47 protein-coding genes and 1 tRNA gene are annotated in these 57111 nt (G+C 58.8%); 20 read left to right on the forward strand and 28 right to left on the reverse strand.

What is annotated here, in order from left to right; translation table 11 throughout:
* Window positions 1-176: 176 nt before the first annotated feature.
* Entirely contained in the window at window positions 177-440 is a 264-nt protein-coding gene (locus tag AC0QKW_RS10530) for a DUF4926 domain-containing protein (protein ID WP_473151024.1), read from the forward strand.
* 23 nt (window positions 441-463) lie between these two features.
* Here AC0QKW_RS10530 and AC0QKW_RS10535 read toward each other — a convergent pair whose 3' ends face one another.
* Window positions 464-1915 carry an MFS transporter gene (locus AC0QKW_RS10535; RefSeq protein WP_473151025.1) on the reverse strand — a complete coding sequence of 484 codons (1452 nt, stop codon included), beginning with the start codon at window positions 1913-1915 and terminating at the stop codon, window positions 464-466.
* Window positions 1916-2264: 349 nt separating this feature from the next.
* Here AC0QKW_RS10535 and AC0QKW_RS10540 point away from each other — a divergent pair, with 349 nt between their 5' ends.
* Window positions 2265-3524, forward strand: coding sequence for a glycosyltransferase family protein (locus tag AC0QKW_RS10540; RefSeq protein WP_473151026.1), 1260 nt, complete (start codon window positions 2265-2267; stop codon window positions 3522-3524).
* A gap of 1 nt (window position 3525) precedes the next feature.
* Here the strand turns inward: AC0QKW_RS10540 and AC0QKW_RS10545 are convergent, their stop codons facing one another.
* Window positions 3526-4317 (reverse strand): hypothetical protein, encoded by a 792-nt coding sequence (locus AC0QKW_RS10545; RefSeq protein WP_473151027.1) that lies wholly within the window; start codon window positions 4315-4317, stop codon window positions 3526-3528.
* A 358-nt stretch (window positions 4318-4675) separates the two neighbouring features.
* Here AC0QKW_RS10545 and AC0QKW_RS10550 point away from each other — a divergent pair, with 358 nt between their 5' ends.
* Both AC0QKW_RS10550 and AC0QKW_RS10555 read left to right on the forward strand, forming a co-directional pair.
* Window positions 4676-5845 carry an HhoA/HhoB/HtrA family serine endopeptidase gene (locus AC0QKW_RS10550; protein WP_473151028.1) on the forward strand — a complete coding sequence of 390 codons (1170 nt, stop codon included), beginning with the start codon at window positions 4676-4678 and terminating at the stop codon, window positions 5843-5845.
* Window positions 5846-5888: 43 nt separating this feature from the next.
* Window positions 5889-6233 carry a DUF4870 domain-containing protein gene (locus AC0QKW_RS10555; RefSeq protein WP_473151029.1) on the forward strand — a complete coding sequence of 115 codons (345 nt, stop codon included), beginning with the start codon at window positions 5889-5891 and terminating at the stop codon, window positions 6231-6233.
* A gap of 14 nt (window positions 6234-6247) precedes the next feature.
* Here the strand turns inward: AC0QKW_RS10555 and AC0QKW_RS10560 are convergent, their stop codons facing one another.
* Entirely contained in the window at window positions 6248-7096 is an 849-nt protein-coding gene (locus tag AC0QKW_RS10560; protein ID WP_473151030.1) for a helix-turn-helix domain-containing protein, read from the reverse strand.
* A 98-nt stretch (window positions 7097-7194) separates the two neighbouring features.
* On the opposite strand from AC0QKW_RS10560, the gene AC0QKW_RS10565 reads away from it, so the two are divergent.
* Both AC0QKW_RS10565 and AC0QKW_RS10570 read left to right on the forward strand, forming a co-directional pair.
* Window positions 7195-7488, forward strand: a complete 294-nt coding sequence (locus tag AC0QKW_RS10565) for a DUF2834 domain-containing protein (RefSeq protein ID WP_473151031.1) — start codon at window positions 7195-7197, stop codon at window positions 7486-7488.
* 189 nt (window positions 7489-7677) lie between these two features.
* Window positions 7678-8670 carry a succinylglutamate desuccinylase/aspartoacylase family protein gene (locus tag AC0QKW_RS10570; RefSeq protein ID WP_473151069.1) on the forward strand — a complete coding sequence of 331 codons (993 nt, stop codon included), beginning with the start codon at window positions 7678-7680 and terminating at the stop codon, window positions 8668-8670.
* A gap of 41 nt (window positions 8671-8711) precedes the next feature.
* Here the strand turns inward: AC0QKW_RS10570 and galE are convergent, their stop codons facing one another.
* Window positions 8712-9710 carry a UDP-glucose 4-epimerase GalE gene (gene galE / locus AC0QKW_RS10575; RefSeq protein ID WP_473151032.1) on the reverse strand — a complete coding sequence of 333 codons (999 nt, stop codon included), beginning with the start codon at window positions 9708-9710 and terminating at the stop codon, window positions 8712-8714.
* A 380-nt stretch (window positions 9711-10090) separates the two neighbouring features.
* Between galE and AC0QKW_RS10580 the strand changes: the two genes are divergently transcribed.
* From AC0QKW_RS10580 to AC0QKW_RS10615, 8 genes are all read left to right on the forward strand, one after another.
* On the forward strand, window positions 10091-14071 hold the full coding sequence (locus AC0QKW_RS10580; protein ID WP_473151033.1) for a choice-of-anchor I family protein: 3981 nt from the start codon (window positions 10091-10093) through the stop codon (window positions 14069-14071).
* Window positions 14072-14276: 205 nt separating this feature from the next.
* Window positions 14277-14349: transfer RNA gene (locus AC0QKW_RS10585), tRNA-Glu, on the forward strand.
* A gap of 192 nt (window positions 14350-14541) precedes the next feature.
* Window positions 14542-15054: a hypothetical protein gene (locus AC0QKW_RS10590; RefSeq protein WP_473151034.1), complete on the forward strand. Its 513-nt coding sequence runs from the start codon at window positions 14542-14544 to the stop codon at window positions 15052-15054.
* A 51-nt stretch (window positions 15055-15105) separates the two neighbouring features.
* Window positions 15106-15969, forward strand: coding sequence for a PHP domain-containing protein (locus tag AC0QKW_RS10595; RefSeq protein WP_473151035.1), 864 nt, complete (start codon window positions 15106-15108; stop codon window positions 15967-15969).
* Window positions 15962-19615: a CAAX protease gene (locus tag AC0QKW_RS10600; protein WP_473151036.1), complete on the forward strand. Its 3654-nt coding sequence runs from the start codon at window positions 15962-15964 to the stop codon at window positions 19613-19615. The genes AC0QKW_RS10595 and AC0QKW_RS10600 overlap by 8 nt, the downstream gene beginning before the upstream one ends.
* Window positions 19616-19867: 252 nt before the next feature.
* Window positions 19868-21436 carry a FecR domain-containing protein gene (locus tag AC0QKW_RS10605; protein WP_473151037.1) on the forward strand — a complete coding sequence of 523 codons (1569 nt, stop codon included), beginning with the start codon at window positions 19868-19870 and terminating at the stop codon, window positions 21434-21436.
* Between the two features lie 326 nt (window positions 21437-21762).
* Window positions 21763-22944, forward strand: a complete 1182-nt coding sequence (locus AC0QKW_RS10610; protein WP_473151038.1) for a M20 family metallopeptidase — start codon at window positions 21763-21765, stop codon at window positions 22942-22944.
* 135 nt (window positions 22945-23079) lie between these two features.
* A complete protein-coding gene (locus AC0QKW_RS10615; protein ID WP_473151039.1) occupies window positions 23080-24429 on the forward strand; it encodes a leucyl aminopeptidase family protein in 1350 nt (449 codons plus the stop codon).
* A gap of 144 nt (window positions 24430-24573) precedes the next feature.
* Here the strand turns inward: AC0QKW_RS10615 and AC0QKW_RS10620 are convergent, their stop codons facing one another.
* On the reverse strand, window positions 24574-24795 hold the full coding sequence (locus AC0QKW_RS10620) for a hypothetical protein (protein ID WP_473151040.1): 222 nt from the start codon (window positions 24793-24795) through the stop codon (window positions 24574-24576).
* Between the two features lie 118 nt (window positions 24796-24913).
* The gene (locus tag AC0QKW_RS10625) at window positions 24914-26815 is read right to left on the reverse strand and encodes a GTPase family protein (protein ID WP_473151041.1); all 1902 of its coding nucleotides are present in this window, start codon (window positions 26813-26815) and stop codon (window positions 24914-24916) included.
* A 209-nt stretch (window positions 26816-27024) separates the two neighbouring features.
* Between AC0QKW_RS10625 and AC0QKW_RS10630 the strand changes: the two genes are divergently transcribed.
* Window positions 27025-28329: a TldD/PmbA family protein gene (locus AC0QKW_RS10630; protein WP_473151042.1), complete on the forward strand. Its 1305-nt coding sequence runs from the start codon at window positions 27025-27027 to the stop codon at window positions 28327-28329.
* Between the two features lie 281 nt (window positions 28330-28610).
* The gene (gene purF / locus AC0QKW_RS10635) at window positions 28611-30128 is read left to right on the forward strand and encodes an amidophosphoribosyltransferase (protein WP_473151043.1); all 1518 of its coding nucleotides are present in this window, start codon (window positions 28611-28613) and stop codon (window positions 30126-30128) included.
* Window positions 30129-30402: 274 nt separating this feature from the next.
* Here the strand turns inward: purF and AC0QKW_RS10640 are convergent, their stop codons facing one another.
* The 8 genes from AC0QKW_RS10640 to AC0QKW_RS10675 form a co-directional block, all read right to left on the reverse strand.
* Window positions 30403-30645 (reverse strand): hypothetical protein, encoded by a 243-nt coding sequence (locus AC0QKW_RS10640; RefSeq protein WP_473151044.1) that lies wholly within the window; start codon window positions 30643-30645, stop codon window positions 30403-30405.
* A gap of 90 nt (window positions 30646-30735) precedes the next feature.
* Window positions 30736-32025, reverse strand: coding sequence for an MFS transporter (locus AC0QKW_RS10645; protein ID WP_473151045.1), 1290 nt, complete (start codon window positions 32023-32025; stop codon window positions 30736-30738).
* 92 nt (window positions 32026-32117) lie between these two features.
* The gene (locus AC0QKW_RS10650; protein ID WP_473151046.1) at window positions 32118-32885 is read right to left on the reverse strand and encodes a hypothetical protein; all 768 of its coding nucleotides are present in this window, start codon (window positions 32883-32885) and stop codon (window positions 32118-32120) included.
* A gap of 151 nt (window positions 32886-33036) precedes the next feature.
* Window positions 33037-34506, reverse strand: a complete 1470-nt coding sequence (locus tag AC0QKW_RS10655) for an aminotransferase class I/II-fold pyridoxal phosphate-dependent enzyme (protein WP_473151047.1) — start codon at window positions 34504-34506, stop codon at window positions 33037-33039.
* Between the two features lie 78 nt (window positions 34507-34584).
* On the reverse strand, window positions 34585-35316 hold the full coding sequence (locus AC0QKW_RS10660; RefSeq protein WP_473151048.1) for a succinate dehydrogenase cytochrome b subunit: 732 nt from the start codon (window positions 35314-35316) through the stop codon (window positions 34585-34587).
* Entirely contained in the window at window positions 35313-36149 is an 837-nt protein-coding gene (locus tag AC0QKW_RS10665) for a SirB1 family protein (RefSeq protein WP_473151049.1), read from the reverse strand. Before AC0QKW_RS10665 ends, AC0QKW_RS10660 begins: the two co-directional genes overlap by 4 nt.
* Entirely contained in the window at window positions 36150-37697 is a 1548-nt protein-coding gene (locus tag AC0QKW_RS10670; RefSeq protein WP_473151050.1) for an NAD(P)/FAD-dependent oxidoreductase, read from the reverse strand.
* A 93-nt stretch (window positions 37698-37790) separates the two neighbouring features.
* Window positions 37791-38519, reverse strand: coding sequence for a TspO/MBR family protein (locus tag AC0QKW_RS10675; RefSeq protein WP_473151051.1), 729 nt, complete (start codon window positions 38517-38519; stop codon window positions 37791-37793).
* A 154-nt stretch (window positions 38520-38673) separates the two neighbouring features.
* Between AC0QKW_RS10675 and AC0QKW_RS10680 the strand changes: the two genes are divergently transcribed.
* Together AC0QKW_RS10680 and AC0QKW_RS10685 are read left to right on the forward strand one after the other, a co-directional pair.
* Window positions 38674-39699, forward strand: coding sequence for an anti-sigma factor antagonist (locus AC0QKW_RS10680; RefSeq protein WP_473151070.1), 1026 nt, complete (start codon window positions 38674-38676; stop codon window positions 39697-39699).
* 158 nt (window positions 39700-39857) lie between these two features.
* Entirely contained in the window at window positions 39858-40946 is a 1089-nt protein-coding gene (locus AC0QKW_RS10685) for a Ycf66 family protein (protein ID WP_473151052.1), read from the forward strand.
* Between the two features lie 42 nt (window positions 40947-40988).
* Here AC0QKW_RS10685 and AC0QKW_RS10690 read toward each other — a convergent pair whose 3' ends face one another.
* From AC0QKW_RS10690 to surE, 9 genes are all read right to left on the reverse strand, one after another.
* A complete protein-coding gene (locus tag AC0QKW_RS10690) occupies window positions 40989-42137 on the reverse strand; it encodes a hypothetical protein (RefSeq protein ID WP_473151053.1) in 1149 nt (382 codons plus the stop codon).
* Window positions 42138-42211: 74 nt separating this feature from the next.
* Complete coding sequence (locus tag AC0QKW_RS10695) at window positions 42212-42955, reverse strand: precorrin-2 C(20)-methyltransferase (protein WP_473151054.1); 744 nt, start codon at window positions 42953-42955, stop codon at window positions 42212-42214.
* Between the two features lie 62 nt (window positions 42956-43017).
* On the reverse strand, window positions 43018-45102 hold the full coding sequence (locus AC0QKW_RS10700; RefSeq protein WP_473151055.1) for a cation:proton antiporter: 2085 nt from the start codon (window positions 45100-45102) through the stop codon (window positions 43018-43020).
* Window positions 45103-45193: 91 nt separating this feature from the next.
* Entirely contained in the window at window positions 45194-46312 is a 1119-nt protein-coding gene (mltA, locus tag AC0QKW_RS10705) for a murein transglycosylase A (RefSeq protein ID WP_473151056.1), read from the reverse strand.
* Window positions 46313-46395: 83 nt separating this feature from the next.
* On the reverse strand, window positions 46396-46650 hold the full coding sequence (locus AC0QKW_RS10710; protein ID WP_473151057.1) for a hypothetical protein: 255 nt from the start codon (window positions 46648-46650) through the stop codon (window positions 46396-46398).
* 125 nt (window positions 46651-46775) lie between these two features.
* Entirely contained in the window at window positions 46776-47684 is a 909-nt protein-coding gene (locus AC0QKW_RS10715) for an AAA family ATPase (protein WP_473151058.1), read from the reverse strand.
* A 94-nt stretch (window positions 47685-47778) separates the two neighbouring features.
* Window positions 47779-48855, reverse strand: coding sequence for a bifunctional riboflavin kinase/FAD synthetase (locus tag AC0QKW_RS10720; protein WP_473151059.1), 1077 nt, complete (start codon window positions 48853-48855; stop codon window positions 47779-47781).
* Window positions 48856-48980: 125 nt separating this feature from the next.
* Window positions 48981-49853, reverse strand: a complete 873-nt coding sequence (locus AC0QKW_RS10725) for an MBL fold metallo-hydrolase (protein ID WP_473151060.1) — start codon at window positions 49851-49853, stop codon at window positions 48981-48983.
* Window positions 49854-50110: 257 nt separating this feature from the next.
* The gene (gene surE, locus AC0QKW_RS10730) at window positions 50111-50938 is read right to left on the reverse strand and encodes a 5'/3'-nucleotidase SurE (protein ID WP_473151061.1); all 828 of its coding nucleotides are present in this window, start codon (window positions 50936-50938) and stop codon (window positions 50111-50113) included.
* A gap of 58 nt (window positions 50939-50996) precedes the next feature.
* On the opposite strand from surE, the gene pheS reads away from it, so the two are divergent.
* Together pheS and ilvC are read left to right on the forward strand one after the other, a co-directional pair.
* Window positions 50997-51998, forward strand: coding sequence for a phenylalanine--tRNA ligase subunit alpha (gene pheS / locus AC0QKW_RS10735; RefSeq protein WP_473151062.1), 1002 nt, complete (start codon window positions 50997-50999; stop codon window positions 51996-51998).
* A 101-nt stretch (window positions 51999-52099) separates the two neighbouring features.
* The gene (ilvC, locus tag AC0QKW_RS10740) at window positions 52100-53095 is read left to right on the forward strand and encodes a ketol-acid reductoisomerase (protein WP_473151063.1); all 996 of its coding nucleotides are present in this window, start codon (window positions 52100-52102) and stop codon (window positions 53093-53095) included.
* A gap of 40 nt (window positions 53096-53135) precedes the next feature.
* On the opposite strand, the gene AC0QKW_RS10745 is transcribed toward ilvC, so the two are convergent.
* The 5 genes from AC0QKW_RS10745 to AC0QKW_RS10765 form a co-directional block, all read right to left on the reverse strand.
* A complete protein-coding gene (locus AC0QKW_RS10745; protein WP_473151064.1) occupies window positions 53136-53423 on the reverse strand; it encodes a DUF427 domain-containing protein in 288 nt (95 codons plus the stop codon).
* A gap of 471 nt (window positions 53424-53894) precedes the next feature.
* Complete coding sequence (rsgA, locus tag AC0QKW_RS10750; protein WP_473151065.1) at window positions 53895-55070, reverse strand: small ribosomal subunit biogenesis GTPase RsgA; 1176 nt, start codon at window positions 55068-55070, stop codon at window positions 53895-53897.
* Window positions 55071-55073: 3 nt separating this feature from the next.
* Complete coding sequence (locus tag AC0QKW_RS10755; RefSeq protein ID WP_473151066.1) at window positions 55074-55340, reverse strand: sulfurtransferase TusA family protein; 267 nt, start codon at window positions 55338-55340, stop codon at window positions 55074-55076.
* On the reverse strand, window positions 55337-56458 hold the full coding sequence (gene dnaJ, locus AC0QKW_RS10760; RefSeq protein ID WP_473151067.1) for a molecular chaperone DnaJ: 1122 nt from the start codon (window positions 56456-56458) through the stop codon (window positions 55337-55339). Before dnaJ ends, AC0QKW_RS10755 begins: the two co-directional genes overlap by 4 nt.
* 105 nt (window positions 56459-56563) lie before the next feature.
* Complete coding sequence (locus AC0QKW_RS10765; RefSeq protein ID WP_473151068.1) at window positions 56564-57034, reverse strand: Hsp70 family protein; 471 nt, start codon at window positions 57032-57034, stop codon at window positions 56564-56566.
* Window positions 57035-57111: the final 77 nt, after the last annotated feature.

The raw sequence follows: 57111 nt of genomic DNA on the forward strand, positions 1-57111 counted from the left end.
TGAGATGACGCAAATTTCAGCGTCTCATGTCACCTCACCTTTTCCCCTCGCGTCACGACGTTTCAAGCCTTTCACCCACTTGTGTCAGGCAGTCAGCATCACAAGTAGCTTGTCTGAGCAAGACTATTCTGAAATATCGTCTAGAAGATCTATTTGGATTCATCAGAGATAATCATATGGATAGTTCTCCTAGGCTAATAGACGCTGTTGCCCTAACGGTTGAACTCCCTCAATACAACCTATGGAGAGGGCAGTTTGGTACAGTAGTTGAGACCTTAGCCAATGAGTCAGCCGTTGAAGTCGATCTTGGCAATGGCGTGGTGCTGCGTTATGAAGAAGCGGATTATGAGCACTACACCACTGCAATTTCAGGCGGGTTTGTCGTTGTTCTCGTAGGTGGCGAAGAGCTGGGTGTGATCCACAGCGGCAAAAAATCTTGATCGCTGCGGCACTCCCAGAGAAATTAAGGCGTCGGTTGACGGTGCGATCTATGCGCAGGTTCCGCCAGAGTTTCGAGGGGTTCACCGTTGATTTCGATGCGGAATCGGTGCGTAATGGCCGCCGCCAGGACACAGCTCAACGCCACCCCCGCTAACACCAGCGGTAGCCCCCAGGTCTCGGTCAAAATTGGCAATCCAAAAGTGCCCAGCACCGCTCCAGCCTTAGCAAAAGCCCCTGCAAACCCCGCCCCCGTAGCGCGAATCGCGGTGGGAAACACTTCCCCCGACAGTAAAAACGTGGTGGAATTGGGGCCAGCATTCATCATCAGGTTAAACACCAGAAACCCCGCCAGCACCAGGGCCGTCTCAGCGCCACTGCCCGACGGGGCCAAGGTGCTGGCAGCTAAAATCAGCAGGCCAACGGCCATGCCCAAAAACCCGACGATTTGCAGCGACATGCGGCCCAGGCGGTCTACCAGCCCAATGGCGCAGAGAAACCCCGCCAGCAAAAATACATTCACAAGAGCGGCCCCCCCGGCGGCATTGATCGCCTTCACCATGGGGTCGATTTCGTTGGAGAGGGCCAGCATGGCAATGATGGCTGGGGTAAAAATGCCGATGCCGTAGGTGGCAATGTCTTGCAAAAACCAGGGCACCGAGGCCAGCAGGGTGCTGCGGCGATGGCTGGGGTTAAACAGAGTGCGGTAGGCGATCGCTTCTTGGTTAATCGGAGGTTCTAGCTCGGGGGTAAGGGCGATCGCCTCGCCGAGCAATTTACTCGCAGCCGCAGATGCCGCTTCGTACTCGCCCCGGCTGAGGTGGTAGCGGGGGCTTTCTAACCGAATGGTGAGCCTAAAGGCAGCCACCAGCAGGGCCAAGGCAACCCCCACCCCCAGCATCCAGCGCCAGGCATAGTGAATCGCCATTGGCTCTGGGTCAGGGTATAGCGTGCGGAATAACTGAAGCACGACCACCCCGGTCAACGCCCCCAGCATGGCCCCCACCGCCTGGAAGGCAAAAGCCCCAATCACCAGGCGACCCCGATAGCGGGCGGGCACATTTTCGGTGATGTAGGCGACGCTGATGGGGTAGTCAGCTCCGATCGCCACCCCCACCAAAAACCGAAAGCCAATCAGCGACGCTGCATTCCAGGCTAGGGCGGTGCCCGCCGTCGCCACCACAAACAGCAGAATGTCTGCCACCAGCATGCGCTGCCGCCCGACCCGGTCGGTAATGGGGCCAAGGGTCAGAGAGCCCACCAGAGCACCCACTAGAGCGGCGGTGGCGACGGCTCCCACGGTGGCCGCATTGAGCCCCAAGTCTTGTCGGAGAAAGGGAAGAGCTACGCCAATGATGAAAAAGTCGAAGCCATCGAGAGCAATAAGACCCGCTGACAGCAGCCACAACAGCCCCATGGTGAAGGTGAGGGGAGCGGCATCTAGCCTAGCCTCAAAGGACTTGGGGGGCACAGTCATGTTCACTCATTCACCTGTTGAGCATAGGTTACTGCGGCCTCGGCGGACGGCTGCCTTGAGCCTGCGCGATCGCGTTAACAACTTTTGTACTGTTAAACTCTAGGGTAAAGGCTGCACCGCTTGCCTTCAGAGCTTTTAACTGAGGCCAATTCTGGCACCAAAATACCGCAGTTTCTTCCCGAGGGCGCAGAGCCTGCGCTCTTACATGGGGGTACCTTCTTGAGCCGATCGCTACTAAAAGATTGCCACGCCAGAAGACCCCAGGGTCGGAGTATCGGGTAGTGATTCAGACATCTTGCGATCGCCACTTATCTCTATGATGAGACCTAGCCTTTAGGGATATCAGGGCATGGATTATAAGCAAGAGCTGATCACCACCATCCACGACCTCGGCTATGATGCCGAGCGGTTAGAGCAGCGTCTCACCGAGCTGAGCCAAACCCACCCCACCGCCGTGCTGATTCCGTCTCTCTATGAAGAGCTAGAGCGCCCCGCTCTCACCACCATTCGCGACCATCTGAGCCACTGCTCCTTTGTTAACAATGTGATTGTCTGCCTCTACGCCGACACCTTTGAGCAGTACTGCCACGCGGTGCAGTTTTTTGAGCCGCTGCCCCAGCCCACCTTTGTGCTGTGGGAAAACGGCCCCCGCATCACCGGTATTTTGCAAACCCTTCAAGATAAAGGGCTAGATCTGCTGAAATTTAAGGGCAAAGGGCGAGCCGTGTGGCTGGGGTTGGGGGTGGCTTCGCTGCACGCGGCGGCGATCGCCCTGCATGACGCCGACATTGTTACCTACGATCGCGCCTACCCCCTGAAGCTGCTCTACCCCCTGCTTGAGCAAGACTTTGGCATCGCCTTTAGCAAGGCCTACTACGCCCGCATTGGCGACAACCCCCGCAGCCTGCACGGGCGCGTGACTCGGCTATTTGTCACGCCGCTGATCACCTCCCTGATGGAGCTATTTGGCTATCGCGACTACCTGCGCTACCTCGACGCCTACCGCTATCCTCTCTCTGGCGAGTTTGCCCTGTCTGCTGACCTGGCCCTGACCACCCGCATTCCTGGCAACTGGGGTCTGGAGGTCGGTCTGCTGGCCGAGGTCTACCGCAATGTGGCTCTCAAACGCATTGCCCAGATCGACCTGGGCATTTTTGAGCACAAGCACCAGGGCCTTGGCACCTCGACCAACTCAGGGCTACAAAAAATGTGCCGCGACATTCTGCAATCGGTGTTTCGCACCCTGACCGAGACCGAGCAGGTGGTGATCGGCCCCGACCACATTCGCGCTCTGCGCATCAAGTACCGCCGCGAAGCTCAAAACCTGGCCCGCCAGTACTTTGTCGATGCCCGCTTCAATGGCCTTGCGTACGATCGCCACAAAGAAGAAATGACCATCGAAACCTTTGAGCAGGTCATTCTCGAAGCAGGCAATCAATACCTCGACGACCCCACCGGTACCCAGATCCCCGACTGGACTCGCGCCATTGCGGTCATTCCTGACCTGCGCGAACAACTGCTCGACGCCATTTTGTCAGATATGGCTGAGGCGCGATCGGCCCCAGTGCCATCGGTAGATGCTGTCAATCTGGCCTCGGCGCTGTGCTAGGTTAAGCCGGTTTTTTTCGGCTGCTGCCCCGGCTGCTGCTAGTGCTAGCAGGCATCTCGTTGCGGCTGCGCATTGTGACGTTGGCCCCCTCGCTCGACTGCTCGATCACCAGCAGCGGCGTCGGTTTGGCCTTTTGATCCCAGTGCATGTTGGCGATGCGGCCCTGAATGGTGGGCTGCCAGTGCGTCTCTTCGGCATCGGGGCTCATAAAGTTTTCGATGCAGTCAATCAGCTGACCAATGGTTGACGACGTAGCCTGGGTCGGCAGCTTGGCCAGCCTGATCTGAATGCGAAACAATACCCGCTTTTTCGCCATCGGCTGATCGTGAGGGGCATACTCTACGTCAAAGATCTCATCTACGGCACGGGGCTTGCTGGCAATGCCGATCATGCCTTCTTCGGCCTGGCGGGGGCGCAGGGCAATGCTAATTTTTTGTTTGACCTTCACCTTGAGCTGGTTCACGATCGCCGCGTGGAAGTGGTCTTCCTCCATGCGCATGCGCAGGTAGTCGAGGTTAAACTCGCGGGAGTGGATCAGGTCAGGGTTTTGCTCCATCTTGCTGATGGTCTTGAGCGCCAGCTTGACCTTTTTTTGCATCTCCTGATTTTTGTAGGTCTCAAACTTAAGCTGTTTGACCAAGCGGTTGGTTTGCAGGTGAGAATAAACCCCCAGACCCACTAAGATCAACAGCAACCCCCCAGAGGTGAGCATCCAAGGGTTATCAAGCTGGGGCCGCTGTGCCACCGGGACTTGAGCAAGGGTTGAATGCACCAGAACTGTAGAGGTATTCATGGCCACTAGACGCAAAGAGAACTAAGTCTATAGTTCCCCCAAATAGGCCCAATGCAATCTCAATCTATAAAATCTCAATCTATAGAGAAGTGGAGAGGGTTTGATTCATTTGAGACCCATCTACGGGTTTGTCCGGAAAAAACTTATCCAATTTTTCCATGGGTTTTCGCGTCAATGCCCACAGGCCAACTCGGTCATGATGTCCTAGGGGGCTTCGGCCTAGCCCACCCAAAAGTTCGGTATCCCCCTCCCCCAGTGGGCAGGCTATTGTGGAACAATTTTCATTAATCAGCGGGATACTCTTCCCGTCGTTGCCCGTGGACGTGATGCCGGACGTTGTGCCAGGAGGATTGCGCGCTTGAAACAGAAACTTTGGCTACCCCCCAGACTACTTCTACGGCGGCTGCTGGTGGCGATCGCCGCAGCGGTCATGCTGGTTACTGGTGCGATCGCCCCTCCGGCCCAGGCCCAATCTGCCGCTGCTGCGGCTATTGGCAGCGAGAGCTTTGTCGCCGCCGCCGTGCGCCAGGTCGGTGCCGCCGTAGTGCGCATTGACACCGAGAAAACCATCACCCGCCAGTCCCGCGACCCATTTTCCGATGACCCGTTTTTGCGCGACTTTTTTGGGAGCGGCTTTCCGCGCCAGCCCCAGGAAGAGCTGCTACGGGGGCAGGGGTCGGGGTTTATCATCGATGACACTGGCAATATTCTCACCAACGCCCATGTAGTCAACGGGGCCGATCGCGTGGTAGTCACCCTTAAAGATGGCCGCAGCTTTGATGCGATCGTTGAGGGCGTCGACGAAGTCACCGACCTAGCCGTGGTCAAAATCGACGATGGCGAAGACGATGTACTGCCCGTAGCCGAGCTGGGCGACTCTGATGCGGTGGAGGTGGGTGACTGGGCGATCGCCGTGGGCAACCCCCTTGGCCTCGACAATACGGTCACCCTGGGCATCGTCAGCACCCTCAAGCGCACCAGCAGCTCTGTGGGCATCCCCGGCAAGCGGCTAGAGTTTATTCAGACCGACGCCGCCATCAACCCCGGCAACTCGGGCGGGCCACTGGTCAACCAGCGGGGCGAGGTGATCGGCATCAACACCGCCATTCGGGCCGACGCCATGGGCATTGGCTTTGCCATCCCGATCAACAAGGCCAAGGAAGTCAAAGACCGGCTCTCACGGGGCGAGACCGTTGCCCACCCTTACATCGGCGTACAGATTGCCAACCTCACCCCTGATCAGGCTCGGCGCAACAATGAAGACATCAACTCTGGCATGTATCTACCCGAGATCGATGGCGTGCTGATCATCCGCGTACTAGAGGGCACTCCGGCTGCCGATGCGGGCCTGCGCCGGGGCGATGTGATTGTGCAGATCGATGGCACCCCCATTCGCAGTGCCGATGCCTTGCAAATCAAGGTCGAGAATACCAAGCTTGGCGATGTGCTACAGCTCATGATTCAGCGGGGCGATCGCCCCATGAATGTGCGGGTCAAAACCGCCGAACTGCTTGAACAAGCCAACTAGCGCTCAACTATCCACCCATCTAATCAACTCAGGAGACTTCTAAATGCAATCCACCGAAGACACCGGCACCCGCAAAATTCTCTCCGCCGTCAGCCACGGCTCGATTTTCTTCAATGCCCTAATCCTAGCCATTGGCGTTCCCATCGCCATCCTGCTGATCTCCAAAGATTCAGTCATTAAGGAAAGTGCGAAGGAAGCGATCAACTTCCACATCAACATGTGGTTTTGGTGGACGGTCGCTGGCATTTTGGTCTGGCTCTTGGTGGGCATTCCCCTGCTGTTTGTGCTGGGCATTGTGAATTTCGTCATGCCAATTTTTGCTATTTTCCACAGCATCACCAAGCCCGATATCGTCTTCCGCTACCCGCTGATTTTGCGTCTGTTCTAGACTCTAGACCGGGTTTACACCAGTCCAGGTGAGTCCTTCGACAATGCCGCTACCTGTTGGTCAAGTACTGCGCGGGTGGCGGCATCGGCGGCAAAGAGGTGCTCTACCCGCAGCGAGGCTAGGGTAATGTCTTGGGGGGTGCCAAAGGTGGTAAACATGGCAAAAAAAGCCAGTTCGCCGTGGGGCGTGGCGTAGCGGGTGGTGAGCACAGGCACGTTAGCTGAGTTACCGGTCTGGACTGTTTGGCTGCCTAGGCGATCGCGCAACAGGTCAGCGAAGGCCTCTGCCTTGGGGGCGATCGCCGGTTGAGTCACCACCTCCTGGCGCAGCCGGGCCAATAGCGCTGGGCCAACCTCACCCAGGTTGACCACCGGCTTGAGCAACCCCTCCGGGTGAATCAGCAGATCCAGCAGATTCATCGCTGGCGCTGTCAGCAGATCGGCGGCCCAGGGTAGCAGGGTAGTCGCCAGCCACTGCCCGCCCCGGTTCAATCGCAGCACATTCCACTGGTCGTCGATCACCAGGGCGGGCATAGGGTCGTGGGCGGCAAGCAGTTGCTCTAAGGCCTGGTTGATCTTTCCCAGGGCTGGGTCATTGAGCGGTGTAGCACTGTACACGGGCGCATAGCCCGCCTGGAGCAGCACCTCATTGCGCAGCACCAGCGGTGCGTCTAGCTCTTGCAGCCAGGCCAGCAGCAGTTCGCGGCTTGGCTTGGCCCGCCCACTTTCCACAAAGCTGATGTGGCGCTGAGAGACACCCAGCCGTAGCGACAGCTCAAGCTGACTCAGCCGCTGGGCCTTGCGGGTTTGACGTAAGGATTTGGTGAGGGCATTGTTGGCGGCAGACAACTCAGCAGCGGACATGACGGCAGCAGATACGACTTTTGATTACCTCTGAGGTAATTGATTCTATAACTTAGGCGGTCAATACTGAACCTGTCACCGTCACAAGAGGTTCTGCCATGCAGCGCAGTCTAATTGCCGTCGCTCTCATTCCCTTTAGTGTGCTCAGCACCGTGGCCCTCTGGCAGCACGGCTACCTGGGCATCTTTGCCCATGAGTTTCAGAACACCGCTGGGATGCAGGTGCTGGCAGATCTGGTCATCGCTCTGTCTCTTTTTCTGGTGTGGATGTGGGGCGACGCCAAGGCCACTGGCCGCAACCCCTGGCCCTGGCTGATTGCCACCCTGACAACAGGTTCCTTTGGGCCGTTGCTCTACCTGCTCACCCGCAAGTCGGAGGAAACAGCGAGTTAGGCCATTTCCTTCAGCAAGTTGTGGGGCTGTGGCGAGGCTATCAGCGCTCTGCCTGCCCCTACACCTGTAGCGATATAGAGACGAATTGGCTATAGTGGCTGCACAAGAGCCCTCCCGTTGGCAGCGGTTCCTATGGTCAAACCTACTCCAGACTCACTTCAGCGGGTGGGTTCCGCCAGTCCGCTAGTCATGCCTTCTGAGGCTGTTCCCACTGCGCCGCTGGTGATTGGTGGTACAACGATTCCCCGAGGTAAGCGGGTGCGGTTAGATCTGCCGGTCGCTCGCCTACCCACCGGCACCATGATGTCGCTGCCGGTAACGGTGATCAGCGGCAAAAAACCGGGGCCGCGCCTGTGGCTCAGCGCGGCCATCCACGGCGACGAGCTCAACGGGGTCGATATTATTCGCCGGGTGGCCAAGGCGCTTCAGCCCCACCGTCTCAACGGATCGGTAATCGCCGTGCCAGTGGTAAATATCTTTGGCCTGCTAGAGCAGTCGCGCTACCTGCCCGATCGCCGCGATCTCAACCGCTCCTTTCCTGGCTCGGCGCGGGGGTCGATGGCCAGTCGATTGGCGGCTCTGTTTATGAAAGAGGTGGTCAGCCATTGCACCCACGGCATCGACCTTCATACCGCCGCCATCCACCGCATCAACCTACCCCAGGTGCGCGCTGACTTAGAAGATCCGGCCACCTACGCCTTTGCTAAAGCCTTTGGGGCACCAGTCATTATCCATGCTTCCCACCGCGATGGCTCCCTTCGTCAGGCCGCCGCCAAGCGCCATATTCCTACCCTGCTCTACGAGGCGGGCGAGGCTCTGCGCTTTGACGCCCAGGGCATTCAAACTGGCATTGACGGCATCTACCGGGTGATGGCCTTTCTCGGCATGTATGCCCCCCCAGACACCCCCGCGCCACCCACGCTCGAAGCCCGAGAAACCCGCTGGGTGCGGGCCTCTCGGGGCGGCATCTGGCACCGCTCTATCGCCCTGGGCGACGCGGTCAAACAGCGTCAGACCCTCGGGTTTATCAGCGATACCTTTGGTGACAAACCCGTACAGGTGCGCAGCCCGATGACGGGTATTGTCATCGGCCATGGCCAAAACCCGCTGGTCAATCAGGGCGATGCCCTGGTGCATGTGGCGCGGGTGGCCCCAGATTTAGAGCCAGACCCCGATCGCTAGGCGGCTTCTCTAGATTTATGCCGGGGGCGCTGGCTACCAGCTCAGCCGTGGCGCTTTTGGTGCCAGGCCCAGGCGTGGGTAAGAATGGATTCGATGTCGGCGTACTGGGGGTTCCAGCCGAGGATGTGGCGGGCGCGATCGCTGCTGCCGACCAAGGCGGGCGGATCGCCAGGGCGGCGCTCGACTTCCACCACCGGAATCGTCTTCCCGGTGACTTTCACCGCCGCGTCAATCACCTCGCGCACAGAGAAACCACTGCCATTGCCCAGGTTAAACACCGCGCTTTCGCCGCCCTTGAGCAGGTACTCTAGCCCCAAAATGTGGGCATCGGCCAGGTCGCACACGTGAATGTAGTCGCGCACGCAGGTGCCATCGGGGGTGGGGTAATCGGTGCCAAAGACGCTGATCGACTCGCGCTTGCCCAGGGCCGTTTGCAGCACCAGGGGAATCAGGTGGGTTTCGGGGTTGTGGTCTTCGCCCAATAGCCCGCTGGGGTGAGCCCCGGCAGCGTTGAAGTAGCGAAACCGCACCGACCTAAAATCGTAGGCTTTGTCGTAGTCGGTGAGAATGCGCTCGACCATGAGTTTGGTCGCCCCGTAGGGGTTGATCGGGTTTTGGGGATGGGTCTCGGTGATGGGCATCTCCTGAGGCACCCCGTAGGTGGCGCAGGTCGACGAAAATACAAAGTTTTTAATGCCTGCTTCTACCATGGCATCGAGCAGCGACAGGGTGCCGACCACGTTGTTTTCGTAGTACTTGCTGGGATCTGTGACTGACTCACCCACGTAGGCATAGGCCGAAAAGTGCATCACGGCGCTGATGTCGTAGCGGCTAAAAATATCCTTGAGTAAGTTTTTATCTAAGGTGCTGCCCTCAATCAATTCGGCTTTAAGGATGGTTTCTACCAGGTCGCGATGGCCATAGACGAGGTTGTCTAAGATCACCACCTGATAACCAGCGGCTTGGAGCGCTAGCACAGCGTGGCTGCCAATATAGCCAGCTCCGCCGGTCACTAAAATCGTTTTTTGGTCGGTTGTCATAGTGATTAACTCTACAGATAGATAAATAGTTAGAGGCCATGACCTGAGTTGCCCCAAATCTCTGTAGGCATTCTCTGCTAGGGCCTAGAGGCTGGGGGTATTGTAGCCCCCGCAGCCGGGTTAGCTGTAGACGTTGAACTATGATTCACCACTCCTTAACCCAGAGGGCTACTGGCTTCTAAAGCTTCATTGAATGAGGACTCGCCGCCACTTGCCCAGATCGGATGATGTGTTTAAGCATCAGCGGCAGGCCGAACCAGAATTTTATTTAAGCAGAACTTAATCGAACCTTAGCGGCCACTTAGTCGCCCCATGAAGTTTGCCTGTGAGTAATAGCCGAAGATGACTCCGTAGCAATGGCTACAAGATGTAACCCCCAAGTGTTATCTATGGCTGACTTCACACTCCAGTTATTTCACGCTGCCGACCAAGAGGCCGGTGTGCCTGCCCTCGAGGATGCTCCTCGGTTTTCGGCAGTATTGAATGCTCTTCGACTCGAAGATATTGATGGTGACGGGGTTGCAGGGTTTGCCAATACCTTGACCCTGTCCTCTGGGGATGCGTATATTCCTGGGGTATTTTATAGCGCCAGTCTGCCGGTCTTTGGTGGTATCGGGCGAGGCGATATTCTCATTCAAAATGCTTTGGGGTTTGATGCGGTCGCCTTTGGCAACCACGAGTTTGACAGTGGCACCGCCGTTATTCAAGACCTGATCGGTGGCGCTGATGGTTTTTCAGGGACGGCATTTCCCTACCTGAGCGGCAACCTCGACTTCAGTACCGATGGCAGCCTGGCAGGGTTGGTAGTACCCGATGCCCAGGCCCCGCTGCCCAACAGCATCGCCGCCTCGACGGTGATCGAGGTCAATGGCGAAAAGATTGGCGTGGTGGGTGCTACTACGCCCACGATCGATCGCATCTCTAGCCCTGGGGCTGTGACCATTTTGCCCGATGCCTTTGACAGCAACCCCACTCCTGAGCAAATCGATGCTTTGGCGGCGGAAATTCAGGCCGATGTCGATGCGCTGTTGGCAGCAAATCCCGATGTTAACAAGGTGGTGCTGCTGGCCCACATGCAGCAGCTGGCCATTGAGCGGGCGCTGGCAGAGCGGCTTTCTAATGTCGATATCATTGTGGCCGGCGGCTCTAACACCCGCCTGTTTGATGAAAACGATCGCCCTCGCGATGGCGATACCGTGCAGGGGCCTTACCCCATCTTTACAACCGATCGCGACGGCAACCCGGTCGCGGTGGTCAACACCGACGGCAACTACAAGTATGTGGGTCGCCTGGTGGTTGACTTTGACGAAACCGGTATCCTCATTCCCGAAAGCTACGACCCCACCATCAGCGGGGCCTTTGCCACCGATGCGGCTGGGGTTGCGGCTGTCGGTGGGGAGGGATTGACGGACCCGGCGATCGCCGCCATTATCGATGCGCTGCGCGACGAGATTGTCGCCCAGGAGAGCAACGTTTTTGGGGTGAGCGAGGTCTTTTTGCAGGGCGATCGCAACGCCGTGCGTCGCCAGGAGACCAACCTGGGCAACCTGACCGCCGATGCCAACCTGGCGATCGCCCAGGAAACTGACCCCGACGTGGTCATTTCTCTGAAAAACGGCGGCGGCATTCGCAACAACATTGGCCGCGCCGTAGTGCCCACCGGCAGCACGGGCGAGGTTGAGCTACTGCCTACCGAAGAAATTCCTGGGGTGAAGCCCGAGGGCGGCATTTCCCAGACCGATATCCAAAACGCCCTTTCCTTTAACAACGCCCTCTCCCTCGTTACCGTCACCGCCGAGGAGCTACTGGCCCTGGTTGAGCACGGTGTCTCTGGTACGTTGCCCGACGACAGCGCTAGTCCAGGCTTTTTCCCTCAGGTCAGCGGGTTTGCCTTTAGCTTTGACTCGACGGCCCCTGTCGGTAGCCGGGTGCAGTCGCTGGCGATTGAAGATGCCGATGGCAACGACATCGATGTGGTGGTGCAAGATGGGGCGATCGTCGGTGACCCCAGCCGCACTTTCCGCATGGTTACCCTGAGCTTCTTAGCGGGCGGCGGCGATGGTTACCCCTTCCCTACTGGGGAGGCCACCAACCGGGTTGACCTGGTGACTGAAGATCCCATCAATCCTACTCCTGAGCTGCGTAGCGGCAATGCCACCTTTGCCCCTGACTTCTCTGAACAAGACGCCCTAGCCGAGTTTCTGGTGGCCAACTTTGGCTCAGACACGCCGTTTGCGATCGCTGACACCGATCGCACCCTCGATACCCGCATTCAAAACCTGGCCTTCCGCAGCGATAGCGTGATTGATACGGCTGGCCCAGTTGATCCCACTCCGGTCGATCCTACCCCTGTGGCTCCTTCGCTACTGGTTCCCCTGGGTACCTACGAGACCGGGGTGTTTGATGCCAGCGCTGCTGAAATCGTGGTTTACGACCCCGAAACCCAGCGGCTGTTTGTGGTCAATGCCCAGGTTCCGACCGTGGAAGTGCTGGATATTCGCGACCCCAGCAACCCCACCAAACTGTTTGATATCGACCCCTCGGCCTACGGCGCTGGCGCTAACAGCGTGGCGATCGCTAACGGCATTGTGGCGGTGGCGATCGAAGCTACCGAAAAGACCGACCCCGGCAGCGTGGTGTTCTTTGACGTCGACGGCAACTTTTTGAATGCTGTCACCGTGGGCGCTCTGCCCGACATGCTGACCTTTACCCCCGACGGCACCAAGGTGCTGGTGGCCAACGAAGGGGAGCCCAACGCCGATTACAGCGTTGACCCCGAAGGCTCGATCAGCATCATTGATCTATCTAGAGGCATCAAAAAACTCACCCAGGCCGATGTCACCACCGCTGACTTCACTGCCTTTAACGATCAGATCGACGCACTGCGCGCCTCTGGGGTGCGTATATTTGGCCCCAACGCCACCGTCGCCCAGGATGTCGAGCCTGAGTACATTGCGGTAACCGGTGACTCTCGCACCGCCTACGTGGCCCTGCAAGAGAACAACGCTCTGGCCGTAGTGGATATCAAGTCGGGCACTGTCACCGACATTATGCCCCTAGGGTTTAAAGACCACTCGGTGGTGCCCCTAGATGCTAGCGATCGCGACGATGCCATCAACATCACCACCTACCCCAACCTGTTGGGCATGTACCTGCCCGACGCAATTTCGCTCTACGAGGCTGGCGGCAAAACCTTGATCGTTACTGCTAACGAAGGCGATGCTCGCGAATACGACACCTTCGCCGAAGAAGCCCGAGTGAGTGACCTGATGCTAGACCCGATCGCGTTCCCCAACGCAGCAGAGCTTCAGGCCGACGAAGCGCTGGGTCGCCTGACCGTGACCACCACCCTGGGCGATGCCAACGGTGACGGGCTCTACGAAGAGCTCTACACCCTTGGTGGCCGCTCCTTCTCCATTTGGGATACCCAGGGCAACCTGGTCTACGACAGCGGGGCGGAGTTTGAACAGACGATCGCCGCTCTGTTCCCCGCAGAGTTCAATGCTGACAATAGCGAGAATGGCAGCTTCGACAACCGCAGCGACAACAAAGGGCCAGAGCCTGAAGGCATCGCGATCGGCGAAATCGATGGGCGCACCTATGCCTTTATTGGCCTAGAGCGCTTTGGCGGCATCATGACCTACGACATCACCAGCCCTACAGAAGCGTTCTTTGTAGATTTCAGCAGCAACCGCGACTTTGCGGGCGATGCCGAAGCCGGAACGGCTGGGGATCTAGGCCCTGAAGGGCTAACCTTTATATCTGCTGCTGACAGCCCCAATGGCAATCCCCTGCTTGTGGTGGGCAACGAAGTTAGCGGTACGACAACTGTGTTTGATGCCAGCGGGCTGCAATCTGCTGAGCCCGAGGTGCCCACGCCTGAGGTGCCCGGTCTATTCCTTGACCTGCGCGACCTGACTGGCGATGTAACCACCTCCTTTACCGTGAATCGGGAGGCAGCCTTCGACAACTTTGTGGGCTTCTATCAGGTGGCCGATATCGACGGCGGCATCGACTTGACTGGCGATGGCATTGCCGACATCACCCCTGGCCAATCTGGGTATACCGAGGCGGCCCTCGCCGCTCGGGCCGAAACTGTCGCGCTGACGACATCTAACCGAACGGAATCGGTGTTTGAGTCGTCAGTGGCGGGCGGTAGCCTCTACGCGCCTTTCCTCATTGCCAACGGCAATCTCGATAGGTTTAACGCGCGCAAAGTCTACTTTGCCTTTGGGGCAGCCAATGCCGATGGCGTTGAGCACATTCGTTCTGCCAATGGTGCCCTTCAGTTTGAAGATCTCTTTGGCGGCGGCGATCGAGACTTCAATGACATGGTGGTGGAGTTTGCCGTAGTGGCCTAGGCCTCGCCCCACCCCAGGGTCACTGGGGTGGTCAACTGACCCATAAAATCTCCCTAGCCCCAGGAAAGCGGCCCAGGCCTGAGCCGCTTTCCTGGGGCATTTAATGGCTGCATCAACCCTGGCGTTGACTGGATTATGCAAATTGCCGCAGTTAGTTTGACAAGGGTGCACCCTTTACCTATACTGAAAAATGTCGAAAACACAGGCCCCCATCGTCTAGAGGCCTAGGACACCTCCCTTTCACGGAGGCGACGGGGATTCGAATTCCCCTGGGGGTATGAGAGTCAACTCTTTATAAGAGTGCTACGAATCCGATAGGAAGCATTTCCTGTCGGATTCGTGATTTTTGACCCGACTACGGGTCATTGCTGGGGTACGGTTAGCAAATTTTCCCCCAATGCTATGACCGAGTTTAGAGAGAACTTATTGATCCGAAGAGACAACTGCTCTTCTCTGCTGCTACAGCTGCTATGTTGACTTTTGCCGCTCCTACCGACGAAGCCCAGGCTGCTGAACTGATGCAGCCCTGCCTGATTCGCGTGGTCGATAACATTCGCAAGCATATGGAAACCCTGCCGTGGCGCAGTGAGTATCTGGAGCAGGTGAGCTGGCCAGCCCACAGCACGGCGGAGCAACGGCAGCAGGTGCGAGATCTGGCGGCTCAGCTTAAGGAAGCTACACCAGAGGGGGCTGAGGTCATTCGTCAACGGTTGGCTGAGTTGCCCGCCCCCAGCCCGGTCTACCAACTCAAGCTGACGGCGATCGCCGATGATGGTGCCGACCCCCATACACTCCGCACCGCTACGCTAGACGTGTGGGAGTTGTGTTTTGCAGTGTGCTTTAAAAATTACCAGGGGCAGCAGCCTGCCCAGGTCGATGCCACTTTGCTCCACGACGACGGTGAGGTCAATTGGCTGGCGCTAGATGAGAAAGCCAAGGCACTGGTAGAGCAGGCGATCGATGGGGCGATCGCCGACACCTAGGGCGAGCACTGCCGCCAATACGGCACAATGGGAGAAAAATCCTGCGTCTCTATGCTTGACCTGCACAGCCACACCACCTGCTCAGACGGCACCCTCTCCCCAGCGGAGCTGGTGGCGGCAGCGATCGCCGCTGGGGTCAAGGCTTTGGCCATCACCGACCACGACACCCTGGCCGGGTGGGATGAGGCCATTGAGGCAGCGGGTGACGACCTAGAAATTGTGCCGGGGGTGGAGCTGAGCACGGTGGAAGGGGGGCGATCGCTGCACATTCTCGGCTTTTACCCCGATCGCCAAAAACTAGAGCCACCGCTCATGGAGCGCATTGAGGGCCGTCGCCGCCGTGCCCAGGCGATCGCCGAAAAACTGGCCGAGCTGGGCGTGCCCATCGAGCTGCCTGAGATGCGGGGCAATATGGCCCCCGGTCGGCCCCACCTGGCGGCGGCCCTGGTAGCGGCGGGCCACGTCGCCAATAAGCGCGAGGCCTTTGACCGCTGGCTGGGCGACCATGGCCCCGCCTTTGTGCAGTACGAGAAATTTTCTGCTGCCGAGGGCATTGCGCTGCTGCGCGACTGTGGGGCGGTGCCGGTGTGGGCACACCCCTACCTGTTCAAAGGCTCCACGGTAGAGGCGCTGATGCCCCAGCTGGTGGCAGCCGGGCTGATGGGGGTCGAGGTCTACCACCCTCACCACAGCCCCAGCGACATTCGGCGGCTGGAGGAGTACTGCGATCGCTACGGCCTGGTCAAAACCGGCGGCAGCGACTACCACGGCCCGCCAGAGGCCAAGGCAAATGCCTCCCCGAACGCAAAACCGAAACAGGAGGCCGTAGCGCTCAATCAGCTGCATCTGCCCCTCGATCTGCTAGCGCCGCTCAAGCAGGCGGCTACCGGCGCAGCCCTACCTCACTATGACTGACTCCGCTTACCAGGTCTTTTGGGCGCTGCTGGGCGGCCTAATCAGCTTAAACCCTGATGTCTTGGCGGCGCTGCAACCGGTGCCCGAAACAGTTGCGATCGCGGTGGTGTTTTTGGCAGGGCTGTCGCGGGCTGTGGGCGAGGGCATTGTGCTGTTTATCAACCGCGTCAAGCCGCTGCGATTTGTGCTCAGTCTGGTGCTGTCGGCGCTGCTGTTTGTAGCGGGCTACCTGTTTTGGGCGCTGAGTATCTGGGTGGCCAGCCGCTGGCTGCTAGAGCAACCCGTTGCCTGGCGAGCCATTCGCGACAGTCTGGCGCTGAGCTATGTGCCGCTGATGCTGAGCTTTTTGGGGGCCATGCCCTACCTGGGTATGCCGATTGTGCGGCTGCTGGCGCTGCTGAACCTGGTGTTGGTGGTGACAGGGCTGGCCGCCTTTGGCGGGCTGTCTCTGGGGCAGGCGGCAGCGCATGTGGCCCTGGGCTGGGTGGTGCTGCAAGGGGTGCAGCAAACTACCTTGGCCCAGCCTCTGATACGGTTTAACCGCTGGATTGCCAACTGGATTGCCGGGGTCAATCTGGTGGTCGATCGCGACCAGCTCAAAACCCTGGTGGCGACCCACCCCCTAGGGCCAGGAGCGGCCCTAGGGGGTGGGCCAAAGGCTGTGGTGTCTCAGGATGCCGAGGACAAGGCGATTGTTCCAGGGCTGTGGCGATCGCGGCGTATTCCCCTGCTGTGGACCTACATCGCTCTGGGCGTGGTCGCCCTGGTGGTGGCCCTCAGCCTAGAGCCCCTACGCACCCTGATCACCACCTGGTACGGCCAGAGCCGCCCCGCTCGCTGGTTTGCCGATCTGCTCTGGGTGGGGGCGATCGCCCTGGTGGTGGCCGCCATGCTCGCCCCCCTCGAAGCCCTGGGCTGGTGGGCAGGCTGGTACGGCGGCGACGGCTCTCCCCGCCCATCTATCACCCCTCAGGGCAATACCAACTCTCCGACCCAGCGCTTCATCGTCTACCTCGACGGCATCAATCAGGCCACCGCCGACTACCAGCCCACCGTCGCCCGCTACCTCGACGAACTGGGCCAGCAGCTGCCCGCCGATATTGCCCTGGTGAAGGGGCTGATTCCCTACTCGGTGCTCAACCGATCGCTCACCCAAGACCGCCCCCTGGCCTTTTTTTGGCGCGCCGTCGAAACCCTGACTCAGCGCCTCGGCCCCTGGGTGGGCATGATCATCAACATCCGCAACATCCTAATCGTGGCGGTGTCTGCCGATCAGCGCTTTGGCCCGATCTACAACCAGGGCGTGGCCCAGCAGGTCTACGCAAGTCTGCTCCAGCACGGCTACCCCGCCGCCGGGGGCATTCCACTGACGCTGATTGGCTACAGCGGCGGGGGCCAGATTGCCATGGGCATTTTGCCCTTTCTCAGACAAGCCCTGGGCGCACCCATTGAGGTGATCTCTCTGGCCGGGGTGATCAGCGGCAACAGCCAGGTGCTGGATGCCGAGCAGCTCTACCACCTGGTGGGCCGCAAAGACCCCGTGGAGCGCCTGGGGCCAATCATGTTTCCTCGCCGCTGGGCGATCGCCCCCCTCAGCTACTGGAACCGGGCCAAGCGCAAGGGCAAAATCACCTTCATTTCCCTTGGCCCCGTGAGCCACCAGGTGCCCGGCGGCGTGCTTGACGACCAGGCCTTTTTGCCCGATGGCCGCAGCCACCTGCAGCAGACCCTCGACCTCACCCTCGACATTCTCGTGGGCGACCTGCGCCAGCACCTCGACCTGCAAAAAATCCAGGTCAAACAGCTGGGCAACTACTACCAGTTTCAGGCAGCGCCCTTTAACCACCACAGCTACTACCGGGTGCAGCAAACTCTGCCCACTCCCTGGTATCGTCCGGCGGCCCCCTGGCTGGGGCGGCTGATTTTGCCCGACCCCCACCAGCGCCCCGACGGCGTCTGGCTAGAGCTGCTGCACACCCCCCCTGACTACCAAGCCTGGCTGGGTCAGCGGGTGCGCCTGCGCTGGCAGAGTGACTCTGACTTCAAAAAGCGCATCCAGGCCATCACCCGCGACATTCACTTTAGTGCCGAAGCCGAAGCCTCCCATCGCCAGGGCCTGATCTTGCCCACCCGCCTCAACCACTGGCGGCTAGTCACCCCCCTCGAATCTCTCGCTGGGGCAAGACCCATGGACGACGTGATCGTGAAATTGCCCGATCCGGTCACCGTAGAAGGCCTCGCCCACCCCCCAAGTACGGGCGCACAACAGTGCGCCCCTCCACCCCCCACGCCCTACCCCTCACGCCCTCACTCCCCCACCCTCACCATCGCCCACGAACCCATCCAAATTTCTGGCCTCTACTACGCCCTGGTGCAGTTCCTTCACCCGGTGGATGAGACCCTAGAGCGCTACCGGGTGGTGCACTACAACCCCGCCACTCAGCAGTTTGACGGGCTGGAAGAAACCGTGCGGCTGCCCACGGTGGTGCCCGACGACAACGGGGTGCCCCCCTTTACCAATGCTGAGCTAGAGCGATCGCCCCAAAACGCCAGCGGCTGGTACATCCACGGTGCCCAGGCCCACAGTACCCAGGCCCAGGACGGCGAGTTTGTGGTGCAGGCGCTGCGGCCCCGCTGCCTGTTTCAGCTGGTGCCCGATCGCACTCTGACCAGCGCCCGCCAGGGCCGACAGTACCTACGCCGCGAGTCGTGGAACAACCTGGAGGCAAAAAAGGGCGCCGCCACCTCGGTGCTGATCGACCCCAAGGCAACCTCGGAGCAGGCGGCGATCGCCCGCTGGCGAGAGGGCGACAAGGCCCTGCTGGTGCATGTCTACGGCGGCATCGGCGGCGACAGGCGCGAGCCCGCCGCCAAAGGCCCGGTCTACTTTGGCCACTTTGCCTACGGCATCGCCACCGTGGTGCGCGAGCCCCTCACCGACGAGCTTCAGTTTGAGATTGTCTACCACCAGGTCTACACCCACAACCGGCGCGGGCTGATCGCAGGCAGCCTCGACTGGTCGCTGTACATGGGCGATCGCCAGTGGGGCTTTATGGGCACCCGGCCCGTCTCCGACATTTTGATCAGGCTGCCCGCCTACACCGAGCCCTTTGACTTCAACGGCTACCGCTGGTCGGCTCTTGACGACCTGCGCGTTGAACTAGAGCTAATGACCGCCCGCTACCGCACTGGCGACGGCACTGGCGTCACCTACGTCGGCCCCGCCAACAACTGCGCCCAAGACTCCAACCAGGCCATGTACGCCGGGGCCATGCATCTGGAGGCAGCCATCAAGATCCACCGGGCTACCCTCAAAACCTGGGAAGCCAACAATCCCAGCCAAGCCCAGCAGTTCCAGCAGTTGATCAGACTGCGCCGCGCGATTCAGCAAGAGCTGTTGCCCTTCGGCAGTGCCCGGGCCGACTGGGCCGACGAGCAAGAATCCCTGGGCAGTAACTTGTCTGACTACCCCCTAAAAACCCTTGGTCGGGGTCTACTGAGCTGGCGCACTATGCTGCCTCGCAAAGCTAGCGACACCATTACCCTGCTCTGTCTGCAGCACGGTGCCACTCTCTGGGTGTTGCGCACTAATCAGCTAGGGGGCCATGACTCCACAATTGATCCCCTCGCTCCGCTCACTCTGTAACTGTTCCTGTACATCTACGCAATGGAGATCATATGAAGATAACGTAAAATTTAAAGTGTGAACTTTATACATTGCTCTACGGATTTGTTATCACATGACTAGTAGATCTACGTAGAGTGCTCTCTTAATCCAGTTGTTCTATCCGCTTTTTAGGGATGTCAACCATTTGATTTTCTCTAGAAAGAGGGCACCAGGGGGCATTAGTTCGGACACGCCAGCTGTTACTGCGGTTACGCCATGTTGGGTTACGCCATGTCAGCTATTGGGAATTTTGTCATTCGAGGTCAGCGCCCGGCTGCTTCGATGGCTTTGGGTCTAGCGTCTCTCTCGGCATTGATGCTGGCAGCCATACCAGCCCAAGCCAGTGTGCCTCTGACCAGGGCTGATATTGAAGCGCTGCGCAATCGAGTTGAGCTGATTCCCCGGGGGCGTAGGGCTCGGGTGGCTAGCAGGTCTGACATTTTGGCCGTGGGTGACGCTCTACGCACCGCTGCCTCGGCCCAGGCAGACCTACGTTTTAACGATGGCTCTCTGGCCCGGGTCGGAGAGCGGGCTACCTTTCGCTTTGTGCCCAACACCCGCAACTTTCGACTCACCAACGGCACTGTGCTGCTGCTGATTCCCCCTGGCCAGGGCCGCACCAACATTCAGACCCCCAGCGCAGTGACCGGTATTCAGGGGTCAGCGGTAGTAGTGCGATACCTGCCAGACCGCGATCTGACCGTGGTTATGGCGCTTACCAACAACCCTGCCGGACCCATGACTATTACTGCTGGGAGCTGTGGTGCAGCTAACTCTGACACCTGCGTCGCCTCTGAATACTCCCTCTACGGGGGGCAAATGGCGCTCATTCAAAATAACCAGGTGCAGGTTGTTGAGTTTGATTTGCCTTTGTTTTATCAAACTAGTTCCCTGGTCGAAGGACTGGAGCTAGACAACCCCAATGCCGAGTCGTCCCTAGGGCCAGCCCTAGAGGGCGTGCGCGAAGAGACCCTCGAAGCCCTAGGCAGCCAGGCGGCATTTGAGGGCGGGGTACCGCTACCACCAGAGTTGATCAGCTTAGACAGTAGTCAACTCGATAGCCAAAACTGGAGCCTGGCTCCCTCGTCTACGGGAGTGTCTCCTCTGACCACTCTGCGGGGGCTCCTGTCTCCAGAGAGTACTGTTTTGAGGCCTGCTTCTGCTCAGCAGTCAACCTCTGCGGCAGCGCCACCATTCGCTGGTCAACGCCCCGCTGCTGCATCGAGTGCGGGTGGTAACACCGGCACTACACCGACTACCCCTGCTCTCCCCAGCGGCAATGCTGGGCAAACCCCGGCCCCGGGAAATAACGCTGGGGCGACACCGCCTGTCTCCTCAAATCCTGGCGGCAATGCTGGACAAGCCCCCACCCCCTCAAATCCTGGCAATGTTGGGCAACCTCCACCTCTAGGCGGCAATACTGGAGTAATACCTCCTGCCCCTACTCCTAATCTCCCTGCGCCGCCGCCGGTGGAAGTACCCAACTCTGATCCAACCCCCATTGCTTCGCCGCCACCGGTGGAAGTGCCCATCCCTGATCCAACCCCCATTGCTTCGCCGCCGCCGGTGGTGGAAGTGCCCATCCCTGCTCTACCCCCAGTTGTTGACCCTATGCCTCCACTGGTAGACATTCCTAGCCTGCCTCAAGATCCGACTGGTGGTTCAGGGTTAGTGCCGGGTGTTGGTAATGACAACGGCAACGGCAATGGGCCTGGTAATGCGCAACCGCCGCCGTTCACTGATCCAAATTTTCCGGCTGATCCCCCAGCTGAGCCAGGCCCCTTCTTTCCTGGTGGATAAGGTGAGTAGGGGTTTGCTAGCAGGTCAGTACATACAGCCACGACTAGGGTTGGTGTCTCGCTATACATCAGCCCTAGTCTGTTCTAGGCTAGATCTAGCAACTGTTGACGGAGAGCGACCGGCGGCGGTTTGAGGTTGATGCCGATTGGGAAAGAGAATTTGGACTTGACCTGGGACAAGGTTAATCTCTTGCTTCAGGCATCTGAGAATATAGCTAGTGGTTGCGATCGCATAACGCATGATTGCAAAAGACAGGGTAGCTAGTCTGTTTGCAATTGCCTGTATGTCCCATTGATATTGTCTAGCCCCCATGGCAATTCCCATCGATGCTGAGTCAGATTAAGTCCATTGTTGAAGCGATTTCGCCGCGTTTAATTGAAATTCGTCGGCATCTCCACGGACACCCTGAACTCAGCGGCCAGGAATATAAAACGGCTGCCTATGTGTCGGGGGTACTGTCTTCCTGCGGTCTGCGCGTTCAGGAGTTGGTCGGTAAAACTGGTGTGGTGGCCGAACTGCCCGGCGGTGACGATGCCAGGCTGTTGGCGATTCGAGCCGATATGGACGCGCTGCCCATTGCCGAGCGGGTAGACCTGCCCTTTGCTTCAAGCCAGACAGGGATCATGCATGCCTGCGGCCACGATGTGCACACCACAGTGGGGCTGGGCACGGCCATGGTGCTGTCGCAGCTGGGTATTCCACTTCCAGGGACGACGCGCTTCCTGTTTCAGCCTGCCGAAGAAACCGCCCAGGGAGCGCGCTGGATGATTGAGGATGGGGTGATGGCGGGGGTGTCGGCAATCTTGGGGGTTCACGCCTATCCCTCGGTGCCAGCCGGAGCCATTGGCGTTCGCTATGGGGCACTGACCGCTGCCGCCGATGATTTAGAACTTGTGATTGTGGGCGAGTCAGGCCACGGGGCGCGCCCACACGAGGCGATCGACGCGATTTGGATTGCCTCCCAAGTGATTACGACCTTGCAACAGGCAATTAGCCGGACTCAAAACCCACTGCACCCGATTGTGCTGACTATCGGCCAGATTCAGGGGGGGCGAGCGCCCAATGTGATTGCCGACACGGTGAAGCTGCTGGGCACGGTGCGATCGCTCCATCCCGACACCCGCAACCACCTGCCCCAGTGGATTGAGTCGATCGTGGCAGGGGTCTGTCAGCCCTACGGGGCCAAGTACGAAATCAACTACCGGCGGGGGGTGCCCTCGGTGCTCAACGACCCGGCCCTGACGGAGCTGACGGCTCGCTGCGCCAGCGAGGCTCTGGGCCAGGAGCACCTCCAGCTCATCCATGAACCATCTCTGGGAGCCGAGGACTTTTCACTGTACCTAGAGCACGCGCCGGGCACTATGTTTCGTCTGGGGGTGGGCTTTACCGATCGCGCCGTCAACTACCCCCTACACCACCCCAAGTTTGAGGTTGACGAGTCGGCGATCGCGGCTGGGGTGTTGACCATGGCCTATGCCAGCTATTGCTATTGGCAGCTGTCCCCATAGTCTGGGTGCGCGTTCTGCTCAGTTGAGAGGCCTGATCGGCTGATCAGCCTTCTGGGTAACGTGTTTTCCGGCTTACCCGAGAGGCAAAACTCCGATAGACTGATTCACTTGGGTGCCACTCCCGGAGGATAACCGTTGTCAACGCCGATTCCCATTTATCTGGTCGATCAGACTGATTTAGCCAATAGCCATGCCGACAGCCAAGCCTGGGCTCTCTCCACCGGGTTTAAGGCTGACCCCAATACCTTTTGTCTGGTGCCTGGTGAAGGCGGCATTCTCGCCAAAGTGTTAGCGGGCAAACCCAATACCGTCGATACCTGGGCCTTGGGTCACCTACCCAAGGCGCTACCGCCCCAAACCTACTGCCTGGGAGACCCCTGGTCACCCGAGATGGCAACCAAACTGTGGCTGGGCTGGTGTCTAGGCAGCTACAGCTTTACCCAGTACAAGCGCCCCATGCTAGCCCCTGAAACCAAGCTGATCAGGCCTGAGGGGGCCGACTATGCCTACGTCACCACCACAGTAGCGGCGACGAACCTGGTGCGCGACCTGGTCACAACCCCGGCTGGCGATATGGGGCCAGAGCAGCTAGAGGTAGCGGCCCAGGCTCTGTGCGATCGCCACACCGCCAACCTCACCGTGATTGCTGGCGACGAGCTGCTGGCCCAAAACTATCCCCTGATCCACGCGGTGGGCCGGGCCTACACCCAGGCCCCCCGACTACTCGACATCACCTGGGGCGACCCTGCCGCCCCTAAGGTGACCCTGGTGGGCAAGGGAGTTTGCTTTGATACCGGTGGCCTCGACATCAAGCCCGCCGCTGGCATGAAGCTGATGAAAAAGGACATGGGTGGGGCCGCCCACGCCCTGGGCCTAGCCGAGATGATCATGGGCTTAAACTTGCCGGTGCGGCTGCGGGTGCTAATTCCTGCCGTCGAAAATAGCATTGCTGGCAATGCCCTACACCCGCTCGATGTGGTGCCCTCACGCCGGGGGGTGACCGTAGAGATCGGCAACACCGACGCCGAGGGCCGCCTGGTGCTGGCCGACGCTCTCTGGGAGGCTGTTTCTGAAGAGTCATCTCCTCAGCTTGTGATCGACTTCGCTACCCTCACAGGGGCCGCCCGCATTGCGCTGGGCACTGAGCTGCCCGCCTGTTTTAGCAACGACTCTGAGGTAGCCAATGCCCTCGTCAACTGCGGCCTAGCGGTGGATGACCCACTTTGGCACCTGCCTTTGTACCAGCCCTACCGCTCTATGATTGATAGCTCCGTAGCCGATCTGTCCAACATTTCTAACAGCTCCTACGGCGGATCAATTACTGCTGCCCTATTTTTGCAAGAGTTCACTCGTCCCGACATTCCCTGGGTGCACCTAGATCTCATGGCCTGGAACCTGCGCACCCTGCCCGGTCGCCCAGAAGGCGGTGAGGCCATGGGAATACGGGCAGTGTTTGAGCTGATTCGTCAGCGGCTGGTGGGGTAATAGGTAATGTTGGCCTGGCGATTTTGGATTTTTGGCGGTGATCAGGACGCAGCGCCGGGGCAGACCTCGGTGTGTGCCTAAATCTCGGCCATCGGGCAACCCAATATGGGCATATTTCTGGCCAAAATCGCCAAGCTACAATTTCTAAAGTCCTAGCCGCTCTTTGTAAAGGCTCTTTACCAGGTTGTCGAGCTGCTCTTCGGGGCAGCAGTCGATCAGAATGTAGAACGCCTCTAGCAGCTTGGCGGCGCTGTCACCCATCAGAGGGTTAAGACCCCATACATCTTGTACCCAGTCGCTAGGGTCGGTGGCTTCAAAAATCATGCGCTCGAGGAGCTGTTTGGCTTCAGTTTTTGAGATAGACATTGCGAACAGTACCAAAAGGGCCGATTGAAGAGTATAACGCTGCGCCTCAACGACGCAGGCAAAGCTCAATGAATTTGCAGCCTAGCGCTTTGATGTTTCAGGCTCTGCCCTGTCAAACCTACGGTGCGGTGGTGCTGTACTGGTCGAGATAGTGTTCGACTCGCTGACCTGTATCGGCCATGGATAGGTCTTGGGTCCAGCCCTCGAGTAGGGCGTGGCCAAAGGCCCAGGCGGCGCGATCGGGCGGATCGTTGTGGTCGATGAGCAGGGGCCAGAGGGCCAGCAGGTCGAGGCGGGCAGTGTCAGAATCGATCACCTTAAACAGGTCATAGGCGAGCTGGAGTTTGCCTATGACCACGGGCAGCTGCTCGATGGGGATTTGCTCAGCCAGCAGGTAGGCAAGCGTAGGGGTGCCGGTAGTCAGGGTGGCGAGAAATTGCAGCACCGGGCTTTTGAGAAAATTGGCGATGCCCTGGGTGGTGCTCATCTGTACCCGATAGCGATCAATCAGGCGGGCGGCGGCGGTAACTTTGGTCTCGCGATCGCGCAAAAACCGCGCCAGTCTTAGCTCCTTGGCCGGGTCGATCAGCTCCACCAGGGCGCTACCCAGAGCGTCGGCATTCCAGGGCAATCGATCGCTGTCGCGGGTAACCAGGGGTAAAACGCGATCGCACAGATCCCCCAACTGCTCTTGCCGGTAGCGGGTGGCCTCGCGGATCGAGACTTCTTTGGGGCGGCTACCCCACTGCCAGTCGTAGGGGGGCTGCCACTCACGGATAGGTCGCAGCCGATCGACCTGGGTGAGGGCGGCGATCGCAGACAAATCGGGCACTTCCCGCCGCATATCGCGCAGCAAATCCGCATCCATTTGTAGGGCCGGGTCGAGGGCCGGGGTAACCAGCAGCAGCAGGTCGGCCCGGCGGGCGCAGTCGAGCAGCTGATCGCGGTAATCGGTGCGATCGACCTGCTCGTAGCCGGGCGAATCCCACAGGGTGAGGGTTTCGTCGCCATCGCCCTGCCAGCGGTAGGTACTGATGGTGTCGGTGCTGGGCAAAATATCTACCGCCGCCAAATCGGCGTCAAACAGGGTGTTGATGACGCTGCTCTTGCCCGCCCCGGTGCGGCCCACCAGCAAAATATTCAACGGCTGAGTGGCAACCTGTTCGACGGGCTCGGCGCGATCGAGAATGTCGCGCAGAGTCTGGGTTTTGGCCGCAGACAGGGGCTTGGCGGGGCTAGGCAGGCTGGGCAAGTCGCCGCTGTAGAGAGCCACGGCCTGGCGGTAGAGGTTGCGCAGGGTGGCCTCCCGCAGCAGGGCGTTGAGATTGCCCAACAACTGCTGATTCGCCACGGTATTGGTGGGTTCGCTGAGGGTACGGGCGGCGGCGGCGGCGGGGTTGAGCAGCCACTGGGCCCAGGTCCAGGCCTGCCACAGCTTGCGAGCCGAGGGTTCTACCTGACGATAGACCTCGTAGCCCTGTACGGCCTGACCAACGGTGACTTGACCCAGGACAGGGGAAAGGGTCTCAATCCAGCGATCGACATCATCGACAGTGCCCCGCAGCAGGCCGTAGGCATCGGGGATATAGATATTGAGCAGGGGATATTTGACATCGGGATGATAGGTGTGGGCCACGGCGGTAATCACCTCGCGGCAGCGGCCCAGCAGCGGGTTCCAGTCTTGCCACACTGGGGGGTCTTGCTGAGCAGCAGCGAGAATCTCTTCCAGGGCGGTGGCGGCGGTCTGGGTGGCCCTATCTAAAGTTGCCGCGGGCATCTCGGCGGCGGCCTCTAGCTCTTGCTGAGCCTGCTCTAGGGCGGCTTCTACTTGTTTAAAGACTGGCTTGGTCCAGCGGGCCAGCAGCCAGCGCCACAGCACCAGCATCACGACAATCACGCCCCAAAGCCAGCTCAGCCCCCAGGCGTGGATCTGGGTACCGGCGGCGGTGAGAATGAATCCGGCGATCGCCACCAGGGGTGCCACCAGTGCCGTCCACTGCCAGGGTTTGAGTCGTATCATTGGCCTGCCCCGTCTACGCCCAACGCCTCTAGTGTAAGCAGGTTTGGCCCGCTGCCAGGGCACAGATAACCGAACGCTGACGAGACAGCGGTATCAGCATGCCTCAACCTCAGTCCTCACCTTGCTGAGCACCATCTTTCCCTGCGCCCTTTGCAGGGGTGCCGCTATCCGGGAAGATGAAGGGAGTTTTGCCCCGTTCACTGACTGTTATGGTGTCTGGTCTGTCTGACGATTCGCTGGCTGAACAACTGATCGACTTGGCCCTAGAGCGGGGAGCCGAAGCGGCAGAGGTACTGCAATCGCGATCGCGATCGCGCCCCGTTTTTTTTGAGGCCAACCGCCTCAAACAGCTCGAAAGCTCTGCCGCTCTGGGCACCGGCCTGCGGCTGTGGGTCAACGGTCGGCCGGGGCTAGCGGTGGCCTACGGCAATGTTGACCCCGGTGCCATTGTCGACAAAGCCCTGGCCATCAGCGCCCTCAACGACCCTGAACCCCTTGATCTGGTCAGTGGCCCCAGCCGCCACTACCCCGACATGGGCCAAGAGGTGCCCGTCGAGCAGCTGATCGAGTGGGGCCAGGCCATGATCGATCGCATTCGCAGCGCCTACCCCGATGTGATCTGCGGCGTCGATGTCGAGTGCGACGTCGAAACCACCCGCATTCTCAACACCCAGGGGCTCGACTGTGGCTACAGTGACGCCACCCTGAGCAGCTATCTCTCGGCAGACTGGGTGCGCGGCGACGACTTTTTGAGCGTCAGCGACGGCCAAACCCAGCGCGGCAGGTTAGACGGCGATCGGCTGGTCGACCAGGTGTTGCAGCGGTTGGTCTGGGCCGAGCAGTCGACGGAGATTTCCACGGGCCGCCTGCCGGTGATCTTTACCGCCAAGGCCGCCGACATGATCTGGGGCACCCTGCAATCGGCCCTCAGCGGCAAACGAGTCGTGGAGCGATCGTCTCCCTGGAGCAGCGCCCTGGGGGAGCAGATGACCTCTCCGGCAATCACCCTGTTGCAAGACCCAGAGGCTGGCCCCTTTAGCTGCCCCTTTGATGATGAAGGGGCCCCGACCCAGCGGCTGGTGTTTATTGACCGAGGGGTGGTGACGCTGTTTTATTGCGATCGCGCCGTCGGTCGTACCCTGGGCGGTGGTTCCACCGGCAATGGCTTTCGCCCTGGCCTGGGCAGCTACCCCACCCCCAGTTTGTATAACTCCCTGGTACAGCCAGGTACAAACTCTCTAGCTGAGCTGATTGCCAATATCGAAGACGGTGTGTTGGTTGACCAAATTTTGGGCGGTGGCCCCGGCATCTCAGGCGATTTTTCCGTCAATATTGACCTGGGCTACCGCATTCACCGGGGCGAACTGGTCGGGCGGGTCAAAGACACCATGGTGGCCGGCAACATCTACACCGCTCTAAAAAACAATGTCGACCTCGGCAACGACGCCGACTGGAACGGCTCCTGCTACACCCCCTCAGTATTGTTGGATGGACTATCGATTACCAGCGGCTAATAGCGCTCTTAAGGGGCATTCACCAACGCCCTAACGATTGCCCGCCGCTGCGCTGAGACAGCGATCGCAAAGACCGCAGGTGGTATGATCGCCTATATTAAGGAACTATTAAATATGGTGGGTTGATTCGGTAGTTTCTAATGCAGTTTTGCAAACCCCCACCCTATGATAAAGCTGGGCACGCATGGCGGCAAAATGCGGCTGCTAACTGTGTTGTGCTAGATGCGTTTACAGACTCTGCTCTTCTGCCATTGCGTTCCTAAAGCCACCCTGCACCACCAATGACGTTCCCTTCCGAATCTTTCCTAGACGACTCCTGCGATTCACTCTCAGGCCAACTTGAGAGTCGCCCCGACAAGCCAGAAGAAGCCTGCGGCATCTTTGGCCTTTTTGCTCCCGATGAAGAAGTGGCACGACTGGCCTACTTCGGTCTGTTTGCCCTCCAACACCGGGGCCAAGAGTCGGCAGGCATCGCCACCTTTGATGCCTCGGGTAGCCACAGCTACAAGCACATGGGGTTAGTCTCCCAGGTGTTTGACGACCAGATTTTGAAAGATTTAGTTGGGCATATTGCCGTTGGCCACACCCGCTACTCCACCACCGGATCTAGCCACGTGTGTAATGCTCAGCCCGCCGTGGTGCCCACCCGCTTGGGCGATCTGGCCCTGGCCCACAACGGCAACCTGGTCAACGCCGCCGACCTGCGCGAAGAACTGCTCGATCGCAACCACGACCTGATCACCACCACTGACTCTGAGATGATCGCCTTTGCCTTGGCTGAGGCTGTCAACGATGGAGCCGACTGGGTGAATGCAGCAGAAACCGCCTTTAATCGCTGCTATGGAGCCTTTAGCCTGGTGATCGGCACCCCCAATGGCATCTTGGGTGCCCGCGACCAGCAGGGCATTCGCCCGCTGGTGTTGGGGGTGCTGGGCCACGACATTCCTGAGGTGGGTCAGCCCGCCCACTATGTGTTGGCCTCTGAGACCTGCGCCCTCGACATTATTGGGGCCACCTATGTGCGCGACATTGCCCCCGGCGAGCTAGTGTGGATTACCGCCGACGGGCTGGTCTCTCGCCAGTGGGCCGGGGCCACAGAGCGCAAGCTCTGCGTGTTTGAGATGATCTACTTTTCGCGCCCCGACAGCATTGTCAACGGTGAGAGCCTCTACAGCTACCGCCGCCGTCTGGGCCACCAACTCGCTAAAGAATCGCCCGCCGATGTGGATTTGATCATGGCGGTGCCCGACTCTGGAGTGCCAGCAGCGATCGGCTTTTCGCAACAGTCTAAGATTCCCTACGCGGAGGGACTGATCAAAAATCGCTACGTGGGCCGCACCTTCATTCAGCCCACCCAGTCGATGCGGGAGGTGGGCATTCGCATGAAACTCAACCCCCTGAGAGATGTGCTAGAGGGCAAGCGGGTGCTGATTGTCGATGACTCGATTGTGCGGGGCACCACCAGCCGCAAGATTGTGCAGGCGTTGAGAGATGCGGGGGCAGTAGAAGTGCACATGCGGATTTCGTCGCCGCCCGTAACCCATCCCTGTTTCTACGGCATTGATACCGACAATCAAGATCAGCTGATTGCCGCAACCAAATCGGTAGACGCGATCGCTCAACAGATCAACGTTGACTCGCTCGCCTACCTAAGCTGGGAGGGTATGCTCGATGCTACCTACCAAGACCCGAGCAGCTTTTGCTCGGCCTGTTTTACCGGCAAATATCCAGTAGAAATTCCTGAGCCGTTTAAGCGGGCTAAGCTCAAGTTTGAGCTTAAAGAGCCAGTAACCACCTAAGCATCGGCACAGCTGAGCAGGCTCATTTTTGGCGTTGCTGAACCGACGCATGAATTTGGGTAGGGGCAAACGGCCGTTTGCCCCTACGAGAGCCGTTGGCATTTTTGATTCATACCTGTATCTCGCAACGCCTCATTTTTTCTAGGGCGATCGCTTCTGGCTGCATTGAGCTAGCGTCAGATGCACAGTCAAAGCTCTAACAGCACGATTGCAGGAGCTAAGGTTCTGATTCGAATCAGAGCCTTGACTCCTGCATCTTCAGTCATTCAGCCTCTCATCCCAAACCGTTAAAGAACTTCATTGCCATTTGGGGTAGGTGGCTGACCTCAAACCACACCTGCTTAGGGCTGATGCCAAACAGGTATTGCAGCGCTACAAAAATTACCGCCAAACCAATCAGGGGAACCAGCCCTACGCTGAGAATTCTGAAGAACAGCTGAGAAACTAAGACAATGACGGCGATCGCCGCAATCAGTAGCACCAGTTGAGAATCAACAGAATTAAGCAGAGAATCCATAGAATCTGAAGCCCTTTTTGAGATAGCGGACGATTTAAACAAATTCACGCCATCGTAACCCAGATGGCCACACCAAAGTTGTCATGGTGATCACGAAGGGTCTGCCGATAGTTTAGGGCTAGAGCTTTCAGTCACCGGGGAAAGCTTCATGCGCATGGTCTCAAACACCCAGAGCAGGCCAATGCACACCGTGGCGCTGAGGCCCACCCCCAGCCAAAACCGCCGGGCCACCAGCGCCGACTGATCCATCGCCCAGCCTCCCAGCAGCGGGCCGATAAAGTAGCCCACCGTCCAGCACTGCGAACTCACCGCCACGTAGGCACCGCGCAGTGACGGTGGTGCCAGGTCAGACACCGTGGCCACAAAGAAGGGTTTATAAGCCACCGACGCCAGCGACAGCAGACACAGCGCCACGATCGCCCAGACAAACTGAGCCTCGGCAAAGGTACCCGCCGCCCACAGCAGGGCAAAGCCAATGCCCCAGAGGGCGATCGCCCCGCTCAGCACCCAGATGCGCCGCAGGGGCATTAGCAGACTGGTAGTCGGAATTTGCGCCACCGCTCCCACGCCGATGTAGCACCAGGTAAACAGGCTAGCCGTGCTGCCCACCGACACCCCCGGCACCGGGTCATTCCCCGCCATATAGTTGGTGAAATACAGCGGAATGGTGCTGGTCACCAGGGCCACGTAGGTGGTGAAAAAGATATTCGCCGCCATAAACACTAGCAGGGCCCTGTCCTTGAGGGCGCTGACAATGCCGCCGCCACCCTTGGCCGAGTCAGGGCGCTGGGGATACTCCTTAGTCATGGCCAACTGCACCAGACCCAAAAAAGCCAAAAACATCATGCCGCAGCCGGCAAAAATCAGCTCCGGGTCAGCCCCTACCACTTTTAAGAGAGCGCTACCGCCCAAAACACCCAGACCAATGCCGACGTACTCGGCCACGCCCATCACCGCAAAGGCGCTGCTGCGATCCTCAGGCTCGGTGGCATCCATCACCGCCGCTCCCGAGGCCGTCCAATAAAAGCCCAGGCTGACACCCAGCACAAAGCTGGCGAGAATGAGCAGCCACAGACTGTGAGCCACCACCAAAATCAAAGACACGATCGCCCCCGAGAGCGCCGCTAGGCTCAGCACCGCCCGTCGGCCAAACCGAGGTGAGTCGGCCAGGGTACCGCCTACAAAATGTCCTGCCACCTCCGTCACCGCGCACAGGCTGAGCGCAAAGCCCACCGCCGTAGCCGAAAACCCCATCTCGTTGACAAACAAAATAGGAATGTAAAAGTTAATCAGCCCGTAGCTGACTTGAATCAGCAACCTTCCCAGAGCCTGAATTGTCACCTGGCGGTTGGCAAGCTGGAACAGGGCAGAAAAAGGCATAGGGGAAAGTTAAGACAACGGCAGCAGTCCTTCAGGCATTATTCAAAGATGACTGGGGCAACCTGTCTGTGTCTGTAACTGCATTAGTCAGTTTAGGCAAATTCGCTAAAGACGTAGACCATGGCTACCATGGCCATCACCGTTGCGAAGGTGCCAAACAGCTCAATCGGCAGCGAGGCGCGGCGGTGGGCGGGCCGCAGCCAAAAGTTGAGCACCCGCACAATGCGCGGCATCACGATCAGGGTAAAGACACAGGTGGTGATCAGGTTGTTGGCCAGCATGGCGCTAGCCGGATCCCAAGAGTCGAAAACACCTAAGCGCTCAAGAATGAAGCCCTGCACCATGATGATCGGGTACAGACCCAGCACCACCGCTAGAATCTCTTTCCAAGCCGGAGGCCCTAGCCCGGTCAGCTCTTGACCCGATTCATTGGAAAACCAGCCCTCCATCCCTGTCTCAAATGACTTGAACTTGTAGGATTTAAAGATTTCGCAGCCAGCCTTGAGCAGGGCTTCGCGATCGCTCGACTGCAACCAGCTATGGACATGGCTGGGCCGCTCAAAATGCAGCACAGTGTACCACTTGAGGCAGCCTTCTTGAACAGCGAGAGGACGATAGCGATCGGCCCGAATAAAGCCTTCGCTGCGATTGGCCAGCTTCACCAGGCGGCGATGCCAACTGCGAAAGGCCCAGGTTTTGTTGCCCGGCACAATGTACTCAATCACAATGCTGGGGCAAGGCAGGTCGGTGATTTTGTCTCGCCCCAGCATGGCAATCAGGCGACCTGAGTTGGCAATGCGTTGACTGAGTTGAGCCCTCAGGTGGTTGATGCTTTCTGTTACCGATTCCTGTAGCGCCATAGTGCCTCAGCATTCTCAAAAAAGATTACGTCACTAAAGCTGCATTCAGTATACAGCCGATATTCTTAAGGGTTCGTTAAATTAGAAGTAACCAAGCATAGGCCAATCGACTGGTCAATCAAGCCTATCTAAAGGCAGACTCTTGGCAAGCTTAGGTCAAGATTCTCAACGTGGTGAGCGTGGGGTCGCTCCCCCCGGTGAGATAGCCGCCCTGGCGTTTGACCTCGGCCAGGTGCGCGATCGCCTCTTCCCCAATCACCTCCCCCGCCACCAGGGCCGGAATACCGGGCGGATAAGCCGAAATCGTCTCGGCGCTAATGCGCCCAACGGCCTGCTTAGCCATAACGGTTTCGGTGGGGGCAAAAAAGGCCTGGCGAGGCGACACCACCGGCAGGGCAAACACCGGCGCAGCCGTCTCTAGAAGAGGGCACAGAGGCCCAGGCTGGGCCGCCGTGGTTGAGACCAATCGTTTCGCCAGGGCTTGAAAGCCAGCGATGCACTGCTGCCCATCCTCAGCTGTGTTGCCCAGGCTGACGATCAAGGTCAGGTGCTGCAACTCGGGTAGCTCAACGGTGACACCCAACTGCCCATGGAGAATTTCATCGGCCTCTAGCCCTGTCAGCCCCAGACCCGCCACGTCTACCGTCAGCCGGGTCACGTCTAGATCGCTGACGCTGGAAAAGGCTGCGATCGCCGGTTTCCCGATCACCCCCAAGCCAGGGATCATCGCCAGTTCGCTGCGCAACTGCACAGCCAGGGCGATCGCCGGTTCCAACCCCGCTCTGCCCTCGGTGGCCATCTGGTGGCGGGCCGCATCCAACGAGGCCAGCAGCAGGGCGCTGGGGCTAGAGGACTGGGTGAGTTGTAGAGCACTTTGCAGGCGAGATCGATCAATGCGCGTGCCTCTGACATGCAGCATGGCCGCCTGACTCAGTGCCCCCAGCACCTTGTGGGTTGACTGCACCACCAGGTCAGCGCCCAGGGCCAGGGCCGGGGTGGGCAGCTCAGGGTGAAAGGCAAAGTGGGGGCCGTGGGCTTCGTCCACCACCAGGGGAATACCGTGGCTGTGTGCCAGGGAGGCGATCGCTCCCACATCCGAGCAAACACCGTGGTAGGTAGGCGACACCAGCACAATAGCGCGGGTGTCGGGGTGCTGGGCCAGGGCCGCTGCGACATGCTCTACCTTGACCCCCAGCGCCAGCCCCAGACCACACTCGGGCGACACAAAAATCGGCATCGCCCCCGCCAGCACCAGCCCGGCAATCACCGATCGGTGGGCGTTGCGCGGCACAATGATCTTGTCCCCAGGGCCGCAGGTCGCGAGCATGGCTGCCTCAATGCCGCAGGTCGAGCCATTGGCCAGAAAAAAGGTGCGATCGGCCCCAAAAGCCGCCGCCGCCAGCTCCTGAGCCGCTAAAATCACCCCCTCCGGGGCAAACAGATTATCGAGCTCCGGCAGTTCTGGCAGGTCTGCGGCGAGGGCAGCCGACCCCAGCAGCGATCGCAGCCTCGCCGATGCCCCCTGCCCTCGCCGATGGCCCGGAGCATAAAACGCTGCGTGGGGCCGCTGCCCACCCGCCTGCAACGCAGACAGCAAAGGAGTTTGAGACTGATCGAGCATAGCCTTGGACAACAGGATACACAGGGCACGGGCCAGGCCGTTGACAGGGCGACGGCTTGAGTGGGCGATCGCCTTTGCCTACTTCACAACATCCCAATAGATCGCCCAGGGCAGCAGCAAAAAACCAATCGCAATACCCGCTCCCACCACCGCACTGACCCCATAGACCATGGGGCGAATGCCTCGATGCAGCAGCCCGATCGATTGCAGCGCGCTCCACAGCCCGTGGCGCAGATGCGACCCCAGCAGCACCAAAACGACGCTGTAGCCCACCACGTAGGGCAGCTGGTGAAAATCTTCCATCACCAGCCGCGCGAGATCGCGCACGGGTTCACCCCTGAGTAGGGTGGTGTAGTAGGGGCCAAATTTCAAGGTGCGCAGGTGAAACACCAAAAATGCCGCCAGCACCGAGCCTGTGACGATCATAGTGCACGAACTGAGGGTCTGGTAGCTGGGGCTACCCGCCGACTGGTAGAGGCTGTAGCCCACGGGGCGAGCCTGCCGTTTGCGCCAAAACAGCTCAATGCCCACTGCCGCATGGAGCAACACGATCGCCAGCAGGGCCAGCTCAAAGGCGTAGAAGGCCACCCCCAAATGCTCAATCAGTCGGGCGTAAGCGTTGTAGGCGTGACGACCAAAGAACAGCAGCAGATTGCCCACCATGTGTGCCAGCACAAACGCCGTCAGCAGCAGCCCCGTAGCCCCAGTGATCAGCTTTTTGCCCAGGGATGAGCGGTAGAACCGCAGCAGCGGCGAGGCGGAGGTAGGGGGCTCAGTTTTGGCTGTGGGGGTTTTGAGGGTGTTGGTCATAGGTCGTCCTGCACGCTCTCGATTTGATCAATGACGCGACGAATCTCGAAGGCATCGGCAGCGTCGGGATGCTCAAACAGGTAGCGCTCAAGGTCGAGATAGGCTTTGTCGAGCAGCCCCTGCTGATAGTGAATCAGGCCGCGATCGCGCCATTCGCCCACCGCCTCAGGATGGATCAGCAAAATGCGGTTAATCGCATCGAGCGCCTTAGGCACATTTCTATTTTGCAGATAAATGAGTTTCAGGTTGGTCAGCAGGCGCACCAAAAACATCGTCGGGGCGATGGGGGCCAGATGGTGCGGCTCCAGTCTGACCGAGTCGCCAAACATCTGTTTGATGCGATCGCGACAGTCGTGCTCAAACATGATCTCCCCCTGGTGAAAGGGGTCGACAAAAATCGCCATATCATCCAAAGTCGGACGAACCAGAAAATGTCCCGGTAGGCTCACCCCCGCCATGGGAAAGCCCACCCGCTGGGCCAGCTCCAAATACACCAGCGACAGAGTGATGGGAATGCCCACCCGCCGCTCTAGCACCTCGTTGAGAAAGCTGTTGCGCGGGTCGTAGTAGTCAATGCTGTTGCCACGAAAATTTAGCTGGTTAAAGAGATAGTCGTTGATGACGCCAATAATTTTGAGCGGATAGCGATCGGCGGGTAGCCGCCGCCGCAGAGCGTCAGCCATGCGATCGAGCAGCGCCAAATAGTCACTCACCACCAGCTGCGGATAGTCTTCTTCGGCAATGTACAACGCCGCCCTAGCCAGACTGACCTGGTCTGAGGGCCGTTGCAGTTCGTGGTAAAGGCGCTCCCTGGGCAGTGCAGAATTGGTCATTTATGCGTCGTAGTCCTTGCCGCTGCCATAGAACAGCCGATCTTGCCACCGATGGCTATGGTATCGCGGCCCTGGGGGTAGTGACTCAATTACAGGATTTAAGGCGCGAGCCAGGGGGGCTAAGGCGCTGTACCCAGCCAGGCTGCCGTAGTGTCCCAGCCAGCGCGCCAGGGCTCCCACCCCGACCTGGGGAATAATTTTGGCCACCAGCGCCGGGTATTTCACCGAGGTCACCGCCAGGGTCTTGGCCAAGGCCTGAAACTGCACCACATCCTGTAAAAAGGGTTTGAGCGTGGCTTCGCCTAGCCCCGCCATGGCGGCAAAAATCGCCGTCAGTAGGGTGTTGATCTGCTGTTCCGGTAGGCTTTGGTCAATGCCCACGCTCATAGATTTTTGAAACAGCCAGGTGACCGATAGATTGGGCTGGTAGGGTTGCAGCGTCCCCAAGGCCTGCGCCCCCAGACAATCACTGGCCAGGGCTTCGTCGATACCTGTCACCAACCGTTCCAAATGGCGAATCATCGCCCCAAAGCCGCCAAAGCTCAGGGGCGACTGGCTGCCGCTGCTGTCGCCCACCGCCAGGGTACGCCCCCAGGGGTACCGCAACGGGCTGTGCTTGTAGCAAGGGAAAAACCCAAACAGCGCCCGCTTGACCTGCAACTCCTCCAGGCTCACCCCCTGATACTCCGGCAGCAGAGTCCAATATTCCTCAAAAAACTCCGTTAGGCTCAGCCGCCTGGAGTCGGCATCCATATAGCTAAACATGTAGGTGGTGCGCCCATCCCGAGCCGGAAAGGCCTCCCAAAAGTACTGGCACTGGTGCCGCAGGGGCGTAAACGAAGCAATCAAATCTCCGGTGTCGTTCTGGGGGTAGCCCTCGGCACAGGTGCCCACCACCAGACACACCGCATCGGGCTTAGCCACCCCTCGGGCCTGGCGTGCTAAGGGCGAAAAGTGGCCCATGGCGTCGATCAGCAACCGAGTCGTGAAGGGTTGCCCTGCCTTCACCAACACGCCGTTGGGGTGCACCCAGGCAGCATCAAAAGCGCTGTGCTCAAACAGCTTGCCCCCCGCTTGCAAGAACTTAGCCTTGAGCTGGTCTAGCAGCCCCCTGGGGTCAACCCCCACATTCAGCACGTCCTCAACCCACAGGGGGTCGCCCGTGCCAAACTGAATGCGAGCCGGGTTGTATTCCGAGGCGATGACTTGCTCTAATTCTTCAGGGGTTAGCAGCCCCAATGCCGTCAGGGCCGCCAGTTCGCGACGAGAGATATTCCACTCTTGGTCTCGCCCCCGCAAACTGCCGCGTTCTACGATCGCCACCCGCCAGCCCCGCTGGGCCAGCCCGGCCCCCAGCATTATCCCTAGGGTACCGCCGCCGATCACCACATCCCAGTCCACTGACTCTAGAGACGTTTTAGCCTGGTGCACGACCTGGGTTTCGGGTAGGTTGCCGGTACGATAGGCCAGCCACAGATCGTCGGCCCGCTGCAGCCCCCCGAGGGGGTCGCCGGGCAGGCCAGAGAGCATCTGTTCAGTCAGGGACATGGCGCACATGGCGAAAGGGGCAAGATGGGGCGGCAGCCCTCTCCTATTGTGCCTATTGTGTCGGCTGATTGGGTTGTCTAGCGAGGGTGTAGATCAGGCCGATACAACTGGGTATAGGGGTTCTTGACCATTCAGACGCCAGAGGCTGATGCACAGAGCGGTGGCGATCGCCAACCACACCAGCGATGGCAAAATTACCCACCCTGCCAACGGTAGCACCCGGTAGTAGCTGACCGTCACCACCACCGCCGAGAGCAATGGCCCGGCGATGACCATCGGTACCGCCGCCCCCAGCCGCCCTTCTACCGTAAAAATCGTATTCCAAGTATCGCCCAGGCTCAGGTGCGCCACGTAGAGCATCAGCGGCACACACAGAAAGGTTTGCCCCAGGGCCGACCACACCCAATAGGCCGAGACCACCCGCAGCACCGCAATACTCATCCACACGATGGGAAAGGCCAGCGGCGGCGGTGCCCAACCCGGCCGCTGAAGCGCGGCGTAGCGGCCGCTGTTTCGCCGGTTGTCGAGCGGCGAAAAGAGGCGCGATCGCAGCGTCACAAAGGCCAAAAAAGCACAGGCGATGGCCGTCATTGCCCCCTGGGGCCACGCCGCTGTGTCAAATTGCCCCAGGGCGACATCCATCGCCCCCAGCAGCCCGGTCATCGCTGCCACTTGGGCGATCGTCGCCCCCAGATAGGCTAGCGTGGCCCGCTTGTCCCACCGAGGATTGGCCAGGTCGGTGCGCACAGTAGTGTCGAGAATGGGTGCTTTCACCCCCATTACCCGATTGACGCTGTTTTCTACGATTTTTTTGCTGTTCATCGGCAGGCAGCTATGAAAATACTCATTTATCAAGACTCCTTAAAGATGGGGCTCGAGATTAGGCAACCCTAGGAGCCAAACCCTATAGTGCTTACTAGTATGAGGGCACTTTGACCTCATTTGCCAGCCCATGACCACCACTAGGGATGCCGGTATGGCCTCATCCATTGATTCAGATCAAAACCCCAAAAAAGCGGCTAACGAGTCATCTCTCGACACCCTAGAGGCCGTTTGTGTTGTGCAGGTGCCGGCAACGCTTACGGTGGTTGAAGCGATGGAGGTGGAGCAGACCGTTAAGCGTCACTGCCAGGTCAAACCTGCACCGGCAACGATCGTTTTCGATCTCAGCCAAACCAACTTTATCGACAGCAGCGGACTGGGGGCATTGGTAATCTGCTACCGCACTTGCCAAGCTCAGCAAGTCGCGATGGTGCTGCGCAGCGTACAGGAACAGGTGCGCATGGTGTTGGCCCTGACCGATCTCGACCAGCTCTTCACCATAGAACCTAGCGAAACCGCATCTGAAACTCCCGATCTAAAGCCCGAGATGCGGTTTGTCGGCTTGACGACCCATCCTTCGGTCGCCTCTAAGGGCAAACGAGCTCTAGATATAGTAGGGGCGCTTGTTGGCTTGGGCATTACCGCAGTGCTAGCAGTACCGATTGTGATTGCCATTAAGCTAGAAGACGGCGGCCCCATTTTATTTAACCAGGTGCGGTGCTCTTGGATGGGCAAGCGCTTCAAGATCTGGAAGTTTCGCTCGATGGTGACCGACGCTGAACAGCTCAAAGCTCATGTCAAGAATGAGGTTGAGGGGCCACTGTTCAAAAATGAAAATGACCCCCGTATTACCAAAGTAGGGCGGTTTCTGCGGCGCACCAGCCTGGATGAACTCCCACAGTTTTGGAATGTGCTGAAGGGCGAGATGAGTCTGGTGGGTACCCGTCCCCCCACTCCCGATGAGATCGAACAATACAAGGTGCCCGAGTGGCAACGGCTCGATGTCAAACCCGGCATGACCGGCGAGTGGCAGGTGAATGGTCGATCGACCGTGAAGAAGTTTGAAGACGTCATCCGCATGGATTTGGACTACCAAAAGAACTGGAGTCTGATGTACGACATTCAGCTCATCCTTAAGACTGTGATGGTGTTGTTTTCTAGAAAGGCTGGGGCGTCGTAGGGTAGCCCATGGAGATTAGACGCCGTGGAGGATGTTTGTCTTTCCACTTTTTGGTGGATAGGCAAGGCAATATTTGGATTTTTGGTCTCGGGCTATAGCCGCCGTGCTGGGCTGAGCAAGCCGCGATAGAGTAGGGAGGTTGTGCAGTGGGTGGGGCCATGGTAGCTCACGGCTTGGCGATCGCCCTTTGGTTTGGCAGCGTAGCACTCTACGGAGCTGCTTTCTTTTTCCCCGAAGTGCACCGTCGTCACGATTTTTTTTGGAGCGGGGTAGCCGCCTTCTACGGGCTAGTACTGTGGTTTGATGCGACGCAGATCTCATCGACAGAGCTATTGGGGCACGGGGCTAGCCTGGCCCTGATAGGCTGGCTGGGCTGGCAGACGCTGAGCCTGCGCCGCAAGCGCACCCCACTCGACTTACAGACGCCATTGACCGCCGAGTCCTGGCCGACATTTTGGGCAACCCTTCGGCGAGCGGTGCTGGGCTTTACTAAGGCAACGCCCCTGGGGCGCTGGCTACCGGCGGACTGGGAGAGCCCGAAAGTTATCGATCCAGCGATCGCCGTGGGTGAAATCCGCGCCTCTTCGCTCAAGGATGTGGACTACGAATTTGTCGATGAGCTGACCCGATCTCCAGAGATAGCGGTAGGGCGAAAGGCGATCGCCCCAGCAGAACCAATTCCAGCACCAGTTCAACCCAGCCCCCCCAAACCCAGCTTAAAGGAGCCGATGAGACGATCGCAGCCCGCACCTGCCGTGCCAAAACCCGCTCCCCCGTCAACACCTCAGCCCGGCAAAATTGCCGGCCTGCGCAGCTGGTTAGGGAAATTGCGGCCAGGTCAGCCGTCGGCCAAACCCAGCCGAGAGGTAATTGAGATTCCCCCCCGCCCCTCGCCGCTCGACCGCAAACGGCCTCAGCCAACAGCGGCCAATCGAGAGGTGCCTAAACGAAAGTCATCGAAGCGAGAGGTGATTGACATCCCCCCTCGTCCCTCACCATTAGATCGCAAACGCCCCCCGGCAGCGGCAGCCTCCCAAAGCCCAGACTCAGGCCCAGCGGTGACCATCGTAGACGCAGAAGCGGTAGAGAGTCAGGCAGGAGCAGAGGCGATCGCCCCCATCAGCCCGCCACCAGAGCCCACCGAAAACACCCCTTCACCGGCTGCTCCACAGCCTCGCCTTGACACCCAAGACGCCTCGTCAGACAACATTGGGGACAACGACGACAGCAACTGGATCGACGATTGACCGCCTCAGGTTTTGAGCAGTCGATGCGGTCACCCATCCGCACTAATCCGACGCCGAAGGTTCAGATTCGCCGTCTTCGGCTACGCGGGACTGTAACAACGCCTCTCGGGTGATGCAAGTCTCGCTGTCATAGATAATCTTAACCACCACCTGGTAAAGGGTGTTGGGCTCTAGGCCAGCCTCGTCGGCATCTTCTCCCTGACCAATGTCTCGCACAGCCTGCTCAGCCAGTTGATTGAGAAAGGGATAGCCAGTGCTCTTTAAAACAGCGGTCCAGGGAACTAAGGTGTCATCGGTCTCGCTGGGCAGACCAACTACACCGAGCAAGCCATCGGTAGGCTCAGGGGTAAGGCAAAGGCGGCCAGCGTAGGGAACTTCTAGGGTGACGGGGCTTTCTGCTTGAACGACGGTGTCGCCTAGCTTCTCTTGTACCTTGGCCAGCCAGGCTGCTTGGGCAAATTCAACCTCTGTGTTGCTAGTTTGAGACTCGCTGTACTCAACCCGTGTCAGTAGATCACTCGCTCGACTACTGCTCTCTGGGGTATCGCCAGGGGCAGCAGCAATGTCGGCAGACTGACTCTCATCGCCCCCATTGTCAGATCCTGGATCGATCTGACTGGAGTTGGGGTCAGCTCCATCCTCAGCGGCAGCAGAGCCTCGTGTAGAGGGCGATGCTCCTGCTTCTGATGTCGGGCTCGACCGCTCTCCTGAGGCCACGCTGCCTGGAATGGAGGGTAGGGTAGCGCGGCGAGGAGGCAGAGCGATGGATGTGCGACTCCTGGGTAGGGAAAAGGGAGAAATGCCCGTCGAGAAAGGATTTGACGGCAGCCTTGGCGTCGGAATTGGGGGAGAGGTACTAAAGCCTGAGCCTGGGTCGAGGGGTAGGCTACTGCCCGACGGCGGAAATAGACTAAAGAGATCGTCTTCGTTATCGGGAAAGAGAGAATAGTCTGGGGTAGAAAAATCTGGGAGGCGATTTTGTTCTTCTGGGGAAAGCTCAATGAGCGGCACCCGACGCTCATTGAGCTCGGCATCGTTGCCTTCGAGAGCAGCCAAGCTCAGGCTAGAAAAAGATGGCCCAGCCGCAAATAAAACACCATGAAACCCTACGGATACCAGCGCGGCTATCCACTGCGGCTGGCGGAGGATGGTAAGCAGTTGGTTGAGTGGAAGCGAGGTGCGGAGGTTCATGCGTGGCGCTGCTGCTACATCAGTTAGATGGAGTGATTTGGGGCTAAAGGGTTGGCGGGCTGGTGCTCTCTCTCCTAGATTAGCGGATTTGCCTTAGACCGTATGACCATGAGAGAGAAGTAGGGTAGCTCTAAGTCGGGATAGGCGGTCAATGGGCGGTAGATAGCTTGATTGGGTTGGGTGACATGGGTCATGACCCAGCTTTGATCTAGAAGCTGCCGCTGCTGCAAGAGTTCCCAGACCTTGGCATAGACTGAGCCTACTTTAAGTAAGACCACTACATCGGCCCAGGCTAGGACAGCTTCTAGATCGGCCAGGCTGTAGAGGGCGGGTAGAATCGCTAGCTTGTCAGCCTGCACAGTCAGTGGCACACCCAGGGCGCTAACCGCCGCCATCGGCGAGCAGACACCTGGAACTCGATAGATTTGAGCGTTGGGATGTCGCTGGGCCAGGCTCAGGGCCAGGTAGTTGAAGGTGCCATAGAAACTCAGATCGCCCTCACAGGCAAACACGACATTGAGGCCCTGGCACAGGTATTGCCAAACCTCGTCTGCGGCCTGGTGCCAGGCGGTGGAGAGTTGATCGGGATCAAAGACATAGGGAAAATTGAGGGGCAGCTGCTGCTGGTCACCCAGGTGGGGGGCAACAATGCGCTGGGCCAGCCCCGGCTGACCGTTGCGCCCCTGGGGGAAGGCAACGACATCGGCCGATTGCAGGTGCTTGAGGGCTTTGAGCGTGATCAAATCAGGATCCCCTGGCCCCACCCCAATGCCGGTGAGGGTGCCAATCGCCGCAGGCTGTTCAGTATTGAGGGCCATAGAATCTAGGACAAGGGCTGGTCTGGGAAAAAGGCTGGAATTGTATAAGTGCGATCGCCGTTCTAGCCATCGCCAATCGATTGTGGATCATCGCTAGCCGATTCGGCGGCGGCATCGGGAGGTAGATCTGGGCTTGCCTCTAGAGCCGAAGATCCATTGACTTTAGGAATGGCGGGGATGTCTGAACTCTTGCGATCGGTAGAGGTGTCAGCCTGAAGATTGGAAAAGACTGCGACGGTCTCGGCTGAGGTTAGAGGCGCGATGGTCTCTACCGGCCAAGTCTCGACGGCAGGAATCGTTTCTAGGGCGAGGCGGCGGGGTTGAATACCCCCGGCCAACTGCTTGAGCAGCTTGGGTTTAGAGTCGTGCCACAAGTAGACAATGCGATCGCCCCCCTCCCAAGCTTCCTGCTCAAAAGCCACCCTCAAAGCATTGTCATGCTCGACCAGGATGGGAAGCAGGGCGCCGCTGCCCACCAGGGTAGAGAGATGGGCTCTTTGCCGGTCGCTATCGTCTTGGCGGAGGCGGGTTTCCCCCAGGCAGATTTCTCCATCGGTGAGGTAGGCATTCCACTGTTTAAGTTCAAGACAAGGGGTTTGGGCTCCCTTTAGCTGTCCTTGGTTGGGCAGCTCCCCAACGCTTTTACCCTGGGGGAACACGGCAATCACTCGAGCTGGCTGAAACTCCTCTAGGGCGCGCTGGGCCACGACGGCATTGACCTCACCGTTTTTGGTCATCGCCAGAAACGTACCCGCTTTGGCCAGCCCAGCCTGTTCTAGAGCCTCACGATCCAGAGCGCTGCTGATCAGCACAGCAATACCTTCTTTTTCGGCAGCTTCGCAAGCGGCCTCGTTAGTGTCGATCATCACCACCGGATCGCCATACTCTTTGAGCAATCGAGCAATCAGCAAACTCAGGGGGCTGCACCCGACAATCACCGCGCCGATGGCATCGGCCTTAGTAATCCCCAGCCAGCGAGCCACAAATCGGGCGCTGAGCCCCTGCACCAGTACCGTCATGATGATGGTGAGAAATACCAGAGCCTTGATAGCATCGCCGCCGCTAATGCCCCGCTCGGTAAGCAAAATGGCAAACAGCGAGGCCACCGATGCCGACACAATGCCCCGGGGCGCCACCCAGCCCAAAAACAGCTTTTGCCGCCAGTTCAAATCGCTCGATCGGGTACACAGCCAAATATTGATAGGGCGCACCACCACCATCAGTACCAGCACCGTCAGCACCGCCCCCCGGCCCAAGGCAAACAGACTAGCAATAGAGAGATCGGCAGCCAACAAAATAAACAGTACCGACACAGCCAGCACAGTCAGCTGCCCCTTAAACCGACGCAGCAGGCGCTCGTCGGGCACCGACAGCCAGCGCACCACCATGCCCGCTACCACTGTGGCCATTAACCCGGCCTCACTACGGATGCTCTGAGCCAGGCCAAAAATGCCCCACAGCCCCGCCAGCACCACTAAGTTGCGCAGATCTTCGCCCAAAAAATTGGCCCGCTTGAGCAACAGGCCGATCAGCCCGCCGCCCACTATGCCGATCAGCGTGCCGATACTCAGCCGCAAAATTAGCCCGCCAACTACGGTGGTGGGGTCGGCATCACCATTCAGAATAATATCGAGCACCACCACGGCCAAAATGGCCCCCACCGGGTCGATCAGCACCCCTTCGCCTTCGAGCAGAGTGGCCACCTTGCGATCGACCTCTACCTGGCGCAGTAGAGGACTAATCACTGTGGGGCCAGTAACCACCACTAGCGAGGCGTAGAGAAAGGCCAATGACCAGGGAAACTCGCCCAGCCAGTGAGCCGCCATACCGCCGCCGATCAGGGTGACAAAAATGCCAATGGTCACCAGATTGCGCAGGCTGTTCGACACCTGGCCCAGCTCGCTCAGCTCTAGGCTCAGCCCCCCCTCAAACAAAATCAGGGCCACGCTGAGGGCCACAATCACCTCTAGACCCACTCCCAGGTCTTGGGGGTGCAGCAATCCAATGCCATCAGGCCCTAGGCCAATGCCAAATATCAGCAAAAAAATAATGCTGGGTACCCTGACGATTTCTCCCACTACCTGGGCGGTGACTCCGGCCAACACCGTGAGCACTATCTGTAGGGTGAGGGCAAAGGAGGTATCCATAGGCGTATAGGGTAGCACCCCCACTGTGACAGAAGCAGGGGAAGATCGCCAGGCTCCGATCGCCAGGCTGTGGCCGATCAGGCTATGGCGCTCAGGGCTTGAGCAGGAGATAAAACAGGCGACCGGGGGTGTTGATGCGACCGGCTAGCTCTCCGGCCTCTGGCCCAGAGCCAACGTACAGATCAACCCGGCCTGGTCCGAGGATGGCGCCGCCGGTATCTTGGTCAAGCACCAGACGAGTGGTGGGCCGAGGCTCCCAGGTGCCCTGGGCGGTCTGCTGGGGGAGGTCGACCTGAATGGCGGCGATCGCCCCAGGGGGCATCAAGGTCTTATCGGTGGCAATGGAATAACCGGCGGTCACCGGCACGCTGAGGCTACCCGTGGGAGGACCACCATCGCCCTCGCGAAAGAAAATGAACCGCTCATTTTGGGGCAGGTAACGATCTAACTCATAGGGATGAGCCTCAAAGTAGGCCAGTAGATTGGGCAGCGACAGGTCATCGGCAGCAATCTTGCCATCGTTGACCAGGGCGCGGCCAATGCTGGTGTAGGGGTACTCGGTACGCCCGGCGTAGCCCACGGCCATGACCCGACCATCGGTGAGCTGGAGCTTGGCCGACCCCTGCACCTGCACAAGAAATGCCTCTAGCCGGTTGGCCAGCCACACCAGCTCTAACCCCGCCAGCGGACCTTGGCTCGCTGCCAAGCCGTCAACTCCCTCTAGCTCTAGGCGGGTGGGGTGGGGCTGAGGCCAGGTCTCTAGGGTCGGCGGGCGGCGGTAGAGGGGGTATCGATACTCGGCGGTGGGCACTGGGCTAGCCCGGTAATGGGGCTCAAAGTAGCCGGTGTAAGCGACGGTGCCCTGGCCGTCAGCGCCAACAGATTCGTACAGCACAAACTCTCGCTCCAGGGCCGCTTGAAAGGCCTGGTCAGTGGAGCTGGCGAGCACTAACTGGCGCAGCCGTTGGAGGCTGCGGTAAACGCGATCGCGCGTAATGTCAGCCAGAGGGTAGGCTTGATAGTCGGCCGCTGCCTTGGGCGTAGCCAGGTAGCTGAGGCTGTGCTCAATGGCCTGTAGCAGCGGCTGCCGGTTTGGCGGCAGAGCCAGCTCAGCCCAGAGCGTATGCCCTCCGGCAACAGGTCGCAGGGGCTGGGGGCGATCGATCGCTACGTCCTCAGACTCAGCCTGGGGCGCGGCAGGGATAGGCATCAACGTGCCCCATACAGCCCAACTCAACGCCGCCCCTAGCCCCAGCCGCCAACTCAATCTCAAAATGCTCAACCCACTGCCCATTAATACCGCTCAACACTGGAGCTAAACACCGGCTCCACCCGAATGGCGCTGAGGCGCGAGGGGCGAATCACCATATACTCCCCTGGGTTGACCTTGGGCAGAGGCACCGTAATAAACTCATCCGAAGTGGCCTTGGGCATCAGCTCGCCGCTATACCACTTTTGAAAATCTTGAATCGAGGAGAAGCGCACCTCTTCGTGGTGGCCGCCATCAAACAGCATGTGAATGACATACTCACTGGGCGTTCTTGGCATGGGAAATCGCGTTCCTTCAGTTCACCGCCCCTATTATGGGCTGTTTGGTTCTAAAAACTACCATTGACCTGGGAATTTTGTCCTGCCGGGCTAGCTGCGGCAGTTAGGCCACTTGCTTGGGGCATTTACGGAATCGGGACGGTGGCCAGTAGGTCGGAGATCAACCGCTGGGGCCGATGGTGCCCAGCGGGAATGAGGCGGTGGGCTAGCACAAAGGGCGCTAGGTACTTGGCATCATCGGGGATGGCGTAGTTGCGGCCCTCTAGGTAGGCCAGAGCCTGAATCGCCCGGTAGAAAGCCACCGAGCCGCGAGGGCTGACCCCAAGGGTAATGTCGCTGTTGCTGCGAGTGGCCCGCACAATGTTGAGAATGTACTGCTGCAACGAGCCTTCCACAGTCACCTGCGCACATTCTCGGCGCAGAGCCATGACCTCATCAAGGGTAATACAGGGTTGAATGGTCTGGGTCGATGGGCCATCTGTCAGACGATTTAGCATACCCAGCTCTTCATTTTCGGTGGGGTAGCCCAGGCTAAAGGACAGGGCAAAACGATCCATCTGGGCCTCGGGCAGGGGGAACGTGCCCTGGTACTCCACCGGGTTTTGGGTGGCGATCACAAAGAACGGGTCGGGAACGAGACGAGAAAGCCCGTCGAGGGTGACCTGGCGTTCTTCCATCACCTCTAGCAGGGCTGACTGGGTACGGGGGGTGGCCCGGTTGATTTCGTCAGTGAGCAAAATGTTGGCAAACACCGGCCCCGGCATAAACTGAAATTCGCCGCTGCTGGGGTTCCAGATGTTGGTGCCGGTGACGTCGGTGGGCAGCAGGTCAGGGGTGCACTGAATGCGCTGAAACTTACCGTCAATGCAGCGGGCAAGGGATTTGGCCAGCAGGGTTTTGCCTACCCCTGGCACGTCTTCGAGCAGGGCATGGCCACCGGAAAACAGAGCCACCAGCACCAGCCGGATGGGGTCTGCCTTGCCGACGATGGTTTTATTTAAGTTTTGAACTAGCGTCTCAATCCGCTCGCGCATGCCAAAGAGTCCTGATACACCAAGCCCTGTATAGCCTACAAAATTTCTCCGCAAAAGAAATCTGCTTCTACAATCGGATTTGGGCTGTCTAGGCCTATGATGCCCCGTTAAACCCTAAATTGCCCACTGGCGATCGCGTTAGTTCTCCCAGAGCCTGCTGACAGTCACGCTGAATTTGGGCCTTGAGATCGGCCAGGGAGGCAAATTTTTGCTCTGACCGCAAAAAACTGTGCAGGTGTACCTCAAGGGTTTTGTCGTAGAGATCGCCCTGCCAGTGGATCAGATGGACCTCGGCGGTGACAGTCGCTCCGTCAACCGTGGGGCGGTGGCCCAGGTTCATGACGGCAGGCACTAGGGGGTAGGGGGTTTGAGTCGCCCCGTGTACCCAAACGCTGTAGACCCCCGTCTGGGGCAAAAACTTCTCAGCGGGCAGGTGCACATTGGCGGTGGGAAACCCCAGAGTGCGACCCAACTGCTGCCCCTTCACAACCCGACCGGTGAGGCTGTAGGGCCGACCCAGCAGCGCTTGGGCTGTGTCTAGGTCGGCGATTTGGAGCGCCTGGCGAATGCGGGAGCTGCTGATGCGATCGCAGCCATGGCAGGTCAGCGGGGCGACATGTACCTGCACCCCATGGCGGGCGGCCAAGGTGCAGAGATCATCTACGGTACCCTGGCGCTTTTTGCCAAAGCAAAAGTCTTGGCCCACGCTGATCTGCTGCACCCGCAGCTGTTTCACCAGCAGCCTATCGACAAAGTCTTCGGGGGAGAGGCTAGCCAGGTGCTGGTCGAAGGGCAGCAACACCAGCTGATCAATCCCCAAGCGGCTAATGTGGGCGGCCTTTTCGCCCAGGGGGGTGAGCAGGGGCCGCGTCTGACCGGTAAAAAACTCCTGGGGATGAGGAAAAAAGGTCATCACCGTGGGTACGGGCGACGCCGCTGCCCCCTGGGGCGGGGAGAGGGGGCCAGCTAGGGTTCGTTGGCGATCGCTCAGCCCACGCAGCGCCACCGGGGACGGGGGAGAGCATGTTTCTGCGTGCTGCTTGTCTAGCTCGTGTCTTGGCGGCACCACAGCACCAATTACCGCCTGATGGCCCAGATGGACGCCATCAAAATTGCCCAGGGCGATCGCCGTGGGCGTGATAGCGGTTGTAAGAGAGGACGTAATCCACACGCTTTACATTTTTACATAAGCTCGCCCCTGATATCCCGGCGACCCAGCGGGGATATCAGCACACCTAGGCGAGGAACAATGGAACTAGGCCAGTCATCGCCACCGCGATCGCCACAGACTTATTTCTAGCCCGCTGGGGTTGAGGCCTGGGCGACCAGGTCGATCGCCAGCCCTTCTTTGGCTACCACCGCACCCGGGAAAAGCGCCTGGGTCTGGACAGCGATTTGATCCATAAAGTCGTCGTCGTGGGCGGGGTCATGGTGAAAAATAACCAGTTTTTTGACCCCAGCCGCCTGGGCCACCTTAACGGCCTCCTGCCAGGTAGAGTGGCCCCAGCCTACCTTGCTCGACTTGGGGTCGTGGTACTCATCCTCGGTGTAGGTAGAGTCGTAGATCATCACGTCGGCGTTGCGGGCCAGCCAGACCACGTTCTCATCAAGGCGATCGGGGTAGTGCTCGGTGTCGGTGATGTAGGCCGCCACATAATTTTGCCAGGTCACCCGATAGCCAACGGCCTCGCCGGGGTGGTTGAGCAGAGCATTTTCAACGGTGATGTCGCCAATGCCCAGGGCTTCGCCGATATCTAGATCGCAAAATTTGAGGTCGGCCCCCATGATTTGGAGTGGCACCGGAAAGTTGGGGTGCAGCATTTGGTCGTTGAGCCGCTGCTCAATGGTGGAGCCATTGGGGGCGATCGCACCGTAGATATTGAACCGATTGCCCCGCACAAAGGCCGGTACAAAAAAGGGAAAGCCCTGGATGTGATCCCAGTGGGAGTGGGTAAAGAAGAGATTGGCCTCAACCGGCGTCTCAGCCAGCAGAGTCAGACCCAGTTCTCGCAGCCCGGTGCCGCCATCGAAGATCAGCCGGTGCCCGCCCACCAACATCTCGACACAAGAAGTATTGCCACCGTAGCGAACTGTGGCAGGCCCAGGGCAAGCGATGCTGCCCCGCACACCCCAAAAGCGAACTAAAAATTGCTGGGTAGGCTCAGCCATGAATCTCTCGAAAGGTGACAAGCGTAGAACAGGAGGCTCAAGATCACAGATGTACCTTGGAATAGAGCGGCGACCTAGAAATCTCTAAACGGATGTCTCTAATAGTAGTGAACTCTGATCAAAATGGTCAGGGTAGGCTGACCACCCCCAGGGACAATCTTTACGCAGTAGTAAATCACCCTACTGTACAGTTTGCCCTGAATTGCGGCGAGATGCTTCCTGAAACGATGTTTCTTAGTCTGGGGGCAGCCCAGGGTCTATGAGGGCAAGAGAGAGCGGCGACCCTCGGCCAGGTCTAGCAAGTCGCCTACGGCCGTGAGGTTGTACTGGAGCGGGGTCACCGAGATGTAGCGATCGCGAATAGCCTGCACATCGGTGGGTATAGGGGCGAGAGACTGCTTCAGATCTACTGGCCACCCCTGGTTAGGCAAGGGGTCTTCGATCTCCTCAACTGCCTCCCCAGCCAGCCAATAGTAGGTCTTGCCGCGAGGGTCAATGCGCTTTTCAAACTGATCAAAGTAGCGGCGAATGCCCTGGCGGGTGATCTTTGCCCCCCGAATGTCTGCCGCTGCCACTGCTGGTACGTTGACATTGAGCAGCAGGGGATTTGCCTGGGGAAACCGGGCCGGATCGGCCAGCAGATCGCGAATAAAATTGGCGGCGGGGGCAAAGCTCTGCTGGGTAAAGCTGGTCAGGCTGACAGCGATCGCCGGAATGCCCTCCATCATGCCCTCCATGGCGGCCGACACTGTACCCGAGTAGACCACATCGGTGCCCAGGTTAGCGCCGTGGTTGATGCCCGACACCACCACCTCTGGTGGGGTAGTCATCAGTGCCCCCAGGGCCAGCTTGACGCAGTCGGCGGGAGTGCCCGAGCAGCTCCAGGCCCGAATGTCGTGCTCAAACACCGACTCGATCATCTCCGCCCGAATCGGCTGATCCATCGTGAGGCCGTGGCCGGTGGCCGATCGCTCGCGATCGGGGCAGACCACGGTAACCTGATGCCCCGCTGCCGCCAGGGTATGGGCCAGAGTGCGCATGCCCAGGGCAAAAATGCCGTCGTCGTTACTGACCAGAATGTTCATAACTTTTCCCCCACCCCATTAAACTAGTCAACATAAGTTGTTGCACCATACACCCAGAATGACCGTCGCACCCACCTCGCTCGAAGCCGATCTGTTAGCCATGAAAGAGGCGGCCAGAGGGGCGATCGCTGCCGCCACTACCCTAGACGAGCTAGAGCAACTGCGCATTGGCTACCTGGGCAAAAAGGGCCAGCTCTCGAAGGTGCTGGGCGGTATGGGCAAACTCTCCGCCGAAGAGCGCCCCCGCATCGGGGCTTTGGCCAATGAGGTGAAAGACCTCATTCAAACTCAGCTCGACCAGAGTAAGGGCGCGCTAGAAACAGCGGCGATCGAGGCCCAGCTAGCCACCGAAACCCTCGATGTCACGATGCCGGGCGTCTTTCACCCCCAGGGCCGCATTCACCCAATCAACAGCATCATCGATCGCATTGTCGATATCTTTGTTGGCCTGGGCTACACCGTTGCCGATGGCCCCGAGATCGAAACCGACTACTACAACTTTGAGGCGCTCAACTTTTTGCCCGACCACCCGGCCCGCGACATGCAGGACACTCTCTACCTGCCCAACGGCCATCTGATGCGCACTCACACCTCCAACACTCAAATTCGCTATATGCAGAGCCACGAGCCGCCCCTGCGGGCGGTAGCCATTGGCCGCTGCTACCGCCGCGACACCGTAGATGCCACCCACGCCGCCGTGTTCCACCAGATCGAGTTTTTTGCGGTCGATACCGACATCACTTTTACCGACCTGCGCGGCACTATCAAAGTCTTTTTAGAAGCCCTCTACGGTGAGATTCCCGTGCGGTTTCGGCCCAGTTTCTTCCCCTTTACCGAGCCCTCTGCTGAGGTGGATGTGGAATGGCAGGGCAAGTGGCTGGAGGTGCTGGGCTGCGGCATGATCGACCCCAACGTGCTGCGATCGGTGGGCTACGACCCCGAGATCTACAGCGGCTTTGCGGCGGGGTTGGGGGTAGAGCGACTGGCCATGGTGCAGCACCAAATTGACGACATTCGCCGCCTCTACACCAGCGATCTGCGGTTCTTACGGCAGTTTTAGCTTAGGCATTGGCCTAAGGTATTTTGGCTTACCCCTTAGTTTGGTAAGATCAAGAGCTTGCAACTAAAATGCCATCGCTCGTCAACTTCAAGGAGAACCCCATGGCCCGCATGTACTACGACAGTGACGCCAACTTAGATTTGCTCAACGGCAAGACCGTAGCCATCATCGGCTACGGCTCCCAGGGCCACGCCCACGCCCTCAACCTCAAAGACAGCGGCGTCAACGTCATTGTGGGCCTGTACGAAGGCAGCAAGTCCGCCGCCAAGGCCGAGGCCGAGGGCCTCACCGTCAAGCCCGTCGCCGATGCCGTCAAGCTGGCCGACTGGGTGATGATTTTGCTGCCCGACGAAGTGCAGCGTACCATCTACAAGGAGGCGATCGCCCCCAATCTAGAAGCGGGCAACGTGCTGCTGTTTGCCCACGGCTTTAACATTAACTTTGGCCAAATCGTTCCTCCCGCTGATGTGGATGTGGTGATGGTGGCCCCCAAAGGCCCCGGTCACCTGGTGCGCCGCACCTACCAAGAGGGCCAAGGGGTGCCCTGTCTGTTTGCGGTGTATCAAGATGCTACAGGTCAGGCTCGCGATCGCGCCATGGCCTATGCAAAAGGCATCGGCGGCACCCGCGCTGGCATTCTCGAAACCACCTTCCGCGAAGAGACCGAGACCGACCTGTTTGGTGAACAGGTGGTGCTCTGCGGCGGGCTTAGCGAACTGATTAAAGCGGGTTTTGAAACCCTGGTGAACGCAGGCTATCAGCCCGAACTGGCCTACTTTGAGTGCCTCCATGAAGTGAAGCTGATTGTGGATCTGGTGGTCGAGGGTGGTCTGGCAAAAATGCGCGATAGCATCTCTAACACCGCAGAGTATGGTGACTACACCCGTGGCCCCCGCATCATCACCGATGAAACCCGGGCCGAAATGCGCAAGGTGCTGAAGGAAATTCAGACCGGCCAGTTTGCCCGTGAGTTTGTGCTGGAGAGCCAGTCAGGGAACGCCGGGTTTACCGCCATGCGCCGCCGCGAAGCCGAACACCCGATCGAAGAAGTGGGTAAAGACCTGCGGGCGATGTTTAGCTGGCTGAAGAAAGCGTAATCGAGCTGCAGGGGCACAGCATGCTGTGCCCCTGCTAAATCTACGCCTCTACCTTCACCTTGTTGCTATAGAACGCCACGTAGCCCTTAATATTGTTCGCGGCTGGCTTGGGTTCGGGATAATACCAGGCTGCACCAGCGTTGATTTCTCCATTCACGACGACGTCGTAATAGCTGGCGGTACCTTTCCATGGGCAGCCAGTAGTCTTGCTGATGGGTTTGAAATAGTCCATATTGAGCGAGTCGGGTGGAAAGTACTGATTACCTTCCACCACTTCACAGGCGCTGCTTTCAGCAAGTACAACGCCATTCCAAGTCACTTTAGCCATGGGCTTGTCTCCACTTTTCTTTCAGACTATAGCGAATTAGATACAGCTAGTACCGCAAAGCAGAAGGATAAAGCGGGATCCAAGGATGCATAGGAATTTTGGCTCTCCAAAGTGCCGGAGACGCTGTGATCTCCTAGGATCAACATGTTTGCCACATCCCATGCCAAATCTGAATTCTATATCCCCGATTCCCAACTGGCGAACCTATAGGGGTGAACCGCTGTTTGCTCTGCCGAACGGGGGGCAGGCGAGCAGAGGTTGATATCAAAACCCCTTAAGCCTTTGCGAACCAAATGCTTCGGGGGCATTGGAGAGTTTGCAACATGTCAAATGCGGTAGGGCCAAATACCATTTTCTATTTCTAGACCAGATCCCTAAGTCAGGACGAATTAGAGTAGGGAAAAGGGGCGTCATTTATGCTGAGCCTGTCATGCCTGCCCATGAGCTAATAATGGCCCTAGCTTGATAAGGCTACTCTGGGTCGTAGGGGCTCTTGAGTCCGTTCCCAGAGCTAGAGTCCTCGTTAGCGATCGCATCTTCCTGCCCGCTGTTGTCTCCCGGCCCATAGCGCCATTCATCCATCAGTTGTCGCTGACTGCGACGTGATAGACGGCGATAGCGCTTAGCCTGCAAGCGCGGTTCATGCTGTTGCTGTCCCTTCTCCCCCATCTTCACCTTGAGTGTGGCATCGGGATCGGGTCGGTGTTGGCGATGCTCCTGGTGGGTTTGGGCTTCCTTGAGCAGAGTGCGGTAGAAATCATAGCGAAGCCAGTCAATGCCAACCGCACACCCGGCCTCGCCCTGGTGCATGCAGTCTCTAAAGTGGCAGCCTTCCTGGGCCAATCGCCGCCGAATTTCAGGAAAACACTGCCCCAAATCCGTTGGAGCTAGCCGGGTTAGATCGGGTTGATTAAACCCCGGGGTGTCGGCTAAATAACCACCTCCTGGGAGCTCAAATAGCTCCACATGGCGAGTGGTGTGTCGCCCACGACCTAACTTTCCTGACACCGTTCCCGTTCTCAAGCTCGCCTGGGGAATAAGCCGATTGATCAAGCTCGATTTGCCCACTCCAGAGGGCCCCGAAACCACCGTGGTGCGATCTTGCAGCAGCTCACCGAGTTCTTTAGGCACAGGCTCCGACCGTAAGCTCATCACCGTAGCAGTATAGCCCCACCGGGCTAGCTGTTCTTGCCAGTACTGACGGGTTTCCACCGTCACCAAATCTTGCTTATTTAGGCAAATGCTCACCCGCAACCCTGCCGACTCAGCCGTAACCAAAAATCGGCTTAGCTGCTGGGGGTCTAGCTCGGGTTCGGCTAGGGCGAAAACCAGTAGGATATGATCGGCATTGGCAATTGGAGGACGATCTAGAACCGTCTGACGCGGCAATACTGCTGCGATCGCACCCCGTTTTCCTTCCCAGTCCAGGGCTTCTAGGTACACAGTGTCCCCCACCATGATCTGCTGCCCAATCTTTTTCAGCCGAGCCCGACGGGTACAGAGCAGGCTGCTGGGCAAGACCGTCTCGGTCGGGGCCACCCCGTCGCCCCATTCACGGATCTGCACCTGGTAATAGTTTGCCTGCATGGCCATCACTACGCCCCAAGGGGCCGCCAGATCTTTATCGGTGGCCGTTATTACATCCATCGATTAAGCAGGACGACGGATGCGTAAGGCAAAATAACCGTCGCAATCTTGCAAATCCTCCACCCGATATCCCTCCATCATCAGACTGTCGGGCACCTGCTCCACTGGCTCACCCGCGTCTAACCACACTTCTAACAGCGAGCCAGGGGCCATCTTCTCAAGCTGAAGCTTGGTACGCACAAAGTTGATTGGGCAGGGGGTTCCCCTCAGGTCTAAATGCCCATCGGGGGTAGTGCCACCGAGAGGGGCAGACGCAGTTACATGGCTCATCCGCGAAATAGCCCCCCCAAAAAGCCTTCAATACCTCCCCGATTCACTTTTTCGCCGCGCATTTCAGCCAGCTTCTCAATGATTTCCCGTTCTTCTGGCTTAAGCCGCGTGGGAATATCAACCTGTACTGCAATCAGGTGGTCGCCCCGGCTGACCGGGTTACCCAACCTGGGCACACCGTGGTTGTCGAGGGTAATCACGGTACCGGGTTGAGTCCCAGCAGGTACATCAACCTCAAGGGGGCCATCAACGGTTTCTATGGTCAACTTGCAACCCAGAATTGCCTGGAGATAACTGATTTTCAGATCAGAGAGAATGTTAATGCCATCGCGCTTGAAAGTGGCATCTTCTGCTACAAAGAGGTAAACGTAGAGATCCCCTGCAGGCCCACCCCGCAGCCCGGCATCCCCTTCGCTGGAAACCCGCAGGCGGGTGCCATTGTCTACCCCAGCTGGCACGGTGATCTTGAGCTTTTTAGTCTCCTGGGTCTGGCCGCTGCCGCCGCAGACCTCACAGCGGTCTTCAATCACTTCCCCGGTGCCGCTACAGGTAGGGCAAGCTGACACCTGGGTAAAACTGCCAAAGGGGGTGCGAGTGGCCCGCCTCACTTGGCCAGTGCCGCTGCAAGTGCCGCAGGTGGTAGGGCGAGTGCCGGGCTTAGCGCCACTGCCCGTGCAGGTGCCGCAGGTTTCGAGGTGGCTAATCTTAATTTCTTTTTCACCACCAAAGACAGCCTCTTTAAAGTCAAGGCGAAGGTCAAGGCGAAGATCATCGCCTCGGGTTGGCCCCCGCCGCCGCCCGCCCTGACTCTGCCCACCAGCAAACCCACTGAAGAAGCTTTCGAATATGTCGGCGAAGCCGCCCATATCGCCAAAGTCTTGGTAGCCAGCTGCCCCAGCGCCTAGGCCAGCTTCTCCAAACCGATCATACCGAGCCCGTGACTCAGGCTCTGAGAGAGCTTCATAGGCTCGGTTAATCTCTTTAAAGGTATCTTCAGCGCCAGGATCTTTATTGACATCTGGGTGGTATTTACGGGCCAAGCGGCGGTAGGCTCGCTTAATGTCGTCTTGATCGGCGTTGCGCGAAATACCAAGAATGTCGTAGAAATCACGGGCCATAAAGGTCTACCTAGGCAACTCCAGCAAGAATCAAACATTAGACCATTTTAAAAGCAGTGCAGAGCTTGCCCAGGTGGGATACCCGCCCTACAGCCGTAATTAGCCTCAGTCAATTGCTTCATAGTCAGCAGTTACTGTAGCATCTAGGCCTAAATCTTGATCGTAGGGCGCTTCAGCATCGCCGTCATCGCCATCCTCTAGACCGGTGTAGATAGAGGCTGGGATGTTAATATCCACCTCTGCTGTACTGTCACCCTCTCGGTAAAGGTTTGAACCCACGGCAAAGATGGCAGCCTGCAGGGCGTCAATGCATCCTTGGAAGGTGACTACGTCGATACTGGGAGTATGGGTGGCGGCCCGCAGCTGACCGGCTTTCTCCTCTAGACTGGTGCGAACGGCCTCATCCAGAAGGCTACCGTGGTCGCGCAGAGTTGCCTCATAGCTGTAGAACAAAGTATCTGCTCGGTTGGTTAGCTCGGCAATTTGTCGCCGCCGCTCGTCTTCATCAGCATAGGTCTCAGCTTCTATGCGCATTCGATCGATTTCGTCGGTGTTGAGGCCCTGGTTGACTGACAAAACTAATCGGCAGCATAGCAGTACGTGTGTATTTTGAACTCGATTCGATAGATGCGCTGCTCATGTTGTTTCCGAGA

The organism is Pseudanabaena sp. PCC 9330 (genome assembly GCF_055795045.1).

Bases quoted from the DNA above. Each gene is read 5' to 3' on its own strand.
- mltA (WP_473151056.1), bottom strand. From the start codon at position 46,312: ATGCCTATCCCTGCCGCGCCCCAGGCTGAGTCTGAGGACGTAGCGATC.
- purF (WP_473151043.1), top strand. From the start codon at position 28,611: ATGACGTTCCCTTCCGAATCTTTCCTAGACGACTCCTGCGATTCACTC.
- dnaJ (WP_473151067.1), bottom strand. From the start codon at position 56,458: ATGGCCCGTGATTTCTACGACATTCTTGGTATTTCGCGCAACGCCGAT.
- AC0QKW_RS10555 (WP_473151029.1), top strand. From the start codon at position 5,889: ATGCAATCCACCGAAGACACCGGCACCCGCAAAATTCTCTCCGCCGTC.
- AC0QKW_RS10680 (WP_473151070.1), top strand. From the start codon at position 38,674: ATGGCCTCATCCATTGATTCAGATCAAAACCCCAAAAAAGCGGCTAAC.
- AC0QKW_RS10700 (WP_473151055.1), bottom strand. From the start codon at position 45,102: ATGGATACCTCCTTTGCCCTCACCCTACAGATAGTGCTCACGGTGTTG.
- AC0QKW_RS10645 (WP_473151045.1), bottom strand. From the start codon at position 32,025: ATGCCTTTTTCTGCCCTGTTCCAGCTTGCCAACCGCCAGGTGACAATT.
- AC0QKW_RS10565 (WP_473151031.1), top strand. From the start codon at position 7,195: ATGCAGCGCAGTCTAATTGCCGTCGCTCTCATTCCCTTTAGTGTGCTC.
- AC0QKW_RS10695 (WP_473151054.1), bottom strand. From the start codon at position 42,955: ATGGCCCTCAATACTGAACAGCCTGCGGCGATTGGCACCCTCACCGGC.
- AC0QKW_RS10685 (WP_473151052.1), top strand. From the start codon at position 39,858: ATGGTAGCTCACGGCTTGGCGATCGCCCTTTGGTTTGGCAGCGTAGCA.
- AC0QKW_RS10630 (WP_473151042.1), top strand. From the start codon at position 27,025: ATGGTGTCTGGTCTGTCTGACGATTCGCTGGCTGAACAACTGATCGAC.
- AC0QKW_RS10540 (WP_473151026.1), top strand. From the start codon at position 2,265: ATGGATTATAAGCAAGAGCTGATCACCACCATCCACGACCTCGGCTAT.
- AC0QKW_RS10755 (WP_473151066.1), bottom strand. From the start codon at position 55,340: ATGAGCCATGTAACTGCGTCTGCCCCTCTCGGTGGCACTACCCCCGAT.
- AC0QKW_RS10610 (WP_473151038.1), top strand. From the start codon at position 21,763: ATGCTGAGTCAGATTAAGTCCATTGTTGAAGCGATTTCGCCGCGTTTA.
- AC0QKW_RS10625 (WP_473151041.1), bottom strand. From the start codon at position 26,815: ATGATACGACTCAAACCCTGGCAGTGGACGGCACTGGTGGCACCCCTG.
- AC0QKW_RS10535 (WP_473151025.1), bottom strand. From the start codon at position 1,915: ATGACTGTGCCCCCCAAGTCCTTTGAGGCTAGGCTAGATGCCGCTCCC.
- AC0QKW_RS10690 (WP_473151053.1), bottom strand. From the start codon at position 42,137: ATGAACCTCCGCACCTCGCTTCCACTCAACCAACTGCTTACCATCCTC.
- AC0QKW_RS10715 (WP_473151058.1), bottom strand. From the start codon at position 47,684: ATGCGCGAGCGGATTGAGACGCTAGTTCAAAACTTAAATAAAACCATC.
- AC0QKW_RS10670 (WP_473151050.1), bottom strand. From the start codon at position 37,697: ATGTCCCTGACTGAACAGATGCTCTCTGGCCTGCCCGGCGACCCCCTC.
- AC0QKW_RS10650 (WP_473151046.1), bottom strand. From the start codon at position 32,885: ATGGCGCTACAGGAATCGGTAACAGAAAGCATCAACCACCTGAGGGCT.
- AC0QKW_RS10570 (WP_473151069.1), top strand. From the start codon at position 7,678: ATGCCTTCTGAGGCTGTTCCCACTGCGCCGCTGGTGATTGGTGGTACA.
- ilvC (WP_473151063.1), top strand. From the start codon at position 52,100: ATGGCCCGCATGTACTACGACAGTGACGCCAACTTAGATTTGCTCAAC.
- rsgA (WP_473151065.1), bottom strand. From the start codon at position 55,070: ATGGATGTAATAACGGCCACCGATAAAGATCTGGCGGCCCCTTGGGGC.
- galE (WP_473151032.1), bottom strand. From the start codon at position 9,710: ATGACAACCGACCAAAAAACGATTTTAGTGACCGGCGGAGCTGGCTAT.
- AC0QKW_RS10660 (WP_473151048.1), bottom strand. From the start codon at position 35,316: ATGACCAACACCCTCAAAACCCCCACAGCCAAAACTGAGCCCCCTACC.
- AC0QKW_RS10665 (WP_473151049.1), bottom strand. From the start codon at position 36,149: ATGACCAATTCTGCACTGCCCAGGGAGCGCCTTTACCACGAACTGCAA.
- AC0QKW_RS10620 (WP_473151040.1), bottom strand. From the start codon at position 24,795: ATGTCTATCTCAAAAACTGAAGCCAAACAGCTCCTCGAGCGCATGATT.
- pheS (WP_473151062.1), top strand. From the start codon at position 50,997: ATGACCGTCGCACCCACCTCGCTCGAAGCCGATCTGTTAGCCATGAAA.
- AC0QKW_RS10640 (WP_473151044.1), bottom strand. From the start codon at position 30,645: ATGGATTCTCTGCTTAATTCTGTTGATTCTCAACTGGTGCTACTGATT.
- surE (WP_473151061.1), bottom strand. From the start codon at position 50,938: ATGAACATTCTGGTCAGTAACGACGACGGCATTTTTGCCCTGGGCATG.
- AC0QKW_RS10545 (WP_473151027.1), bottom strand. From the start codon at position 4,317: ATGAATACCTCTACAGTTCTGGTGCATTCAACCCTTGCTCAAGTCCCG.
- AC0QKW_RS10675 (WP_473151051.1), bottom strand. From the start codon at position 38,519: ATGAACAGCAAAAAAATCGTAGAAAACAGCGTCAATCGGGTAATGGGG.
- AC0QKW_RS10590 (WP_473151034.1), top strand. From the start codon at position 14,542: ATGTTGACTTTTGCCGCTCCTACCGACGAAGCCCAGGCTGCTGAACTG.
- AC0QKW_RS10655 (WP_473151047.1), bottom strand. From the start codon at position 34,506: ATGCTCGATCAGTCTCAAACTCCTTTGCTGTCTGCGTTGCAGGCGGGT.
- AC0QKW_RS10600 (WP_473151036.1), top strand. From the start codon at position 15,962: ATGACTGACTCCGCTTACCAGGTCTTTTGGGCGCTGCTGGGCGGCCTA.
- AC0QKW_RS10605 (WP_473151037.1), top strand. From the start codon at position 19,868: ATGTCAGCTATTGGGAATTTTGTCATTCGAGGTCAGCGCCCGGCTGCT.
- AC0QKW_RS10745 (WP_473151064.1), bottom strand. From the start codon at position 53,423: ATGGCTAAAGTGACTTGGAATGGCGTTGTACTTGCTGAAAGCAGCGCC.
- AC0QKW_RS10530 (WP_473151024.1), top strand. From the start codon at position 177: ATGGATAGTTCTCCTAGGCTAATAGACGCTGTTGCCCTAACGGTTGAA.
- AC0QKW_RS10710 (WP_473151057.1), bottom strand. From the start codon at position 46,650: ATGCCAAGAACGCCCAGTGAGTATGTCATTCACATGCTGTTTGATGGC.
- AC0QKW_RS10725 (WP_473151060.1), bottom strand. From the start codon at position 49,853: ATGGCTGAGCCTACCCAGCAATTTTTAGTTCGCTTTTGGGGTGTGCGG.
- AC0QKW_RS10560 (WP_473151030.1), bottom strand. From the start codon at position 7,096: ATGTCCGCTGCTGAGTTGTCTGCCGCCAACAATGCCCTCACCAAATCC.
- AC0QKW_RS10595 (WP_473151035.1), top strand. From the start codon at position 15,106: ATGCTTGACCTGCACAGCCACACCACCTGCTCAGACGGCACCCTCTCC.